This is a genomic window from Brevibacterium sp. FME17 (genome assembly GCF_014897515.1).
In the GTDB taxonomy this organism is placed as follows: domain Bacteria; phylum Actinomycetota; class Actinomycetes; order Actinomycetales; family Brevibacteriaceae; genus Brevibacterium.
Genome location: NZ_JABUYD010000003.1, coordinates 1 through 57,111, shown reverse-complemented (window position 1 = coordinate 57,111; position 57,111 = coordinate 1). Strand labels below are relative to the sequence as shown.

54 protein-coding genes are annotated in these 57,111 nt (G+C 63.6%); 38 read left to right on the top strand and 16 right to left on the bottom strand.

Features of this window, described 5'->3' with window-relative positions:
- Positions 1-180 precede the first annotated feature (180 nt).
- Positions 181-972, bottom strand: a complete 792-nt coding sequence (locus INT40_RS03915; protein ID WP_257930047.1) for a SurA N-terminal domain-containing protein — start codon at positions 970-972, stop codon at positions 181-183.
- Between the two features lie 128 nt (positions 973-1,100).
- Here INT40_RS03915 and INT40_RS03910 point away from each other — a divergent pair, with 128 nt between their 5' ends.
- Complete coding sequence (locus INT40_RS03910; RefSeq protein WP_101570088.1) at positions 1,101-1,457, top strand: VOC family protein; 357 nt, start codon at positions 1,101-1,103, stop codon at positions 1,455-1,457.
- Between the two features lie 6 nt (positions 1,458-1,463).
- Here INT40_RS03910 and INT40_RS03905 read toward each other — a convergent pair whose 3' ends face one another.
- Both INT40_RS03905 and INT40_RS03900 read right to left on the bottom strand, forming a co-directional pair.
- Entirely contained in the window at positions 1,464-2,012 is a 549-nt protein-coding gene (locus INT40_RS03905; protein ID WP_413463549.1) for a dihydrofolate reductase family protein, read from the bottom strand.
- Positions 2,013-2,112: 100 nt separating this feature from the next.
- Complete coding sequence (locus INT40_RS03900; protein WP_101570090.1) at positions 2,113-3,594, bottom strand: MFS transporter; 1,482 nt, start codon at positions 3,592-3,594, stop codon at positions 2,113-2,115.
- A gap of 90 nt (positions 3,595-3,684) precedes the next feature.
- Here INT40_RS03900 and INT40_RS03895 point away from each other — a divergent pair, with 90 nt between their 5' ends.
- Together INT40_RS03895 and INT40_RS03890 are read left to right on the top strand one after the other, a co-directional pair.
- The gene (locus INT40_RS03895; protein WP_193095551.1) at positions 3,685-4,209 is read left to right on the top strand and encodes a MarR family winged helix-turn-helix transcriptional regulator; all 525 of its coding nucleotides are present in this window, start codon (positions 3,685-3,687) and stop codon (positions 4,207-4,209) included.
- 77 nt (positions 4,210-4,286) lie between these two features.
- The gene (locus INT40_RS03890; protein WP_193070879.1) at positions 4,287-5,501 is read left to right on the top strand and encodes a M20 metallopeptidase family protein; all 1,215 of its coding nucleotides are present in this window, start codon (positions 4,287-4,289) and stop codon (positions 5,499-5,501) included.
- Positions 5,502-5,789: 288 nt separating this feature from the next.
- Here the strand turns inward: INT40_RS03890 and fdhA are convergent, their stop codons facing one another.
- A complete protein-coding gene (gene fdhA, locus INT40_RS03885) occupies positions 5,790-7,004 on the bottom strand; it encodes a formaldehyde dehydrogenase, glutathione-independent (RefSeq protein ID WP_101570093.1) in 1,215 nt (404 codons plus the stop codon).
- Positions 7,005-7,241: 237 nt separating this feature from the next.
- Positions 7,242-8,183 (bottom strand): LysR family transcriptional regulator, encoded by a 942-nt coding sequence (locus INT40_RS03880; protein ID WP_193070877.1) that lies wholly within the window; start codon positions 8,181-8,183, stop codon positions 7,242-7,244.
- A 183-nt stretch (positions 8,184-8,366) separates the two neighbouring features.
- Between INT40_RS03880 and INT40_RS03875 the strand changes: the two genes are divergently transcribed.
- The 14 genes from INT40_RS03875 (at position 8,367) to INT40_RS03810 (ending at position 25,211) form a co-directional block, all read left to right on the top strand.
- Positions 8,367-9,665 (top strand): aromatic ring-hydroxylating oxygenase subunit alpha, encoded by a 1,299-nt coding sequence (locus INT40_RS03875; RefSeq protein ID WP_413463156.1) that lies wholly within the window; start codon positions 8,367-8,369, stop codon positions 9,663-9,665.
- Positions 9,662-11,182: a flavin reductase family protein gene (locus INT40_RS03870; RefSeq protein WP_193095550.1), complete on the top strand. Its 1,521-nt coding sequence runs from the start codon at positions 9,662-9,664 to the stop codon at positions 11,180-11,182. The genes INT40_RS03875 and INT40_RS03870 overlap by 4 nt, the downstream gene beginning before the upstream one ends.
- A 132-nt stretch (positions 11,183-11,314) precedes the next feature.
- Positions 11,315-13,858, top strand: coding sequence for a GcvT family protein (locus tag INT40_RS03865; RefSeq protein ID WP_101570097.1), 2,544 nt, complete (start codon positions 11,315-11,317; stop codon positions 13,856-13,858).
- 214 nt (positions 13,859-14,072) lie between these two features.
- Positions 14,073-14,501, top strand: coding sequence for a putative immunity protein (locus INT40_RS03860; RefSeq protein WP_101570098.1), 429 nt, complete (start codon positions 14,073-14,075; stop codon positions 14,499-14,501).
- Between the two features lie 182 nt (positions 14,502-14,683).
- Positions 14,684-15,847, top strand: coding sequence for a thiolase domain-containing protein (locus INT40_RS03855; protein WP_193095549.1), 1,164 nt, complete (start codon positions 14,684-14,686; stop codon positions 15,845-15,847).
- On the top strand, positions 15,847-17,586 hold the full coding sequence (locus INT40_RS03850) for an AMP-binding protein (RefSeq protein WP_193095548.1): 1,740 nt from the start codon (positions 15,847-15,849) through the stop codon (positions 17,584-17,586). Before INT40_RS03855 ends, INT40_RS03850 begins: the two co-directional genes overlap by 1 nt.
- Positions 17,583-18,452: an SDR family NAD(P)-dependent oxidoreductase gene (locus INT40_RS03845; RefSeq protein WP_193095547.1), complete on the top strand. Its 870-nt coding sequence runs from the start codon at positions 17,583-17,585 to the stop codon at positions 18,450-18,452. Before INT40_RS03850 ends, INT40_RS03845 begins: the two co-directional genes overlap by 4 nt.
- 96 nt (positions 18,453-18,548) lie before the next feature.
- Positions 18,549-19,601: a DctP family TRAP transporter solute-binding subunit gene (locus tag INT40_RS03840; RefSeq protein ID WP_226830786.1), complete on the top strand. Its 1,053-nt coding sequence runs from the start codon at positions 18,549-18,551 to the stop codon at positions 19,599-19,601.
- 1 nt (position 19,602) lies between these two features.
- Positions 19,603-20,190 (top strand): TRAP transporter small permease, encoded by a 588-nt coding sequence (locus INT40_RS03835; protein ID WP_226830785.1) that lies wholly within the window; start codon positions 19,603-19,605, stop codon positions 20,188-20,190.
- Positions 20,187-21,764: a TRAP transporter large permease gene (locus INT40_RS03830; protein ID WP_193095546.1), complete on the top strand. Its 1,578-nt coding sequence runs from the start codon at positions 20,187-20,189 to the stop codon at positions 21,762-21,764. Before INT40_RS03835 ends, INT40_RS03830 begins: the two co-directional genes overlap by 4 nt.
- Positions 21,765-21,812: 48 nt before the next feature.
- Entirely contained in the window at positions 21,813-22,580 is a 768-nt protein-coding gene (locus tag INT40_RS03825) for an SDR family NAD(P)-dependent oxidoreductase (RefSeq protein ID WP_193095545.1), read from the top strand.
- On the top strand, positions 22,577-23,365 hold the full coding sequence (locus INT40_RS21125; protein ID WP_193070868.1) for an MOSC domain-containing protein: 789 nt from the start codon (positions 22,577-22,579) through the stop codon (positions 23,363-23,365). Before INT40_RS03825 ends, INT40_RS21125 begins: the two co-directional genes overlap by 4 nt.
- A gap of 206 nt (positions 23,366-23,571) precedes the next feature.
- Positions 23,572-24,747 (top strand): Cmx/CmrA family chloramphenicol efflux MFS transporter, encoded by a 1,176-nt coding sequence (locus INT40_RS03815; protein WP_101570106.1) that lies wholly within the window; start codon positions 23,572-23,574, stop codon positions 24,745-24,747.
- Positions 24,744-25,211, top strand: a complete 468-nt coding sequence (locus INT40_RS03810) for an acetyltransferase (protein WP_101570107.1) — start codon at positions 24,744-24,746, stop codon at positions 25,209-25,211. The genes INT40_RS03815 and INT40_RS03810 overlap by 4 nt, the downstream gene beginning before the upstream one ends.
- Positions 25,212-25,321: 110 nt before the next feature.
- Here the strand turns inward: INT40_RS03810 and INT40_RS03805 are convergent, their stop codons facing one another.
- The 4 genes from INT40_RS03805 to INT40_RS03790 form a co-directional block, all read right to left on the bottom strand.
- On the bottom strand, positions 25,322-26,212 hold the full coding sequence (locus tag INT40_RS03805; RefSeq protein WP_101570108.1) for a PCC domain-containing protein: 891 nt from the start codon (positions 26,210-26,212) through the stop codon (positions 25,322-25,324).
- Positions 26,209-27,102 carry an IclR family transcriptional regulator gene (locus INT40_RS03800; protein ID WP_193070867.1) on the bottom strand — a complete coding sequence of 298 codons (894 nt, stop codon included), beginning with the start codon at positions 27,100-27,102 and terminating at the stop codon, positions 26,209-26,211. Before INT40_RS03800 ends, INT40_RS03805 begins: the two co-directional genes overlap by 4 nt.
- 89 nt (positions 27,103-27,191) lie before the next feature.
- Positions 27,192-27,404, bottom strand: coding sequence for a hypothetical protein (locus tag INT40_RS03795; RefSeq protein ID WP_193070866.1), 213 nt, complete (start codon positions 27,402-27,404; stop codon positions 27,192-27,194).
- Positions 27,401-28,093, bottom strand: coding sequence for a LysR family transcriptional regulator (locus INT40_RS03790; protein ID WP_193095544.1), 693 nt, complete (start codon positions 28,091-28,093; stop codon positions 27,401-27,403). The genes INT40_RS03795 and INT40_RS03790 overlap by 4 nt, the downstream gene beginning before the upstream one ends.
- Before the next feature lie 114 nt (positions 28,094-28,207).
- Here INT40_RS03790 and INT40_RS03785 point away from each other — a divergent pair, with 114 nt between their 5' ends.
- The 4 genes from INT40_RS03785 (at position 28,208) to INT40_RS03770 (ending at position 32,004) form a co-directional block, all read left to right on the top strand.
- Positions 28,208-29,788: a M20/M25/M40 family metallo-hydrolase gene (locus INT40_RS03785; protein ID WP_193070864.1), complete on the top strand. Its 1,581-nt coding sequence runs from the start codon at positions 28,208-28,210 to the stop codon at positions 29,786-29,788.
- Positions 29,785-31,083 carry an MFS transporter gene (locus tag INT40_RS03780; RefSeq protein ID WP_193095543.1) on the top strand — a complete coding sequence of 433 codons (1,299 nt, stop codon included), beginning with the start codon at positions 29,785-29,787 and terminating at the stop codon, positions 31,081-31,083. Before INT40_RS03785 ends, INT40_RS03780 begins: the two co-directional genes overlap by 4 nt.
- A gap of 128 nt (positions 31,084-31,211) precedes the next feature.
- The gene (locus tag INT40_RS03775; protein ID WP_193095542.1) at positions 31,212-31,784 is read left to right on the top strand and encodes a MarR family winged helix-turn-helix transcriptional regulator; all 573 of its coding nucleotides are present in this window, start codon (positions 31,212-31,214) and stop codon (positions 31,782-31,784) included.
- Positions 31,753-32,004: a hypothetical protein gene (locus tag INT40_RS03770; RefSeq protein WP_193095541.1), complete on the top strand. Its 252-nt coding sequence runs from the start codon at positions 31,753-31,755 to the stop codon at positions 32,002-32,004. The genes INT40_RS03775 and INT40_RS03770 overlap by 32 nt, the downstream gene beginning before the upstream one ends.
- Before the next feature lie 33 nt (positions 32,005-32,037).
- Here INT40_RS03770 and INT40_RS03765 read toward each other — a convergent pair whose 3' ends face one another.
- A complete protein-coding gene (locus INT40_RS03765; RefSeq protein ID WP_101570113.1) occupies positions 32,038-32,733 on the bottom strand; it encodes a YoaK family protein in 696 nt (231 codons plus the stop codon).
- 195 nt (positions 32,734-32,928) lie between these two features.
- Between INT40_RS03765 and INT40_RS03760 the strand changes: the two genes are divergently transcribed.
- The 6 genes from INT40_RS03760 to INT40_RS03735 are packed head-to-tail and all read left to right on the top strand — an operon-like array spanning position 32,929 to position 40,652.
- A complete protein-coding gene (locus INT40_RS03760; RefSeq protein WP_319021929.1) occupies positions 32,929-34,542 on the top strand; it encodes an ABC transporter substrate-binding protein in 1,614 nt (537 codons plus the stop codon).
- Positions 34,539-35,495: an ABC transporter permease gene (locus tag INT40_RS03755; RefSeq protein ID WP_193070861.1), complete on the top strand. Its 957-nt coding sequence runs from the start codon at positions 34,539-34,541 to the stop codon at positions 35,493-35,495. The genes INT40_RS03760 and INT40_RS03755 overlap by 4 nt, the downstream gene beginning before the upstream one ends.
- A complete protein-coding gene (locus tag INT40_RS03750; protein ID WP_193095540.1) occupies positions 35,492-36,406 on the top strand; it encodes an ABC transporter permease in 915 nt (304 codons plus the stop codon). Before INT40_RS03755 ends, INT40_RS03750 begins: the two co-directional genes overlap by 4 nt.
- Before the next feature lies 1 nt (position 36,407).
- Positions 36,408-38,213, top strand: a complete 1,806-nt coding sequence (locus tag INT40_RS03745) for a gamma-glutamyltransferase family protein (protein ID WP_193095539.1) — start codon at positions 36,408-36,410, stop codon at positions 38,211-38,213.
- Positions 38,213-39,892 carry a dipeptide ABC transporter ATP-binding protein gene (locus INT40_RS03740; RefSeq protein WP_193070860.1) on the top strand — a complete coding sequence of 560 codons (1,680 nt, stop codon included), beginning with the start codon at positions 38,213-38,215 and terminating at the stop codon, positions 39,890-39,892. Before INT40_RS03745 ends, INT40_RS03740 begins: the two co-directional genes overlap by 1 nt.
- Positions 39,885-40,652 (top strand): GntR family transcriptional regulator, encoded by a 768-nt coding sequence (locus tag INT40_RS03735; protein WP_226830784.1) that lies wholly within the window; start codon positions 39,885-39,887, stop codon positions 40,650-40,652. The genes INT40_RS03740 and INT40_RS03735 overlap by 8 nt, the downstream gene beginning before the upstream one ends.
- 23 nt (positions 40,653-40,675) lie before the next feature.
- On the opposite strand, the gene INT40_RS03730 is transcribed toward INT40_RS03735, so the two are convergent.
- Genes INT40_RS03730 through INT40_RS03720 form a run of 3 tightly spaced genes read right to left on the bottom strand, consistent with a single transcriptional unit; the run spans position 40,676 to position 42,965 of the window.
- A complete protein-coding gene (locus tag INT40_RS03730; RefSeq protein WP_193070859.1) occupies positions 40,676-41,149 on the bottom strand; it encodes a RidA family protein in 474 nt (157 codons plus the stop codon).
- Complete coding sequence (locus tag INT40_RS03725; protein WP_193070858.1) at positions 41,149-42,270, bottom strand: PLP-dependent cysteine synthase family protein; 1,122 nt, start codon at positions 42,268-42,270, stop codon at positions 41,149-41,151. Before INT40_RS03725 ends, INT40_RS03730 begins: the two co-directional genes overlap by 1 nt.
- Complete coding sequence (locus INT40_RS03720; RefSeq protein WP_193095538.1) at positions 42,267-42,965, bottom strand: transcriptional regulator; 699 nt, start codon at positions 42,963-42,965, stop codon at positions 42,267-42,269. Before INT40_RS03720 ends, INT40_RS03725 begins: the two co-directional genes overlap by 4 nt.
- Positions 42,966-43,283: 318 nt before the next feature.
- Here INT40_RS03720 and INT40_RS03715 point away from each other — a divergent pair, with 318 nt between their 5' ends.
- On the top strand, positions 43,284-43,433 hold the full coding sequence (locus INT40_RS03715) for a hypothetical protein (RefSeq protein WP_193095537.1): 150 nt from the start codon (positions 43,284-43,286) through the stop codon (positions 43,431-43,433).
- A gap of 71 nt (positions 43,434-43,504) precedes the next feature.
- Here the strand turns inward: INT40_RS03715 and INT40_RS03710 are convergent, their stop codons facing one another.
- The gene (locus tag INT40_RS03710; RefSeq protein ID WP_193095536.1) at positions 43,505-44,002 is read right to left on the bottom strand and encodes an SRPBCC family protein; all 498 of its coding nucleotides are present in this window, start codon (positions 44,000-44,002) and stop codon (positions 43,505-43,507) included.
- A 1-nt stretch (position 44,003) separates the two neighbouring features.
- Positions 44,004-44,399, bottom strand: coding sequence for an ArsR/SmtB family transcription factor (locus INT40_RS03705; RefSeq protein WP_193070855.1), 396 nt, complete (start codon positions 44,397-44,399; stop codon positions 44,004-44,006).
- Between the two features lie 322 nt (positions 44,400-44,721).
- Here INT40_RS03705 and INT40_RS03700 point away from each other — a divergent pair, with 322 nt between their 5' ends.
- From INT40_RS03700 to INT40_RS03690, 3 genes are all read left to right on the top strand, one after another.
- Positions 44,722-46,167 carry an APC family permease gene (locus INT40_RS03700; protein WP_101570124.1) on the top strand — a complete coding sequence of 482 codons (1,446 nt, stop codon included), beginning with the start codon at positions 44,722-44,724 and terminating at the stop codon, positions 46,165-46,167.
- Entirely contained in the window at positions 46,167-47,093 is a 927-nt protein-coding gene (locus tag INT40_RS03695) for a universal stress protein (RefSeq protein ID WP_193095535.1), read from the top strand. The genes INT40_RS03700 and INT40_RS03695 overlap by 1 nt, the downstream gene beginning before the upstream one ends.
- A 233-nt stretch (positions 47,094-47,326) precedes the next feature.
- On the top strand, positions 47,327-48,178 hold the full coding sequence (locus tag INT40_RS03690; protein ID WP_193095534.1) for a fumarylacetoacetate hydrolase family protein: 852 nt from the start codon (positions 47,327-47,329) through the stop codon (positions 48,176-48,178).
- 109 nt (positions 48,179-48,287) lie between these two features.
- On the opposite strand, the gene INT40_RS03685 is transcribed toward INT40_RS03690, so the two are convergent.
- Positions 48,288-48,779 (bottom strand): antitoxin, encoded by a 492-nt coding sequence (locus tag INT40_RS03685; RefSeq protein ID WP_193095533.1) that lies wholly within the window; start codon positions 48,777-48,779, stop codon positions 48,288-48,290.
- Between the two features lie 430 nt (positions 48,780-49,209).
- On the opposite strand from INT40_RS03685, the gene INT40_RS03680 reads away from it, so the two are divergent.
- The 7 genes from INT40_RS03680 (at position 49,210) to INT40_RS03650 (ending at position 56,825) form a co-directional block, all read left to right on the top strand.
- Positions 49,210-50,457 carry a CaiB/BaiF CoA transferase family protein gene (locus INT40_RS03680; protein WP_193095532.1) on the top strand — a complete coding sequence of 416 codons (1,248 nt, stop codon included), beginning with the start codon at positions 49,210-49,212 and terminating at the stop codon, positions 50,455-50,457.
- 243 nt (positions 50,458-50,700) lie between these two features.
- Positions 50,701-51,621 carry a hydroxymethylglutaryl-CoA lyase gene (locus tag INT40_RS03675; protein WP_193095531.1) on the top strand — a complete coding sequence of 307 codons (921 nt, stop codon included), beginning with the start codon at positions 50,701-50,703 and terminating at the stop codon, positions 51,619-51,621.
- Complete coding sequence (locus INT40_RS03670) at positions 51,614-52,840, top strand: CaiB/BaiF CoA transferase family protein (RefSeq protein WP_101570129.1); 1,227 nt, start codon at positions 51,614-51,616, stop codon at positions 52,838-52,840. Before INT40_RS03675 ends, INT40_RS03670 begins: the two co-directional genes overlap by 8 nt.
- A gap of 66 nt (positions 52,841-52,906) precedes the next feature.
- A complete protein-coding gene (locus INT40_RS03665) occupies positions 52,907-53,968 on the top strand; it encodes a Bug family tripartite tricarboxylate transporter substrate binding protein (RefSeq protein ID WP_101570130.1) in 1,062 nt (353 codons plus the stop codon).
- Positions 53,969-53,973: 5 nt separating this feature from the next.
- The gene (locus INT40_RS03660) at positions 53,974-54,537 is read left to right on the top strand and encodes a tripartite tricarboxylate transporter TctB family protein (protein WP_226830783.1); all 564 of its coding nucleotides are present in this window, start codon (positions 53,974-53,976) and stop codon (positions 54,535-54,537) included.
- 9 nt (positions 54,538-54,546) lie between these two features.
- The gene (locus tag INT40_RS03655; RefSeq protein ID WP_101570132.1) at positions 54,547-56,061 is read left to right on the top strand and encodes a tripartite tricarboxylate transporter permease; all 1,515 of its coding nucleotides are present in this window, start codon (positions 54,547-54,549) and stop codon (positions 56,059-56,061) included.
- Positions 56,062-56,072: 11 nt separating this feature from the next.
- The gene (locus tag INT40_RS03650) at positions 56,073-56,825 is read left to right on the top strand and encodes a helix-turn-helix domain-containing protein (RefSeq protein ID WP_226830782.1); all 753 of its coding nucleotides are present in this window, start codon (positions 56,073-56,075) and stop codon (positions 56,823-56,825) included.
- Positions 56,826-57,111: the final 286 nt, after the last annotated feature.

Sequence of the window (57,111 nt, the reverse complement as noted above, 5' to 3'; positions counted from 1 at the left end):
GTGCGACCATCATTGGTCGCACGTGCTGTGAGGACGAACGTGTCTCGATAACACGCTTCTGTTCCCCTACACATTAGAGCGCACGCAGGGATTTGGCGAGGAACACTCCGAAATTCCCCAAGAATGAGACTCGGGCCCGTGGGCCCGAGTCTATTCAGCCGAAATCGGTGATCGTGCGGATCAGAGGTTGACCTTGACGTCGCCCTGCTTGCGAAGCTTCTTCGCGTACTTCTGAGTCGCCTCGGTCGACTTCTGGCTCTTCACCTGCTCCTCGAGCTGCGGACGCATCTCCTCAAGCGGTGGGACTTCCTGAGCCTGCTGGCCGCCCTGCTGGGCCATCTGCTCCTGCTGGCTCTTCGCCTGCTCATAGGCCTGGCCGATCTCTTCGCCGCTGGCCTTGAACTCGCCGTACTCATCCTTGATGAGGCCTTCGATGGACAGCTGGGTCTTCAGCTCGGAATGGACCTTCTTCTCGTCCATGCCCTGCTTCTTCATGGCGGCGAGGAAGTCCTTCTTGCTCATCTGGCTGGACTTGGCGGATTCTTCGAGCCCTTTGTCGACGTCCTTGTCCGAGACCTTGATGCCGCGCTTGTCGGCTTCCTGGCTGAGCAGCTCGGTGCTCACAAGGTTCTCAGCCGTCTGCGTCTTGAGCTGCTTCTCATCGACCTGCTGACCCGACTGCTGCGACTGCATCTGCATCTGCTGGTACTGGGTCTCATAGAGGGGGACGAAGTCCTTTTTGGTGATCTTCTCACCATTGACCTCGGCGACGACGTCAGGGATGCCCTTGGTGTCCGGCTTGCCTTCTTGTCCCTGGTCTTGTCCTTGTCCGGACGCGTCGCTTCCGGCCTCCTGCTTCGCCGAGGCGGATGTCTCTTGGGCTTTCGGCTCTTCCTCGGGGGAGCCGCAGGCTGCCAGTGATCCCACTGCTGTCGCGACGACGAGGCCCAATAACCATTTGCTCTTCTGCACACTCACTCCTGCTTTCGGCATCAGCCCGTCAGGCTAACAGGTTGACGTTGCCGCCGGCTGAGTAGACCTTGACCGTCGCTTGGCAAGACAGGACACTTGGATAACCCAAGCGGCAAAGGAGCCCGATCATGACTGCACGGTTCAGGGGAGTCTTTCTGACATGTCAGGACAGCGCGAAGACCGCGGCGTTCTATCGAGACCTGGCTGGTGTGCCGCTGGAGGAAGAGGGCAATGACGAGTACACGTACTTCGTACTTGAGGTCGAGGGAGTTCAGGTCGCCCTCCACGACGCACATGGCTTCGCGGACTACAGTTTTCCGCCGAACAGCGAGTCGAACCTCACCCACCTGTACTTCCGGATTGAGGATCAGGAGGCGTTCCTCGCCGATGTCGAGAGCGTGGGGGCGCCGCTGATCGATGTCGATGAGGTCGTCGTCACCGTTCAGGACCCCGATGGGCGGAAGGTGATGTTCGGTACGGCCTGAGGTGCCTCAGGTGAGCGGACTGTAGGCCGAGTAGACGACCCCACTGGGAAATGACTTCGACTCGAGCAGATGCAGCCTCGGTGCGGGAGCGCCCTCGGGAAAGAAGCCACGCCCGCGGCCCTGCCACACGGGATAGGTGAACATCCGGAACTCATCGACCACCTCGGCGGTGATGAGCGCATGCGCCAGGGTGATGCTGCCGGTGAGGATGACATCGCGGCCCGGTGCATCGCGCAGAGCTGTAACGGCTCGAACGGGATCGCTGCTGATCACGGTCGTGTTCTGCCAGCCCGGATCACTCAGTGTCGTCGACACCACTCGTTTGTCGACCTGGTTGAGATGTTCGGCGACTCCGGTGGTGTCATCCGTCTGCAACGGCCAATAGCCGCGGAAGTCCTCGAAGGTCTGTCGCCCGAGCAGCAGCACGTCCTCGTGGGCTGATTGGCGCATGAGCTCGGCGGACAGTTCCTCATCCTGAGCCTGTGGGTCGAACCAGTCGTCGAGCATCTCAACTCGGCCGTCGAGGGTCATGTTCTGGGTGATGATGATGCGCACAGCGGTCTCCTCATCGAGTGGTCGCGTCACCGACCACGGTACGCATGCCGACGCCCGAGGTCCATGGCTCGAGGCCAGAGACCTCGGGCGTCGGGAACGATCAGGCGTGGGACTCGGCGTTCTCCGGGGTCTCGACGACATGCGATTCCGGCTTGCTGCGCTTGATCAGCAGCACGACGAGGGCTCCGGCCAATGCGGCCGCGGCACCGATGATGAAGCAGGTGCGGAAGGCCGCCTCGGCGGGGATCTGGGCTCCACCCACCGACACGGTCTGGCTCGTGAGCACGATCGCCATCACCGCGCCGGCCAGGGTTGTACCCATCGACCGCATGAGGGCGTTGACGCCGACCCCGGCACCAGCCTCGGCGGCGGGGGAGTTCTCGAGGATGAGCGTCGGCATCGCTGCGTACCCGATGCCGACTCCCGCCGAGGCGATGCAGGTGGCGATCATGAGCTGCCAGGGTGCCCCGTCGAGGAAGACGGCGAATACATAGCCGCCGGCAATCACCGTGGCGCCGAGCGCAAGCGTCGGACGCCCGCCGATGGTTGAGAGGAGGCGACTCGAGATCGGGGTGAAGGCCAGCATCATCAGACCGGCCGGAGCCATCCACAGTCCGGCTTGGAGGATCGACTGGCCGAGTCCGTAGCCGGTGGCCTCGGGCATCTGGAGGAGCTGGGGGACGACGATCGACTGCGCCATCATGCCGAAGCCGATGAGGATTCCCGCGATGTTCGTCAGGAGGATCGGGCGTCGGACGGTGGTGCGCAGATCGACGAGCGGGTGGGGGTGTCGCACTTCGAAGAAGCCCCAGGCGATGAGGACGATGACTCCGCCGATGATCGCCAGCAGAGTTGAGGGGGCACTCCATCCCCAGTCATTGCCCTTCGAGATTCCAGCGAGAACGCCGACGATGCCGACCGCGAGCCCCACAGCGCCGAGGACGTCGAACCGTCCGGGATCCACTGGCGAGGTGTGCGGGAGAACGACGAGTGAGAGCACGACCATCGCCGCGGCGAGCACGGCCGAGAGCCAGAACAGCATATGCCAGTCGAAGTCCTGAGCGATCCAGGCCGCGATCGGCAGGCCGAGGGCGCCGCCGACTCCGAGCGTGGCGCTGATGCCCGCGACCGCTGAGTTGCGCATGGCAGGCGGAGTGATTTCGCGGACGAAGCTGATCGCCACCGGGATGTATCCCATGGCGAAGCCCTGCAGGACGCGTCCGATGAGAACCGGGCCGATGGTCGAGAACATGGCGCAGATGACGGAGCCCACGAGCAGAATGATGGCCGAGGCGACGAGGACTGGCTTGCGGCCGTAGATGTCGGCGAGGCGACCGGCCACAGGCATGGCTACGCCTCCACCGAGCAGGGTGGCGGTGACGACCCAGGCCGCGTTGCTCGCCGAGGTGTTGAGCAGGTGCGGCAGCTCCGGCTGGATCGGGATCACCAGGGACTGCATGAGCGCGGCGCACAGGCTGGAGAAGCCGAGGACCATGACGATGAGCAGCGGTTTGGCGGCTGGGGCCGCTGGAGCTGCGGAGGCCGTGGTCGGATCGCCAGGGCTGTTGTGCTGATGGTTCAAACGAGTCTTCTTCCTGTCCCGTGCCGGCGAGCTCCGCCCGAGGGGAATTATGTATTATACATATCGATCTTCTGTATAAACTATATAGCTATGAGGCCTCGACCAAAAACCGACTGGACAACCACTCGGAGTTCACGCGAGGAAGCAACCCTTCCCCTCGATGCAGACCTTCCTGCTGATCGCAAGGTTGCCGCCCTCATCTCCCGACTCGATCGCGCTCAGCGGGAGCAATCGCGCACAATGGAGCTGGGCACGGCGGACCTGCGGATTCTGTGGATGTTCGCCGATGGGAAGTCTCGCACGCTCAAGGAGATCGCGGCTGAACTGTCTCTCGAGCAGTCAACCGTGAATCGGCAGATCAATGCGGCGATGGCCGAAGGGCTCCTGCAGCGTTCGCGGCGTTCAGGGGATTCCGCCCATGAGATCTCGCGAACGGAGAAGGGGGCGCGGATCTTCGAAGACGACGTCGCGACAGCCCTCACCGCGTTCGCCTCCGGCCTGGACGCCCTCGGTGATCGGGTCGATGACTTCCTTGAGGATTTCACCCGGTTCGTCGCCGCCTATGGCTCTGCGGTCGGGCCCGATGACTCTGCAGTCGGATCCGATACACAGTAGGGACTGTCATTCAGCTCGGCTCGAAGCTCAGTAGAGTCGGACGCACCGCTCATTTGGCTCGAAGGAGAACCGCTCTCATGTCCGCATCACCATCCGGCTCCACCCCAGATTTCCGCACCGAGGCTCAGGGTCTGCAGGACGACCTCGTGACCTTGCGTCGCACCCTGCACGCCCATCCCGAGCTCGGCTACCAGCTGCCCTTCACTCAGAAGACGGTTCTGGACGAACTCGCTGGCTTGGGCCTTGAGATCACCACGGGGGAGTCGCTGACCTCGATCGTCGCTGTGCTCAAGGGGGGACGAACCGGACCTGCGGTGCTGCTGCGCGGGGACATGGACGCACTGCCGGTGGCCGAGGACACCGGTCTCGAATACGCGTCGACCAACGGCAACATGCATGCGTGCGGCCATGACATGCACACCGCCGGACTCGTCGGTGCCGCCCGACTGCTCGCCGCTCACCGGGACGAGCTGCCCGGCTCCATCGTGTTCATGTTCCAACCCGCCGAGGAGGTTGAGGGCGGGGCCGAGCCGATGATCGACGAAGGCCTCCTCGAAGCGGCCGGTGTGCCGGTCGTCGCCGCGTACGGCATCCACGTCGAAGCCGACGAGCGTGGGAGGTTCACCACCAAAGGCGGGCCGCTCATGGCAGGCTTCGCCGATCTCAACCTGAAGATCCACGGCGCCGGCGGCCACAGCTCCCAGCCGCAGGCCACGCGCGACCCAGTACCGGCAGTTGCCGAAATCGCGCTCGCCTTGAACACAATGGTCTCCCGGTCCTTCGACATCTTCGATCCCGTCGTGGTCTCCGTGACGCAGCTCGAGGGCGCACAGGCCAGCAACGTCATCCCGGACTCCGCGAAGCTCACCGCTTCTATTCGCTACCTCTCTGCCGAATCCATCGCACTGGTCAAGGAACGGGTGCACGAGATCGCGGAGAGCATCGCCCGCGCGCACCGATGCACCGCCGAGGTGGACCTGCGTCTCGGTTTCCCCGTGACCATGAATAACCCTGCCGAGTCCCAGCTGGTCATCGACCGCCTCGGCGAGGTCTTCGGTTCCGAACGCGTCGAGGAGATGGCAGTACCGCGGATGGGATCCGAGGACTTCTCCTATGTGCTCCAGAAAGTGCCCGGCACCTTCGTGTTCCTCGGAGCCACACCAGAGGGTGTGGACCCGAACGCGGAAACCAACCACTCGCCCAGGGTGGTCTTCGATGATGGACTCCTCGGCGACCAGGCCGCAGCGCTCGCCCACCTGGCGTTCGCGCGCTTGATGGACGAAGTGGGCTGAGGGACGGGCTGGTTCAATGCTGTGCTGGCCGCGGATTGTTGGCAGCGGCTGGCTGGTCGCGGGGCGCTGGTTGCGGCGCGCTGGTTGCTCGCCGAGACACGGGCGTTGAGCCGAGACGCGGGCGCTGGCTGCTGACTGCTCACCGAAACTCGGCCGCTACGTCGAAGCACGAGTGTGCAACTGAGGGTCTCGACGCAGCGGCCGAGTTTCGGCGAGAGCTGCTGTTGGTGCAAGGCGCTGCTTCAGGCGCTGCTTCAGTCGCTGAGCAGGCCCTGAGTTGGCGTTGACTCAGGCCCTGATCATGCCGTGGGGATCGAGGACGAACTTCTTGGCGACGCCGGAGTCGAAATCGGCGTAGCCCTGCGGGGCGTCGTCGAGGGCAATGGGTGTGGCATTGACGTTCTTCGCGATCGTCACCTTGTCGTTGAGGATCGCGTGCATCAGGCCGCGGTTGTACTTCATGACCGGGCACTGTCCGGTGACGAAGACGTGGGACTTCGCGAAGCCGAGGCCGAAGCGCATCGACAGTGAACCCTGCTGCGCTGCTTCGTCGGCCGCCCCCGGATCACCGGTGACGTAGAGGCCCGGAATGCCCAGGCTGCCGCCGGCACGGGTGATGTCCATGAGCGAGTTGAGCACGGTCGCCGGGGCTTCCGTGGCCGCATCCTTGCCATGGCCGCGCGCCTCGAAGCCCACCGCGTCGATGCCGCAGTCGACCTCGGGAGTGCCGAGGATCTGCTCGATCTGGTCCTTCGGATCGCCCTTGGACACATCGACGGTCTCGCATCCGAAGGCCCGTGCCTGTGCCAGACGGTCCTCGTTGAGGTCACCGACGATGACGACCGAGGCACCGAGGAGCTGCGCCGAGGTGGCCGCCGCGATTCCGACCGGGCCTGCACCGGCGACGTAGACCGTCGAACCGATCGTGACGCCGGCCCCGACTGCACCGTGGAATCCGGTGGGGAAGATGTCGGAGAGCATGGCCAGATCGAGGATCTTCTCCATCGCCTGGTCCTTGTCCGGGAATTTCAGAACGTTCCAATCGGCATAGGGCACGAGGACGTACTCGGCCTGGCCGCCGACCCAGCCGCCCATGTCGACGTAGCCGTAGGCAGAACCTGGGCGGTCGGGGTTGACGTTGAGGCAGATGCCGGTCTGGCGTTCGATGCAGTTCCGGCACCGACCGCAGGAGATGTTGAACGGCACAGAGACGAGATCGCCGACCTTGACGAACTCGACATCGCGACCGACTTCGACCACTTCGCCGGTGATCTCGTGGCCGAGGACGAGCCCTTCGGGTGCGGTGGTGCGGCCGCGGACCATGTGCTGGTCGGAGCCGCAGATGTTCGTGGCTACGGTCTTGAGGATGACGCCGTGATCGACCTTGCGGCCGACATTGGCGGGATGGACGCCGGGCCCGTCCTTGAGGACGAACTCGGGATATTCGGTGTCGATGACCTCGACCTTGCCGGGGCCTGCGTAGCTGATTGCCTTGTTGCTCATCGTTGAGTCTCCATCTGTGTCGCACCGCTGTCGATGTCCAAGAAGCGTCGTCGTCCCATGGTCGGTGGGCGAAAAGGCGGTCAGGAAGCGCCGACGGTTCCTGAAATATCAGTCTGTTATCAGACGTACGAGCAGTCTCGCGGTCACAGGAGACTTCTGTCAATAGGTCCGGTCCCGTACCTCGAGACCACCCACGTCAGGCCGTCGCAGCCGTCCCGCAGCCCGAGACTACCCACGTTAGGCCGTCGCGGGCGTCTCATCGAGGCGGGTTGAGAGGATGTGCCGCGAGGTCGTTCGCAGGTGCGCCAGTGATTCTTTGATGAATGGCGAGTCCCGGCTGCCCGCTCGGACGGCGGCGATGATCTTCCGACTCAGCCTCCCGGAGCCGCTGAGTCGAACCCGTGTCACATTCGCCTCACCCAGTGAACTGGCCAGACGCGGAATGAGGCTGACTCCGACTCCCGCACCGACGAGTGCGGCAGACGTCTCCCACTCGATCGTCTCGTGGGCGACGGTCGGGGTGACGCCGGCCGCAGTGAACGCCGCAACGAACAGCGCGTGATACGGCGAGCCGGGTCCGGCGCTGATCCATTCCTCCCCGGCGAGCTCCGCGAGTGAGACCGACTCACGCTCAGCCACCTCGTGGTCGGAAGGGACCATGACGTCGAGCGGATCGTCGAGAAGATCGATCTTGTCGAAACGCGGGTCTTCCTCGACCTGAACCTCACCCTGCATCGCGACCACCACCGCGAGGTCGATGCGTTCAGCCACGAGGAGCTCGAAGCAGCGTGCCGGGCTGGCCTCGATCACGTGGACTCCGACATCAGGGTGAGCCCCACGCAGCTTCGCAGCCAATGGGGCCAGGAGATTCGACGAGGCGGTTGAGAACCCGCCGATGCCGAAATGTGAGGGGGTGTGGTCGCCGGCTGTCAGGGACGAGGCTCGAATCTCCTCCCACTCGGCGATGAGTCGGTCGGAGCGGCGGACAAGATGCCGACCCGTCGCGGTCAGGCGCAACCCTCGCCCGTCCTTGACGAGCAGCGTCATTCCCAGTGAATGCTGGAGCTCGCGCAGCTGTCCGGAGACGGCCGAAGGCGAGTAGCCGGTGAGCTCGGCCGTGGCGGCGACGGTACCGCAGGCGGCGAATGTGCGAAGCATGATGAGACGCGGATCGATCATGACACCATTGTGCCCCGAACCATGCGGAAAAACCGCACATAATTCATCAGAATCTCCCGCTTTTCCTGCAGTGTTGAGATCGCTAGTGTCGTTTGTGACAGCACGGATCGAGGCACTGTGCCGAGCAGGGAGCCGAAGCCGACGCGCTGTGCAGCACAGCAGCAGACATCAAGGGAGATGGAATTGACCGCAGTGAATCTGGCGCCGACGAAGAAGGGATTCCCTGCCGGCTTCAGCGCAGAGAGACTCGATGAGCTCCGCCGACTGCTCGACACGCGACGCACCGGATTCTCTCTCGAGGCTCCTTTCTACACCGACGACCATCTCTTCAATCTCGATATGCAGGCCATCTTCGGGCAGAACTGGGTCTTCGCCTGCAGCGTCGCCGAGATCCCAGAGCCCGGGGACTACGTCACCCTCGACTATGGTCCGTACTCGCTCCTTGTCCTGCGCACCGACGACGGGGGCGTCAACGTCCTCCACAACGTGTGCCGCCACCGCGGGGCCCGCGTCCTCACCGAGGCGGCCGGCACCACGGGCAACCTGGTCTGCGGATACCACTCGTGGACCTATTCACCCGACGGGCACCTCATCCACGCCTCGGCGCCGGGTGAGATGGAATTCGACAAGGCCTGCTATTCGCTAAAACGAGCCCACGGGAAGATCGCTGCTGGCCTCGTCTTCCTGTGCCTGGCCGATGAACCCCCAGCTGATTTCGATGACACCGCAGCGATCTTCGCCCCCTATGTCGCCCCGCACGAACTCGCGAAGACGAAGGTGGCCTATCAGCAGAACATCATCGAGGAAGCCAACTGGAAACTCGTGATGGAGAACAACCGCGAGTGCTACCACTGTGATGGGCACCCGGAACTGGCCTGCGCCCTGTTCCCGACATGGGGGCTGAGTGATGACACGATCCCACCGCACCTCGAGGACGTCTGGGACCGCAACCAGCAGGCACAGGCCTCGCTGGAATACCGGTGCCGCCGCTACGGACTGCCCTACGAGGTCGTCGAAGAACTCGACACCCGCATCGCCGGTATCCGGATCTCGCGCGAATCTCTGGACGGGCAGGGGGAGTCATTCTCAGCCGACGGGCGACGGTTGGTGAAGAAGCTCCTCGGCGATCTTCCCGATTTTCGTTTGGGTCGCTGCTCCATGCACCTGCAGCCCAACAGCTGGTTCCACCTCCTCGGCGATCATGTCGTGACGTTCACGGTGCTCCCGATCAATGCTCACCAGACTCAGGTGCGGACCACGTGGCTCGTCGCCGACGATGCGGTTGAAGGCGTCGACTACGACCTCGAGACGCTGACGCACACGTGGAAGCAGACGAACTTGCAGGACAAGGACTTCGTCGAACTCTGCCAACGTGGTGCGAGTAGCCCGTTCTACGAGCAGGGTCCCTATATGAAGAGCGAATATCAGGTCGAGGCCTTCATCAACTGGTACGTGCAGCGGATGCGGGAGCACGTGGGATGAAGCGCATCGACGACCCGATGATTCCGTTGGCGCAGCGGGTCCGGGGCCTCGAGATGCCGTGGAACCGGGCCCTCTCGTCTACCACCGGGCCCGCCGGTGCCGCCACGGCATTGGGCCCGTGGCACCCCCAGGAATTCTCCGCCGAGTGTGTGGAGACCATCCCCGAGGCGGGCGACATGATGGTCTTCGTGTTCCGCCGGATGGACGGTGCCCCACTGGCATTTCGGTCCGGTCAGTACATCAACATCGACTTCCCCGTGCATGGTTCGGACGCCGAGCCGGTGTCTCGCAGCTACTCGATCTCGAGTGCGCCGACGGAACCGTGGACGTTCTCCATCACGATCAAACGCGACCCGAAGGGGCTCGTCTCGACCTGGGCGCATGAGTCTCTGCGGGTCGGCGCCGTCCTGGAGATGCTGGGTCCGGTGGGCGCCTTCCACCTCGCCGACTATGATCGGCGAGCCCGGTACCTGCTGCTTGCGGCCGGAGCAGGGATCACCCCGCTCATGTCGATGGTGCGCACGATCCATTCCCTTCCAGGTCAGGCCGACGTCGTCCTGCTCTATCACGGCTCCGCACCGGATCGCTTCGCGTTTGCCGAAGAGCTGGATTTCCTGGCCCGCGCCGATTTCCGGATTGAGGTCATCTACACCCTGGGGGACCGGGCACAGGGGGACCGGGCGCTGGCAGACGAGTCGGCCGGCGCCGGAAGCGTCTGGGTCGGGAAGACCGGCCGCCTCTCGACCGCGCTCCTCGAAGAGGTCGTCCCTGATGCCAATGGGCGGCAGGTGTTCGCCTGTGGTCCCGAGGGCTATCTCAACACGGCGACGCAGTGTCTGCGCGAGGTCGGCGTGGACGACACCTCGGTGTTCATGGAGTTCTTTTCCGGAGACCGTGCGACCAGACGCGAATACGCCGAGGAGGTCGCCCTGGCTGGGGAGATCGCCGAAGAGATCGCGTCATCGACCGAGGAGTACTACGAACAGCAGCCGGCTGCCCTGGAGATGTACGAACCGGAGTACACCGCCGACGGGCCCGTCGAAACCACCGGGGATCCGGTGGAAGCCGTCGACGCCCTGGCCGAGGTTCCCTTCGAGCCCGAGGTTGAGGTGGTCGTGGCGGACGCCGAAGCGGTTGCGACGGTCGAGACCGACCCGGGCACAGCCTCGGCGGGGGACGTTATGAGCGCAGATGTCGAGTCAGATGACGAAACCACGGTCGTCGACCCGGCGACCTTCGCTACTGTCGGCGAAGGGGAGCACACGATGGCGTTCGTGCGCAGCGAGCTCAACGTTCGCGTCGCCTCGGACGAATTCGTCCTCGACGCTGCCAGGGCCGCGGGTGTGAAGATCGGGGCGAACTGCCAGGAAGGCATGTGCGGTTCGTGCAAGGTCGTCAAGCTCGACGGTGACGTCGACATGAACCACCAGGGCGGCATCCGCGCACGAGAGATCGAGGCCGGGAAGTTCCTGCCCTGCTGTTCGACCGCGTTGAGCGACCTGATCATCGACGCCTGATCCGAGGGGGCACCTGCTCTGAGGGTGACCTGATCCGAGGGGGAGGGGTCGCCGCCCGCTCCGACCGCACCATTCGCCAGCACAGCCTTTCGCACCAACCCAGATTTTCCCTGCACCACAAAGGAGTACACAGTGCCGATTTCCTCACCCCGAGTCGTCATCATCGGAGCCGGCATCGTCGGAGCTAACCTCGCGGACGAACTCGCCCAGCTGGGCTGGACCAACACCCTCGTCCTCGAACAGGGCCCGCTGAACATCCCCGGCGGCTCGACTTCGCATGCACCGGGTCTCGTCTTCTCCTCCAACGGCTCGAAGTCGATGACCGAGTTCGCCCAGTACACGATCGAGAAGCTGACCTCCCTGACCGGTCCCGATGGTCGCGGATCATTCCTACCCGTCGGCGGTCTGGAGATCGCCACCCAGGAAGATCGGCTCCAAGACCTGCACCGCCGTGCCGGATGGAACCGATCCTGGGGCGTCGACGCCGAGGTGGTCGATGCGAAGGAATGCCTTCGTCTGTTCCCGTTGCTCAACCCGGACAAGGTCCTCGGCGGTCTGGTGACCCCCGGCGACGGGTTGGCGCTCGCCGCCCGCGGAACCCAGCTGGTCATGGATCGAGCCCGGGCCGCCGGTGTCGAATTCCGCGACCGCACCGCTGTCACCGGCATCGAACAGTCCGGGGGTAAGGTCACCGCAGTGCTCGCAGGAGAGGACCGGTTTCCGGCCGATGTCGTCGTCTCCTGTGCCGGATTCTGGGGCCCGAACATCGGAGAGATGGTCGGAACCACGATCCCGCTGCTGCCGCTGGGCCACCAGTTCGCCTGGACCACCGAAGTACCCAGCCTGGCCGGGAAGAACGAACAGCCCGCAGGAGCCTCGGCGCCCATCCTGCGCTACCAGGACAAGGACCTCTACTACCGTGAATGGGGAGACCGGATCGGCATCGGCTCCTACGCCCACCGGCCGATGCCCGTCGACCTCGACACCTTGCGGACCTACTCACCCGATGAGATCACCGACGAGGTCATGCCCTCGAGCCTGGACTTCACCCCGGAGGACTTCGCCCGTGAATGGGAGGCCACGCAGGAGCTGCTGCCCGAACTGCGCCAGACCGAAGTCCAGCGCGGCTTCAACGGCATCTTCTCTTTCACCCCCGACGGCGGATCACTCGTGGGACAGTCCCGAGAGGTCGACGGATTCTTCGTCGCCGAGGCGGTCTGGGTCACCCACGGTGCCGGCATCGCGAAGGCCGTCGCCGAACTCATCTCGCTCGGGCGTTCGAACACGGACCTGTCCGGCATCGACCTCAACCGCTTCGAGGACGCACTGACAACGCTCGAATATGTCAGCGAAACCTCGCAGCAGAACTTCGTCGAGATCTACGACGTCATCCACCCCCTGCAGCCACGCGTCTCACCCCGGGATCTGCGGCTGAGCCCATTCAACGAGCAGCAGAAGGCACTCGGCGCATTCTTCCTCGAGACGAATGGGTGGGAACGTCCTCACTGGTACGAAGCCAATTCGTCTTTGCTCGAGGAGCTGCCCGAGGAGTGGAAGGCGCCTGAGCGTGAGGGCTGGGCGGACATGTTCCATTCGCCGATCGCGGCCGTCGAAGCGTGGAAGACGCGGACGAATGTCGCCATGTATGACATGACTGCGCTGAAGCGTTTCGAGGTCAAAGGGCCGGGTGCCGGCGAACTGCTGCACGGACTGACCACCTCGTCGATGCTGCGCAAACCCGGGGCAGTCAGCTACACCCTTCTGCTCGATGATGAGGGCGGCATCACCAGCGACATCACTGTCGCGATCCTCGACGAGCAGACCTATCAGGTGGGGGCGAACTCGAACATCGACTTCGCCTACATCACCCGCGCGGCCAGGGAACAGTCGGCGGCGGATCCGGCGAAGTGGGCCACCGTTCGTGAAACGACGCAGGGAACGTGCTGCATCGGCCTGTGGGGTCCGCTGGCGCGGGAAGTCATCGGCCGGGTCAGCAACGACGACCTCAGCAACGATGGACTCAAATACTTCCGTACCAAGCAGATCACCATCGGCGGCATCCCCGTCACAGCGATGCGCCTGTCCTACGTCGGCGAGCTCGGTTGGGAGCTCTACACCTCGGCGGATCTGGGGCATCGACTCTGGGATGTGCTGTGGGAGGCAGGTCGCGAGTTCGGGCTCATCGCCGGCGGTCGCGAGGCCTTCAATTCGATGCGTCTGGAGAAGGGCTTCCGCTCCTTCGGCTCGGATATGACCAGCGAGCACGAGCCCGTGCAGGCGGGGCTCGGCTTCGCGGTCAAGGCTTCGAAGACCGATGACTTCCGGGGCAAAGCTGCGCTGGCGGACCGGGCCGCAGCTGCGACTCAGAAGCTGACGTGCCTGACGCTCGACCGTCGGGAAGACGTCGTGCTCGGCAGCGAACCCGTGTATGTGAAAGGGGGCGCTGGAGCCGGGGTTGGTGCTGAGGGCGAGGCGAACGGAGCGGGCAAGGCTGACGGCTATGTCACCTCGGCGTCCTATGGGTACTCGATCGGGCAGACCATCGCCTACGCCTGGCTGCCGAACACCATGAGCGTCGGAGACGGCGTCGAGATCGAGTACCTGGGTCGTCGGCTTCCGGCGACGGTCACCGCGGAGCCGATCTTCGACCCGGAGATGACACGGCTCAAGGGGTGAGGGGCTTACGGCCGAGCTGCTGAAGGGTGAAGCGCATAGAGATTCGGACCTCATCGACTGAGCGGTCGGGGTGGGTTGCGCGCTGCCGCTACTCCGCTGTCATCGAAACTCCGCCGTCGCGTCGAGACCATTAGGCACGCATACGTGCCTTGGCGCTCCTGCGGTGTCGCGACTGGGCGGTTGCACCTCCATCCGCTGTTGAGACAATCGAGTGATGAAGCCGGATACCTCTGACCCGACACTGCCCGAACGTGACCGACAGGAATTGATCAGATGGACGGTGGCATGCGCCGAGAGGCTGTTGCCAGTGTTCTCTGCTGCTCGCCCGGACGATCCGCGACCGGGGGAAGCACTCGACGGCGCAGTGCAGTTCGCAGATGGACAACTGGCGGTCGGGAAAATGCGAAAACTCGCATTCGGCTGCCATGCGGCCGCGCGGGAGGCGTCTGAGGATGCGAGTACTGCCGTTGCACGAGCCTGCGGTCAAGCTGTGGCAGTTGCACATATGGCCGGTCATAGCCGCGAATTGGCGCGCTATACGAAGAAGGCGCTCGCCGGAACCGAGCTGGCACGTGAACTCGAGTGGCAGAGAGCCCACGTGCCTGAGCGGTTTCGAGAATATGTGTATTCCAACCTTGAGTGATGACGGCCGATGACAGGTTGATGACTGCTGGTGACCGATGAGACACACGGGATCGACAACTGGTGCCACTCCTTGTTCCATATGGTGGATTCGTGTTGACCAATAACTGGGACTGACGAAAGTATGACAGCAGGAGTTACTGTCGACTGCCCCACCTCGGTGGCGGGCCCGAAGGAGTGTCCATGCCCAAGCCTGCGATCATCGGCTGGTCCCACGGAAAGTTTGGGCGCTCCGAATTACCGCTTCCCGAGATGATGGGCGACGTCGCACGGGGTGCCATTGCCGATGCGGGACTCGAGCCATCCGACATCGACGTCATCCACGTCGGGGTCTACAACAACGGTCTGTCCAAGCAGGGATTCGAAGCCGCACTTCCCGGCGTCGTCTTCCCCGAACTCGCACTGACTCCGGCCCATCGGCATGAGAATGCTTGTGCCACAGGCTCCACCGCGGTCTTCGCCGCTCATGACTCCATCGCCGCCGGCAGGCACAAGACCGCCCTGGTCATCGGAGCCGAACGCATGACACAGGCCTCGGGCCATGAGGTCAACGAGGTCCTGCTCAGTGCCAGTTACCGGGAAGAGGAAGAGCACTTCAAATCCTTCGCCGGCGTCTTCGGAGAGATCGCCCGCCGGTACTTCGACCGCTACGGTGACCACTCGGAAACCCTGGCGAAGATCGCCACGAAGAATCACGCCAACGGCTCCCACAATCCGTTGGCCCACATGCAGAAGGACCTCGGCTACGAGTTCTGCAACACGGTCTCGGAGAAGAATCCCTACGTGGCAGAACCCCTGCGCCGCACTGACTGCTCGATGGTCTCCGACGGGGCCGTTGCGCTGGTCATGGCCGCCGAGGATGTTGCGGTCTCAGCTCCACAGGCCGTGACCTGGCGTGGCATGGGCAACGCCAACGACGTCATGCCCCTGTCCCAGCGCGATCCTCTGGCGATGGCCGGCGCCCGCCGCGCCATGTACCAGGCCCTCGACGTAGCCGGAATCGGGATCTTTGATCTCGACCTGCTTGAGACCCACGACTGCTTCACCATCGCCGAACTCCTCGAATACGAGGCCTTCGGTCTCGCCGAACCAGGTCAGGGCCACCGGCTCCTCGAAGACGGGACCACTGCCGTCGGCGGCAGACTCCCGGTCAACCCCTCCGGCGGGCTCAAAGCCAAGGGCCACCCCATCGGTGCCACCGGAGTCTCCATGCATGCGCTCGCCGCCGCCCAGCTCACGGGCCGCTCACCAGGCATCCAGATCAAAGATCCGCAACTGGCCGGAATCTTCAACATGGGCGGAGCCGCCGTATCCAACTTCGCCTCGATCCTCGAGCGCACACGCTGATGCGCGCCATCTCCCAGACCTCGCCGGCCAAGGACTTCTCACCCACACCTCGCCGCGGCGTCAACGTCTCCCGCTTCCTCACCCAGACAGCACGCCGGATCCCGGACCACACCGCCGTCATCGACGACGATCACTCGGTGCGCTGGACCTGGAGCGAACTCGATGCCCGAGCCGAGGCACTCGCCCGCACCCTCCAAGCCAGTGGTGTGGGCAGGCGCGACAGTGTCCTCCTCGTTTCGGCCAATCACGCCGAGGTGGTCCAGTCCTTCTGGGGCATCATCCGTGCCGGTGCGGTCATCGCCCCACCGAACGCCGCACTGTCGACCGAAGAGCTGCTGAGCATCAGCGCCGATGTCATCCCGGCCGCGATCGTCGTCGACCGCGCCCATGCCGACTTCGTCGAAGCACTGAAACGGACAGGCTTCACTGGCGCCGTTCTGTGGATAGGTGAGCTGCCAGATGGATCACCCTCATCGAGCGGACCACTTAGCGGCGATGGCGCAGGCTATAAAGGGTCCTCTCGACGCGAAGTGGTCCGCTCGACGGAAGCGGCAGATGGCGCCGAGGATGGCATTGGGGACTTCGCGGTCGAAGAGGACGACCCCTGCTGGTACTTCTTCACCTCCGGATCCACGGGCAAACCGAAGGCGGCCACGTTCACGCACCGCCACCTCGGCGCCGTGCTTATGAATCATCGTTGCGATCTCTTTCCCAACGAGACCGAAGACGGAGCTTCGTTGGTGCTCGCCCCGCTCTCGCACGGGGCGGGGATTCACATGCTCGCGCAGGTCTTCGGCGGTACGCCCTCGGTCATCCACCCTGGTGGCAAGGCTGATCCGAGCACCCTGTGGGAGTCGATCGACGGCTATGAAATCACCAACGCCTTCACCGTCCCGACCATTCTCAACCGCATCGTCGCCGGCTACCCGGTTGATCGCGGGCCCGCCGACCACAGTCTCAATCGAGTCATCTACGCAGGTGCCCCGATGCTCGCAGCCGACCAGTCTCGTGCCCTCGACAGGCTCGGGGCCTGCCTCGTGCAGTACTTCGGCCTCGCCGAGGTGACGGGTGCGATCACTGTCCTGCGACCGGAAGAGCATGGACAGATTTCGGTCGACTCCGCTGGCATCGGCACCTGTGGCAGAGCCCGCACCGGTGTCGACATCGTCATCCTCGACGAGTCAGGCACCGAGCTGCCAGATGGAGAGCAGGGCGAGGTCTGCGTGGGCGGGCCCACCGTCTGCGCCGGCTACCTGGGGCGCGCCGACGCCAATGCCGAGGCCTTCGCCCACGGTGTCTTCCACACCGGCGACGTCGGCTACCTCGACGAGTCGGGCTTCCTGTTCCTCACCGGACGAAAGTCCGATATGTACATCTCAGGTGGGTCGAACGTGTACCCGCGTGAGATCGAGGAGCTTCTTCTCACCGACGCCGAGGTGGCCCAGGCGGTTGTCGTGGGCGTGCCCGATGCGCAGTGGGGAGAGATCGGAATCGCGATCATCGAACCAGCGTCGAGTGGCGCGGCGAATGCCAGCGACGGCTCAAGCACTGACCCAGGTGCGAGCGCCGGAACGGACCCGAGCGAGCGTCTGCGTGCGCTGTGCAAGTCCACGCTGGCGGCGTATAAGGTGCCCAAGGAGATCCATTTCGTCGCGGCGATGCCCGTCACCGCCTACGGGAAGCTGGCTCGTAAGGAACTCAAAGCCGAATACTCACAAGGGCGGGGGAGCGCACGATGAACGATCTCAAGGACAAGGTCGTCATGGCCATCGGCTGCGGCACCCCGGACGGGCAAGTCAACAATGGGTTCGCTGCAGCGAAGGCGTTCCTCGCTGCGGGTGCGAAAGTGTGCATCGTCGACCGCGACCGGGCGGCCCTCAACCACGCACGGGCGGTACTCGGGGAGGCCAGCGCCTCGGGTGACGGGGCCAGTTCACCGGACCACCTCGGCGAGGCCGAGTCCCCTGGTGACACGGACTCTCATATGACCACGGTCGTCGCCGACGTCGGCGACGAGGACTCCTTGTCCGCGGCCTTCGACCACTGTGCAAGCAGCCTCGGCGAACCCACGGTGTTGCATTACAACGTCGGCATAGTCGTCAACGGCGGACTCGATACCTTGGACACGGCTGCCTTCGCCAAGGCCCTCGGCATCAACCTCACCGGAGCCTTCGCCGCGATGAAGCAGGCACTGCCCTATATGCGCAGGGCCGGAGGCGGATCGATCATCACGGTCTCCTCGGTGGGCGGAATGCGCTACATGGGCTACGACTACCCCGCCTATGCCGCATCGAAGGCGGGACTCATCGAACTCACGAAGGTCGTCGGCGCCCAATACGCAGCTGAGGGCATCCGCGCGAACTCGATCGCTCCGGGCCTCATCGAGACACCGCTGATCCACAACTCGATCAGCGGCCATTACGATTCGGTCGAGGACATGCTCGCCGCTCGGCACGCACTGTCCCCAACGGGGCGGATGGGCCAGCCAGAGGACATTGCGAAGCTTGCTGTGTTCCTCGCCTCGGAGGATTCGAGCTATATCAACTCCACACTCATCCCCGTCGACGGCGGACTCGTCCACTTCGCCGGAACCCCGAAGAGCTGACCCCCGAATACCTGATCAGATCCCGGGCCTGAACAGACCTAGACAACCAGCCGTGACGAAGCAGTCGCGACGATGAAGACAGACAGGAACAACTCAATGATGGAGGCAAGGGTGCCGACAACACCGACGAAGAGGACCATGCTCGCCTGGTTCGCTGTGCTGGTGACGCTCGTGCTGCTGGTCAGCGGGTGCGGAACGAACTTCGGCACGACCGACGACGGGAAGCAGAAGTACCGGTGGAAGATGACGGTCACGACCGGTTCCACGAGCACCTGGTACATCGCGGCCGAGAAGTTCGCGAAGGACCTCGAAGAGGAGACGAACGGCCGCATCACCCTGAAGGTCTTCGGCAACGAACGTCTCTCCGCCGGTGAGGCCACAGCTGGCGTCGAACAGCTCATGGACGGGGCGAAGGACTTCTCCTACAACTCGCCGATCATCTACTCGGCCGTCGACCCCCGCTTCGGCACCGTCACCGCACCTTTCATCTTCGACACCGTCGAAGACGGACAGAAAGCGCTGGAGGGCAAGGGCGGAGACGTCTACTCCGACTACCTGTCCGAACACGGCGTTCACCTCCTGGGTTTCGGCGAATCGGGAATGCGTCAGCTCACCAACACACACCACCCGATCCACACCCCGGATGACCTGCACGGACTCAAATTCCGCATCCCAGGCTTCGGTCTCTACACCGACCTCTACCGCGCACTGGGCTCCAACCCGACGACCATGCCCTTCGGCGAGGTGTTCACCGCGCTGCAGCAGGGTGCCATCGACGGTCAGGAGAACCCCATCGACGTGATCTACTCCTCGAATCTGCAGGAGGTCCAGCCCTACCTGACCCTGTGGAACTACTCCTACGACCCGCTGATCTTAGGCGTCAACGAGAAGCTCTTCGACTCCCTCGACGGCGAGGACCAGGAGCTTGTGAGCCGCCTGGCCGATGACACCAACAAGTTCCAGATCAAGAAGAACCGTGATGGCGAACAGAAGCTGATCAAGGAACTCAAGGACGGCGGCATGGAAGTCAACGAACTCACCGACTCCGAGAAGGACGAGTTCCGCACCACCCTGGAGCCGCTGTACGCGCAATACCGCAAGATCTGGGGCAAGGACATGTCCGAAGCGTTCATTCCGGAAGGACTCTGAGATGAAAATCGTCAAATGGTTCGAAGACTGGGTCATCATCGCCTCGTTCATGGTGATCGTGCTCGTCACCTTCGTCAACGTAGTCTCCCGCTACACCTTCCAAGCGTCCCTGGCCTTCAGTGAGGAGATCACGATCAACCTCCTCGTCGTGCTCACGATGATGGGAGCGGTCGTGGGCATCCGCCTCGGCGCGCACCTGGGTTTCACCTACCTGGTGGAGAACGCGAAGCCGAAGATCCGCAGATCCCTCATCATCATCGGCGCGGCACTGATGATCGTCTTCCTCGCCGTCCTCCTCATCTGGGGCTCCGAGATGATGATCCACCAGGCCATCCGCGGCCGCGCGACCCCATCGCTGGGCATTCCACAGTGGCTGTTCACACTGTCCATCCCGATGGCCGGGCTGCTAGGCATCGTCCGCACCTTGCAGGCCGCCCGTGCATCGCTGCATGAGGACACCTCTGCCGAGGCGGTTGCTGAGCGTCTGGCTCAGGAAGCCGCACCTGTCATCGACGATGCAGAGCTGAGCAGGTCGGTACACAAGGCTGACGCCAATCACACCACTGACTCTCAGGGAGGCCGCAAATGATCACGCTGCTGCTGTTCGGAAGCTTCTTCCTGTTCCTTGCCCTGGGTATCCCGGTGGCGTTTGCCCTCGGCCTGTCCGCCGTCACCGTGCTCATCACCACCGACGGACTCCAGGTACTGGACGTGGTGCCCTCGGTGATGTTCCCGTCGATGAGTTCGGGCACGCTGCTGGCGATCCCGTTCTTCGTCCTCGCCGGCATCGTCATGCAGTACACCGGCATCTCCCAGCGCCTCGTCGACCTCGCGTTCTTGGTCTTCGGCCGCTTCAGCCACGGGCTGGCCGCGGTGACGATCATCTCCGCGTTCTTCTTCTCCGCGATCTCCGGATCCGGACCGGCCACGGTGGCCGCGATCGGTGCGATTCTCATCCCCGCACTGATCCGCAACGGATACCAGAAGAAGCACGCGGTATCCCTCGTCGCGGCCTCCGGCTCGATGGGCATCGTCGTCCCACCCTCGATCGCGTTCATCATCTTCGCCGTCGTCGCCTCCGAGTTCGGGTCGATCTCGATCACGCGTCTGTTCATCGCCGGCATCGTGCCCGGCGTGATCATGGCTCTGGCCTTCTTCATCGCCGCGCTCTTCGTCCCCCGTGTTCGTGAGCTCGCGGGCCTGCCCGTGAAATCGGGCAAGGGGCTGCTGGCTGCAGGCCGTGAGCCCGCAACCACCACCGGCGCCGAGGCGGCCGTGTCCTCGGACTCGACTGCATCGTCGACGCCGGCGTCGGCCTTGGCGGCAGGAACCGACGGCACTGGTGCGACGAAGACTCGTCTGCTGAAAGCCGACAAGGCTGGAACGTCCGTCTCCACGAGCGGCCCGGCCACCTCGGCGGACATTGGTGTGACGACCGGGTCCGGAAATGGAACCGGGGGTGTGACCGGCCCGAGCGCTCCCGCAGCAGGCAGCTTCGCTGAATTCCTCGCGGCCCTGGTCAAGGCCATCCCCGGTCTGCTCATCCCGGTCATCATCCTCGGCGGCATCTACGGTGGCATCTTCACCCCTACTGAGGCGGGTGCTGTGGCTTCGGTGTTTGCCCTGTTGGTCGGTGTCTTCGTCTACCGCGAACTCAAGCTGCCGGACCTGCCGAAGGTGTTCCTGGAGTCGGGAGTCTCGACGGCTGTCATCATGTTCATCGTCGGTGTGGCCAGCCTCTTCTCCTATGTCATCACGGTCGAAGGCATTGCCGATACGGTGTCGACTGCGGTGCTCGGGGTCACGGACAACAAGTTCGTCATCCTCGCGGTGATCACGATCATCCTGCTCATCGTCGGCGCCTTCGTCGACGCGATCAGCGCGTTCTACCTGTTCATCCCGATCCTCGTGCCCATTCTGCTCGAAGTCGGCGTGGACATGACGACGATCGGTGTGTTCATGACCGTCAACCTCGCCATCGGCCTGTTCACTCCGCCCGTGGGGCTCAACCTCTACGTCGGAGCCGGCATCGGCAAGGTCAGACTCGAGGAAGTGGTGCGCGGCATCATGCCATTCCTCATCTGCGCAATCATCGCCCTGCTCTTCATCACCTACGTCCCGGCGATCTCGAACTGGCTGCCCGACCTCCTCGGCGTCGGCTAGGACTCCGGTCCCGGCAACTGCCTGTCGTTCACTACTTGAAGGAGAACCATGGAACCCTATCTGCTGAGCAACAAATCGGCCCTGGTCACAGGGGCCGCCCAGGGTATCGGCTTGGCCATCGCGACCGCCCTGGCCAGGCGCGGAGCCTCCATCGGGATCGTCGATCTCAAGGGCGCCGAGGCGGCCGCAGACAGTCTGTCCCAGCAGTTTCCGGAACAGACGTTCACCGGTTACGAACTCGACGTCCGCGACGCCGGGGCGGTCACCGCTGCCGTCGGATCTTTCGTCGGAGTTTCCGGCGGGATCGACATTCTCGTCAACAATGCGGGCACGGCGGCCCGGATCGGGATCGACGAGATCACAGCCGAGCAGTGGCAGCGTGACCTGGACACCAACCTCGGCGGGACCTTCAACTTCATCAAGGCCGCCGTGCACCCGCACATGATCAACGCCGGCGCAGGGTCGATCGTCAACATCTCCTCGATCTCGGGAATCAACGGCGGTGCCATGTCCGATGGTGAGGCAGGTGCCCGGTCCGGGCCAGCCTATGCGGCGAGCAAGGGCGGCATGATTGCGCTGACGAAGTGGGTGGCTAAGGAGTACGGGCGGCAGGGAATCCGCTGCAATTCGGTGGCTCCGGGCCCCGTGGAATCCGCTCTCACCGCGGGTCAGGACTACGACACTTCGAACCAGGCCCTGGATCGTATGGGCACACCCGGTGAGATCGCCGAGGCGGTCGCCTATCTCGCCAGCGATGGTGCGGCATTCACCACCGGTCAGATCCTGCGCATCGACGGTGGGGCCGTGATGTCGTGAGCACTTTCGGTTCACCTTCGCCATCAGCTTCGCTCCCGGACGACGTTTTTGATGTTCGCTCCATCGGATTCACACCGATCAAGGGGACTCGGCACCAGTCGCAGTCGGGCGCCGAGTTCGATGAGCACGGGCCTGTGGGCGACCGGCGCTACTGCCTCGTCGACGCCCGGAATCAACAGGTGCTGCGGACGGTGCAGAACCCGTCGCTGGTCGCGGTCCTCGCGACGCTTTACGGTGCTGAACTCGAGGTCAGGCTGCCCGATGGGCGGTCGGTCTGCGCCGTAGCGGAGGTATCAGGTGAGAGGTTGACCTGCGATTACTGGGGTAGGCCGGTCGCAGCGGAGCTGATCAAGGGACCACACGATGAGCTGCTCTCATCCTGGCTGGGCAAGCCCGTGCGGCTGGCGCAGGTCCCGCGGGGAGACGTCGTCTACGGGGATCCGATTGCGATCGTGGGTACGGCCTCCATCCGTGACCTCGGCGAGCGACTCCGTCATCCGGGCCTGCTTGCCGAAGCCGCGAGGTTTCGGGCGACTGTCCTTGTCGAGACCGATACTCCTTATATAGAGGAGACTTGGTCCGGACACGAGATTTCATTGGGTGTCGGGATGCGTGTGCGGATCGGTGAGGCGATTCCACGATGCGCGGTCATCGACCTCGATCCCCTCACTGGTGTGCGTGGCCCGCGGGTGCTGAAGACTTTGGCCGAATATCGTGCCGACAATGACAAGGGCGAGCCGTTCTTCGGTGTCTTCGCGCAGGTTGTGAGTGCGTCGCAGAGCTGAGCGCGCTGCTCGGCAGTTGGTGCCTGTAGAGTTTGAGACATGTCGAGTCCTGAATCAGACAAGTCAGGGGCTGTCGGTCACACTGCCAGCCCCTTGAACCACTAGTTACGACGCCCACAATCTCTGTGGGCGCGCGTCCGGCGTACCCAGGGCTGACCGTAGTGACGAGAAGAACCAATTCTTGATCTCTCACTTCGGAGTATTCGATGCCTTTTGCTCTCTACATGCTTGCCTTGGCGGTTTTCGTCATGGGCACTTCAGAATTCATGCTGGTGGGACTGCTTCCCGCCATTGCGACCGAAATTGACGTCTCGGTCGGCGCTGCGGGCCTGCTGACCTCGGCCTTCGCAGTCGGAATGGTCATCGGTGCGCCAGTCATGGCAGCGTTTGCTCGCCGTTGGCCGCCGCGGTTCACTTTGGTGATCTGTCTCCTTGTGTTCGCGGGAGGCCACGTCATAGGAGCGATGACTTCCGTCTTCTCTCTACTCCTGATCACCCGGGCACTCAGCGCTCTTGCCAATGCCGGCTTCCTGGCCGTAGCACTGAGTACGGCCACCACTCTCGTGCCTGCGAACCGGAAGGGGCGGGCACTGTCGATCCTTCTTGCCGGCACAACGATCGCGACCGTCGCCGGTGTTCCCGCCGGTTCTCTGCTCGGCACGGCGCTGGGCTGGCGAACGACATTCTGGGCGATCGCCATTCTCTGCCTTCCGGCGGTCTTCGGAGTCATTCGAGGCACCGGGAACTCTGCCGATCAGACAGAATCCAGCTCGCCTTCGCCAAGCCTGCGTGCGGAGCTTGGTCAGTTGGCCGAGCCGCGACTCATTCTGGCAATGGTGCTTGGAGCACTGATCAATGGAGGGACATTTGCGGTCTTCACGTTCCTCGCACCGGTCGTGACCGAGACCGCGGGTCTGGCCGAAGTTTGGGTGTCTATAGCGCTGGTGCTGTTCGGCATCGGATCATTTCTAGGCGTCGCGACTGCTGGGCGCCTGTCCGATCAACGACCTGGTCTTGTGTTTGCAGTCGGTGGACCGCTGCTGCTGACGGGGTGGATCGTGTTGACCGTGCTCGCATCGCATCCAGTTGCGCTTCTCGTCCTTGTCCTGGCTCAGGGTTTCCTGTCATTCGGTGTTGGCAGCACCCTGATCACTCGTGTGCTGTATGCAGCATCAAGAGCGCCCACGATGAGTGGTTCGTACGCGACAGCAGCATTGAATATCGGAGCTGCTGCGGGGCCCGTCCTCGGCGCGTTCGGGCTTGCGAGCGGGTTGGGGTTGCTGGCTCCGGTGTGGGTCGCCTCGGCGCTGACAGCGCTTGCTCTTGTCGTCATGCTTCTTTCCGGACGCACTCTCGCTTCACCTGTCACAATGGGGGAATGAGCGAGCAGTCATACCCTGGTGAGGTTGAACTCAGAATTCGTTCCTGCCGGGGGCCAGCAGACTATCCGCCGCTCGTAGCAATCTGGCGAAGCGCGGTGAACGCCACCCACGATTTCCTTTCCGAGGGGGACCGAAGAGAGATCGAATCCAAGTTGGAGACCGACTACTTCCCCTCCGTTTCACTCTCCATCGCAGAGCTAGACGGTCGTCCAGCGGGATTCTCCGGAGTCTTCGACGGACAGTTGGAAATGCTGTTTATCGACGCGCGACAACGCGGCAGTGGCATTGGTGCAAAACTTCTGAACCACGCGATCAAGGAACACGGCATCAAGAGTGTCGACGTCAACGAACAGAATGTCCAAGCTGTGGAGTTCTATACTCATCGCGGATTCCACGTGGCAGGCCGTAGCGAAACCGACGATGCGGGACGCCCCTACCCGCTGCTGCATTTGCAGCTGGCCTAAATCGTGAGGCCCCGAGCGGAACTGTCACTCGCTCTTTTTCGAGACGGGCCGATCGCGTGAAACGTAGATAAGTCTCGCCGATCGACAGTCGAAAGGTTCAGCAACAAACCCTACATCTGTCGGACGAAGAGCTCGAAGGTCACCGCCACCGGATTCGCCCCGGCAGCGAGAACTCCGGAATGCACGTCTCCGGCGACATCGACGACTTCAGCCGTGAGTCTCACCTGGGGGTCTTCGCCCAGAGCGTCGTCGACCGTACCCGTCAGATGTGTGAACTCCACCGCCGGCCACGGTGCTGTACTCGCGGTGAACACGGCTCCGGTGGTGCTGCCGAGACTGGCCCGCACCTCGGCGGCGTCGAAGCCGGCGTTACGGCAGATGGACACAATCGCGTCGTCGATGAGTTCCCCTGGGCGCACGCGGGAGATGACGGCGTTGCCTGGAGCCGATTCCGGGGTGGGGGAGCGCACCGCCTTCGGCGCGAACGCGAAGAACCCCGTCTCCGGATCCGCCTCACTGAGCTGTTGCGCATCGGTGAGGGCGAAGACACGGATCCGCAAACCCCTAGGCCCGATGAGCGTGCCGGGCAGCAGATGACCGCCCTTGGCTTGGCCCTCCTCGGTGGTCCATGAGGCGTGGATATGGGTGAACGGAGCGCCGTCCTTCGTCCCCACCGTCGCCGAGGCATGTTGCAGCGCAGCGGGTCCCTCATAGTCGAATTCAGAAGTGAAGGACATGGGGTGCTCGGCATCGGGGCCATAGGCCGGATAGACGAAATTGATCCGACCGAACTCTCCGCCGACGAACTCCACCATCAGCCCCGAGACACTGAGTGATTCGAGGAAGCCGGTCACGGATTCGAAGAGGTCATCGCCCTCCGCGAGCTCAACGAGATGCTCACTGTGGCGGGTCGGCACCGAGATGATCCGAGGGCTCTGCCGGGGTCCGGCATGGATGACGATGTCACCAGGCTCGCCGAGGTGAAAGTCAGGTTTCGTCACGACTGGTCCTCCGTGCTGGCTACGGCATCGGCGATCTGCTGAGCTTCATGCTGGAGCAGGCCGGCAAGCTCGTACACGCGTGTCCCGGTCATCCGTTCCTGGATGCTGGCGACCGAGAGTGACGCTCGCGGTCTTCTGCCCTTGATCCGCACCGGCACGCCGATCGCCCATGAGCCCTGGGCGAACAGGCCCGGGTTGTGGACGAAGCCGTCATGGCGACCACGACGGATCATCTCCTTGAGCCCGGACACAGAGATTTCGGGGTAACGGTCCGCGAATATTCGCGTGTTGGCGTCGAAGGTGGCGTCCACCTCGGCGTCGGTGAATTGGGTCATGATGGCAAGACTTCCAGCGCCGATACCCAGCGGGTGACGATCACCCACAGCTAGGGCGTTGTTGAAGATCGGGCCGAAGCCATCTTCGCGGCGGGCACAGATCGAGTAGCTGCCGGTGCGCAGCGTGAGGAAGGCGGTGTCCTGGGTGAGCTCCGCGAGCCTGAGCAGACTCGACTCGGATTCCTCCAGAGCGGGGTCGGCGGTCTTCTGCGCCAGCTGTCCCATGATCTGGGACTGCACGCCGAGGCGGTAGCCGCCGTCTTCGCAGCGCTCGACGTATCCCATGGCGATGAGGGCGTTGAGCATGCGATGCACGCTGGCTTTCGGTCGGCCGCTGATGGCCACGATCTCACTCAGGGGTGCGCCATCGGGGTTCTCGCTGCTGATGATTCCGACGAGTCCCAGTAGGGACAGGGCACGCTGAATGCTCTGGGCGCCGGTGCCCGGACCCAGATCGTCCACGACGTGTGCGACGTTGAAAGAGGCGGACCGGCGCATGATCCGCCCGCGCATCTTCATCCGGTCGAGATCGTGTGTCTGCGCTTCATTGCCCATGCTCCGATTATCGGTTGTCGCCGGTCAGGGGCAGGAGGCGGATCCATGATGTGGACCGGAGAAGGGTCAGTCGGTTCCCGTGCGGCGAACTACCTCGGGGCTAGCTGCCTGCGCAGGGCTTGGATCATCAGGTCCAGACCGTCTGATTCTCGCTGCGGATCGGCGGCCAGGATCTGGATGAAGCGGGCGTCGAGGCCGGGGTCGTCGAGTTCCACGGCAGTGCACCCCGCCTCGGCGAGGTTGGGCGGGATGGTCCGCTCGGCCATCATTGCGATCATCTTCGTTCCCGTGACGGCTCTCATCGTGAGCACTGGGCAGGTGGCTTCGATCGTCGGTGAGAACACCTGTCCCTAACGGCCTGCTCGATCCTCATCCGAGCGGTGTTGCCGGCGGACAGTGTGGCGATCGGGTAGTCGGCCAGGTCGCGGATGTGCAGACTGGACCGGCGGGCGAGCGGGTGCTTCTTGTCGAGGACTGCGAAGTTCCGGGCCTGAATCTGATCGATCTGCCTGACGCCGGGTATCGCGTCAGTGTGCTGGTCGGACACGGAGAAGTTCACACACAGATCCGCCTCCCTGTTCTTCAGCACCTGCAGAGCTCCGAGCGAGCCGCGGTCGATGACCGAGACCTGCACCTGATCGGTGGTGGTCATGACCTGATTGATGGCATCGGCGACAACGGTCTGACCCAGACCTGTGCTGGTGACGATGGTGATGGTCTCCACCGCTTGGGAATAGGTGCCGAACGAATCGGTGAGCAGCTCCGATTCGGCCACCATCCGCCGTGCGAAGTCGGCGACCGCCAGACCCGGACCGGTGGGAACCACGCCGGTCACCGAGCGTTCGAAGAGCGTCGTCCCGTAATGGTCTTCGAGTGATTTGATCTGACGGCTGGCGGTCGAATGAGAGACGAACAGTGCTCGCGCAGCGAGGTGGATCGAACCGTATTCGACCAGCGCCAGGAGAGTATTGAGGCTGCGCATATCGGTCATTCCGTCATTTTAAGCACGGTTGTGCATAACATGCACGCTTGCCGTGCGGAATTCGCACCAGCTCCCGGACCGATCCGTCTTTTCATCCGAACCAGACTCAGCCAGTCTGCAATCATGACCTCAGAACACAGCACCGACCGCGCCGAGGCGGTACCGAACCAACCAGGATCATCCAACGCATGCACCGTGGATCGTGCGACCGTCACCCGACTGGCCGGAGACGTCGTTCGCAGCGAGGCCTTCTTCGAACTGTTGGCCGCTCGAGTCGCCCGCCGCACCGAAAGCCAGGCGACCGGCAACGGCGCAGCCGCACAGGCCTACCTCGCCGAGGAGATCGTCCCGGAGCTCGCGGAACTGGGCTTCGACACGACGATCCATGACAATCCCGAATCCGATGAACACCCGCTGCTCATCGCCTCACGCCTCGAAGATCCCACCCTGCCCACCGTCCTCCTCTACGGACACGGCGACGTGCAGTTCGCCCACGATTCGCAATGGGCGCAAGGCCTCGACCCATGGGTGCTCACCCGCGACGGCGACCGACTCTACGGGCGAGGCAGCGCCGACAACAAAGGTCAGCACACCGTGAATTCCCTGGCGCTCACAACCGTTCTCGAATCACTTGACACCAGCGCCGGTGGGGACATTGGGCCTGGCGCTGGTGCGTTGGGCTATAACGTGAAGATCCTCATGGAGACCGCCGAGGAAGCCGGGTCTCTGGGTCTCAAGGCCTTCGCCGCCGCTCACCGGGCCGAGCTCGACGCCGACCTCTTCCTCGCCTCCGATGGTCCCCGGATCGCCGCCGAATACCCGACCCTCTTCCTCGGCTCGCGTGGGGCCCTGAACTTCAGGCTCATCGTCCATGACCGTGACGGCGACCATCACTCCGGCAACTGGGGCGGGAAGCTGCGCAACTCCGCCACCGTCCTCGCCGCCGCGATCAACTCCCTCGTCGATGGCAGCGGAGTCATCCGGATCCCCGCACTGCGCCCCGAAGATCCACCAGTCTCGGTGCTCGAGGCGGTTGCGAAACTGCCCGAAGTGGTCGAAGACGGATCACCCGAAGTCGACTCGGACTGGGGGGAGCCCGGACTCACCTCGGCGGAGAAGGTCTTCGCGTTCAACGTCATCGAAGTACTCGCACTCAAAGCGGGGAATCCGGACCAGGTGGTCAACGCGATCCCCGGCGCAGCAGAGGCCCATCTGCAGCTGCGCTTCGTCGTCGGCACCGACATCGACGACTTCGAGACGACGGTGCGCACGCACCTGGAGAGCCAGGGAATCCACGGTGTCGAGGTCATCGCCGAGCACTGCATGCCGGCCACCCGACTCGACCCGAATGCCCGTGTCGTCGCGGCGGCCGCGGAGTCGATCAGGGCAACGACCGGGCTTGAGGCCGCGATCGAACCGAACCTGGGCGGAACCATCCCCAACGATGTCTTCGCCGAGGTGCTCGGCCTGCCCACCGTGTGGGTGCCCCATTCCTACCCCGGCTGCAATCAGCACGCCCCCGACGAACACGCCCTGACCTCGATCCTTGAGCAGGGTGCCGAAATCATGGCCGGCATGTTCTGGGATATGCGAGCCAGGCCCGATGACTGGTTCACCTCGAAAGAGACGAGGTCCGGTGCGTCGCAAGAGATGACGCGGGGCGAAGCAACGGTGACCACAGAGAGCACGGGGGCCGCGCAATGAGCGAGCACGCGGTATCCGGGACAGCCGCCTCGGCCACCCGGCCTGTGCGACCGTGGAAAGTGATTGCCGCAGCCTCGATCGGGAATGCACTGGAATGGTATGACATCTCGATCTACGCCTACTTCTCGGTCTACATCTCCGTCGCCTTCTTCCCCTCCGAGAGCCACTCTGTCTCGATCATGTTGGCACTGGGCACCTTCGCCCTGTCCTTCTTCATCCGTCCCGTCGGGGCAATCGTGCTCGGCAGCTTTGCCGACCGCAAGGGCCGCAAACCGGCGCTGACGCTGACGATCTGGCTCATGTTCCTGGGCACGCTGATGATCGTCATCATGCCTCCGGCTCACGTCATCGGCCTGGCTGCCCCGCTGCTCATCCTGCTGGCCCGCCTGATCCAGGGGTTCGCAGCAGGAGGGGAGTTCGGATCGGCGACCTCGCTCATGGTCGAGCACCTGCCCAACCGGAAGGGGTTTGCCGCCAGCTGGCAGTTCACCTCGCAGGCCATGTCGACCGTGCTGGCCTCCATCATCGGCGTGAGCCTGACGACTGGACTGAGCCAGGAACAGCTCGAGACCTGGGGCTTCCGACTGCCCTTCATCGTGGGCCTGCTGGTCGGACCTGTCGGCCTCTACATCCGCCGTCATGTCCCCGAATCCCCGGAATTCACGGCTGCAGCGGCCGAGGTGCCGGAGAAGTCGGCGGCGATCGGCGGGATTCTGCGCCATCACAAGCTGGCCGTGGTCTTGGCCATCGGGGCCATCGCCGTCTCGACCTGCCTCAACTACTTCATCACCTACGTTCCCACCTACGCCATGGACAACCTGGGTATGACCGCCTCGGCAGGATTCTGGGCGACCCTGGTCTCCGGGATCGTCCTGCTCCTCTTCACTCCGGTGGCCGGGCACTTCTGCGACAAGGTCGGACGGCTGACGTTCATGATTCCGGCCGCCCTGGCTGTGATGGTGCTGACGTGGGTGCTCTTCACCTGGGTGGTCGCGGCCAATGCGCTGAGCGTGCTCATCGTGGTCGTCGCCATCTTCTCGCTGCTCAAGGCCGCCTACTACGGACCACTGGCAAGCGTCATGGGCGACATCTTCCCGACCGAGGTCCGCGGCACGGGGCTCTCTCTGGGCTACAACGTCGGGGTCGCGATCTTCGGTGGGCTGACACCACTGGTCGCCGCATGGCTGATCGGCGTCACCGGTGATGCCAAGGCTCCCGCCTACTGGGTGCTGCTGGCCGGTGTGCTCAGCGTGGCCGCGATCCTCGTGGTGTGGAAGAAGCTCGGCGTGCGCTGATTGCAGGCCGGCGGGGAGGTGCGGTTCGTCGAAAAACGGGATTGCACGTCGAGACACTGATGCGCACATGCGTGTCTTGACGTGCATCCCGTGTTTCGGTGCTGGAACCAGGCGGCTGATCGAACTGATTGCCGCGGGGTCACCTGGAGGGTGACTACATCGACGAGGTCCGGGGTCAGCGGGACACGATCTTCCCCGGCCTCGACACCTCGATGGTGGCGCTCATGGGGAGAATCTCCCGTATCGCGCAGGTCGTCCAAGCCCGAAGCGATGCGGTCCGTGCCGCCCAGGGAATTGTCTGCCGCGAGTTCGACGTCATCTCCCTGCTCGCTCGACATGGCGGCACCCTGTCGCCGACAAGGGTGTCGACGGAACTGATCATCTCCGGTGCCGGTGTGACCAAAAGACTCAAGCGCCCGTCCAGTGCAGGGTTCATCACCAGGATCCCCGATCCAGCCGACGGGCGCGGTTCACTCGTGCGGCTGGCCGCCGAGGCAAGGGATCTGCTGCGTCCGATCCTCGAGTCCGTGCTCGGCTTCGTCGGCAGACTCCGGGCACGCCGGAGAGAGCCTGATCGGCAGCTGACGGAGGCACCACTCCCGCCGTGGTCGCGAGTCTTCGCGCTTGCCGGACGGTGCGTCGTGGCTCTCGGTATGGCCGGTTCCATCGGTGTCATGTCGGGCCTGGGACATCACTATTGAGCCATGGTCGCCGCCGCATGGCCTGGCAATTCTGATTGCGGCCCTCCAATTTGCCGGTGAGGTCGTCGTCATCGCCGATCGTGCTCTGGAGACGACGATCGGCGCAGTCATCGCCTTCCTCGTCATCTTGCTCACCACGCGCAGGCAGCGTGCTCGCGAACGTGAGATGGTGCTGGCGGGCGAGCCGAGGCGTCAGACGAGAGTGCCTGAAACTCGCTGATGCACCGCAGTGAACAGGTGCGCACGGCAGTGATCAGACATGCGCGGGGGAGGCGGCCGCCTCGGCGAGGGCGCGCTTCTTCGCACCCCTGTGGCCGATGACGGTCACGACGGCGATCGCGACCGCGACAAGGGCGATGCCGATCCACTGATTGATCATCAGCGTCGCAGCACCGGCGATGGCTCCGATCAAGATGAGCAGGACGGCCAGCGCACGACGAATCCAGCGGACGCTGTCGCCGCCGGCCAGCCGTGAATCAGATGCCAAGCCGACGATCGTCGAAGTGACGACGACGGTGGTGACGTCGGCGATCTTCATCCGCCGGGCAGCGGCCGCCTGGGCGCCCATAAGTGCCGAGAGCACCGAGGTGAAGATCGTTCCGGCCACTCCCACTTCAGGGTTGGGCATGAGCGCGACATAGACGGCCAGACCGGCACAGCCGATGGCCACTCCGGTGAAGATGATCGTGGTGCGCTGGTGCCATTCCTCGCCGATCCGCCCGAGCGTGCGTCCGCCCAGAGCTGCGCCCAGCATAAAGAATACGAGGGCCAAGGCGGGACGCAGGACCGGAGTGTCCTCGGCTCCGGCCAAGCCCATGCCGAGGATGACGACGTTGCCCGTCATGTTCCCGGTGAAGACCTTATCGAAGCCCAAGTAGCCGATCGCATCGACCATGCCGGTCGAGAATGTCAGCACCAGCAGCATGGCCAGATCGAGTCGACGTGTCATTGCGCCCCTTTCGTCGAGCTCGCCTGCGAACTCTGGTGGTCTCGGAACCCGAATCATCTCCGGTCGCCAGACCGACTCAGCGGCCCGGGATCCCAGGATTCGGAATCTCCTGGAAGTTTGTATACAAAACCATAATCACCCGCTAGATTGTATGCAAATATCAATGCTGAATGTGATGCTCACACAGGAGTGCGCGTGAAAAAACGGATAACGGCGGTGCTTGCCAGCGTCGTCCTGCTGGCCGGATGCGTGCCGGTTCAACCGCTCGGTGAACCGCCTGAGCGGCCCGACGTGAAGTCGGTCGATGCCGACGAGCGAGCTTTCAGGGAAGGTGGCGATCTCGTCATGGCGCTGTCGTCGGAACCGGATCGCCTCGACCCGACGACGTCGTCCTCCCTCTACACCCGCTACGTTATGCAGACGATGTGTCAGAAGCTCTACGACATCGATGCCGACGGTGAGATCACACCCATGCTCGCAACCTCGCTGCCGAAAATCTCCAAAGACGGAAAGACCGTACGTATCCCGGTCAAGGACGGTGTGCGATTCGCAGATGGCACCGACTTCGACGCCGAGGCGGTCAAGACGACCATCGAACGCGGGCTCAATCTCGAAGACTCCTCCCGGTCTGCCGAACTCGGCCCGATCAACGATGTGAGCGCCGTTGACGACCACACCCTCGAAGTCACCTTCGACGAGCCCTTCGCGCCCTTCACCGCGGCCCTGGCCGATCGTGCCGGGATGATCATGTCGCCGACAGCCCTCGACGAAGCGGGCGAGGACTTCGGCGACAACCCGGTATGCGTGGGGCCGTTCAAGTTCGAGAAACGCATCGCACAGACCTCGATCAAGGTCGTCAAAGATCCCAACTACTACGATGCAGACAAGGTGCACCTCGACTCGATCACTTATCAGATCATGTCGGATGCGAACATTCGCGCCGCGAACATCCGCTCCGGCGATGTGCAAGTCGCGGACACGATCTCGCCCCAGGACATCGACGCCCTCAAGGAGGAGTCCGGCATCGGTCTCCTGCAGTCGAACTCCCTGGGATACCAGGGGCTGACCGTGAACATGGGGTTCGGCGACAATCCGGAGAACTTTGAGACACCACTGGGCCAGGACCCGAAGGTGCGCAAGGCGCTGTCGATGGCTATCGATCGCAAGGCCCTGGTCAACACTGTCTTCAACGGATGGTTCTCACCAGCATGTTCAGGCATCTCCCCGGACAGCCCCTTCGCCACTGAAGCAAGCAACGAGTGTGTCGACTACGATCCCGAAGCCGCGAAGAAGCTTCTCGAAGATGCCGGAGTCGAGCTTCCGCTCAAGGTGAATATGAAGGTCTCGAACACTCAGGACACCCTTCGCTTCGCCCAAGCCGTCCAAGCGGCAACCAAAGAGGCAGGATTTGACATCAAGGTCCAGCCGATGGAATACACGGCACTGCTCGATGCCCAGGACCGCGGCGATTACGAGCTCCTCCAACTGGGCTGGTCCGGCCGCGTCGACCCGCATGGAAACCTCTACACCTTCCATTACCCAGGAGCCGCCAACAACGTCACTGGAGTCGACGACGATGAGCTCAGCGGACTGCTCACCCGCGCCAGCGAGGCCACCGATATGGATGAGCGCAAGAAACTCTACGGCGAAGCCTCGCAGCGCACTGCTGAGCTCAACTCGATCATCTACCTCTACCGGCAGAAGAACCTCACGGCCTACACCGATGACGTGGCAGGCATAGATGTGTACTCCGACGGCGTCGTCCATCTCTCCGAAGCTGGATTTCTGAAGAAGGAAGGTCAGCGATGACTCGATTCGTACTCACCAAGATCTTCCACGCCATCATCACATTCGTGCTCTCAGGCATCGTCATCTTCTTCGGTGTGCGCATGCTGCCCGGCGACCCTGCACTGGCCATGGCCGGCGAAGAGGCGACACCCGAACGACTCGACGCGATCCGGGCCGACCTCGGACTCGACCAGCCGCTGCTCGTCCAATTCGTGAAATTCCTCGGCTCGATCATCACCGGCGACCTCGGAGAATCCACGCGCACCGGGCTGGCCGTGACCGAGATGATCGCGACCACCCTGCCCGTGACCCTGTGGCTGTCGCTCTACGCGATCGTCGTCGCCGTCATCGTCGGCATCACCCTGGGCATGATTGCAGAACGCTTCCGCGGGAAATGGCCCGAGCTGGGCAGCAACTTCATTGCTCTCCTCGGGCTCTCGGTCCCGAACTTCTGGCTCGGACTCTTAGCGATCATGGGCTTGGCCGTCATCCTCGGCTGGTTCCCCGCCTCGGGGTACGTCGACGTCCTCTCCGACCCGATCCGCGGCATCTACTACCTCACTCTGCCGGCAGTGATCCTGGGCACCAGCCTGGCCGCGGTCATCACCCGCCAGACCAGAGCGTCGATGATCGAGAGCATGGGCACCGACTATGTGCGCATGGCACGAGCCAAGGGGCTGTCCAGGCCACGGGTGCTCTTCCGCTACGGACTGCGCAACTCACTCATCGTCCTCGTCACGATCATCGGCCTGCAACTGGGCGGTCTGATCTCCGGAGCAGTTGTCACAGAGAGGATCTTCGCGCTGCCAGGCCTAGGCAAACTCACCCTAGATGCGGTCTTCTCCCGTGACTATCCGGTGATCCAAGCGGTCGTCCTCGTCATCACCGCCTCCTACATTCTCATCAACCTGGCCGTCGACATCCTCTATTCGGTCATCAACCCACAGATCCGAGTCAGCGAGGACGCCTCATGACCACTCCAATCGTCACGAACACCGACAAGAACACACAGGGACTCGACCCCGAATTCCAGGCCTCGAACAACCGGGCCTGGTGGCTGCTGCGCTCAATCCTGTCCAACCCGATGGGGCTCATCGGCTCCGTCATGGTCGCCGTCGTCGTACTCATCGGACTCTTCGCACCACTGATCGCCCCGTACGGGTTCGCGCAGACCAACTTCCAAGCTCCATTCCAAGTGCCAGGCACGATCGGCTATGTCTTCGGCACCGACGATCTGGGACGCGACATCCTCTCCAGACTCGCCTTCGGCGTCCGCGCCTCCTTGCAGGTCGGACTCCTGGCGGTGGCTCTGGCCGTGATCGTCGGCACGCCCCTGGGGCTGCTGGCCGGATACTTCCGGGGTCTCGACTCGGTCATCTCCAGGCTGACCGACGTCACCCTGGCGTTTCCGTTCCTCATCATCGCAGTCGGACTCGCGGCCATCTCCGGGCCCAGCCTGGCCAATGCGGCTATCGCCCTGGGCATCTCCCAAGTGCCCACGATGATCCGAGTAGTCAGAGGCGAGACGATGCGCTTGAAATCGGCCGACTTCGTCAAGGCCGCAATCGCCACCGACGCATCGAAGGCACGTATTCTGGACATGCACATTCTGCCCAACATCGCCTCGGCAATCATCGTGCAGGCCACTGTCATCATTCCGACTGCCGTGATTGGAGAATCGATCCTCTCCTTCCTCGGTTTGGGCATCCAACCGCCCTCACCCAGCTTGGGCATCATGCTCTCCGACGCGCAGCAGTACATCTTCCGTGCGCCGTCGACCGCCCTATTCCCTGGACTGGCGATCCTGGTCATCTGCTTGGCCTTCAATCTCTTCGGGGACGCCCTGCGCGACGCCCTCGACCCCAACTCGAAGAAGGGACACTGACGTGTCGTTCACCCCACCCGCAGTCTTCACAACCCGGCCCACCCTGGAAGGTCATTTCGGAATGGCCGCCTCCACCCATTGGTTGGCGACAGCAGCTTCACAGGCGGTTCTCGAACGAGGTGGAAACGCCTTCGACGCGGCCGTGGCGGGAGCCTTCCTCCTCCACGTCGTCGAACCTCACCTCAACGGCCCCGGAGGCGACATGACGGGGATCTTCGCCACCGCCGAAGACCCGGCCAACCCGAAGATCATGATGGGGCAGGGCCCCGCGCCGGCCGCTGCCAGCATTGAGCACTACCGCAGTGAAGGCCTCGACATGATTCCCGGGGCAGGAGCGCTCGCCTCTGCGGTGCCCGGGGCCGTCGATTCCTGGCTCAACCTGCTCGAACACCACGGCACCTGGGAACTCGCCGACGTCCTCGAATTCGCTATCGACTACGCCGAGAACGGTCACCCCGTGCTCAGCCGGGTCGTCGGCACCATCGAACGTGTGCAGGAGCTCTTCACCGAACACTGGCCCACGTCGGCAGCTCAGTGGATGCCACAAGGTCAGATCCCGAAGACGGGCGACCTCGTCTACAACCGTCCCTATGCTGAAGTCTTGAAGAAGCTCATTGCCGCAGGTGAAGGCGTGGAAGGGCGTGCCGCCAGAGTCTCCGCGGCACGTCAGGAATGGAAGTCCGGGTTCGTCGCCGAGGCGTTCGCGAACTTCATCTCGACTCCGCACCGACATTCGACCGGCGGTGACCACGCGGGAGTCATGACAGCTGAGGACTTCGCAGGATTCGACGCACACTTCGAAACGCCGGTGACGATCGACTTCCGCGGCTATTCGATTGCGAAGATCGGAGCCTGGGGCCAGGGCCCGGTGCTGCTGCAGACGCTGAAGATCCTCGACGGCCTCGACGACGAACGACTCGACCCCTCGACCGAGATCGGTGCACACACGATCCTCGAGGCACTCAAACTGGCGATGGCCGACCGCGATACCTACTACGGGGACGGAGATGTCGACCTCGACTGGCTGCTCAGCGAAGACTACGCGGCCAGCCGTCGCGAACTCATCACCGATCAGGCTTCACTCGAATTCCGACCGGGTGCCGACCGTGCAGGGACCGCTTCTACATTCACCCCGCTACTCGTGCTCGAAGGTGCGGACAAGGAGGCCATGGCGAAAGCCGGCATCGGCGAGCCGACTGTGCAGAAAAACGGCGTCAATAACGGCGACACCTGCCACATCGATGTTGTTGACCGCTGGGGCAACATCATCTCCGCCACTCCTTCTGGTGGGTGGCTGCAGTCCTCACCGATCGTCCCGGAACTCGGATTCTGCCTGGGTACTCGGCTGCAGATGATGTGGCTTGATGACACAGCGCCCTCGGCGCTGACCCCGGGCAAGCGTCCCCGCACCACACTGACTCCGACCCTGATCTCGAAGGACGGGCAGCCGGTCATCGCCCTCGGCTCCCCCGGAGGTGACCAGCAGGAACAGTGGCAGCTGCTGCTGATTCTGCGCATGCTCGTCGGCGGCTACGCACCTCAGCAGGCAATCGACGCACCGGCACTGCACACGACCGCTCTGGCAGGGTCATTCTGGCCGCGCACCTGGGTTCCCGGCGGTGCGGTCGTCGAGGACCGCCTCGGCGAAGACGTCATCAACGGGCTCATCGCACGCGGCCATGTCGTGACCAAGGCCGGCGATTGGGAACTGGGCAGGCTCTCCTGCGTGACACGGGACCCGGCCACCGGACGTCTCACCGCAGGGGCCAACCCGCGCGGTGCTCAGGGATACGCGGCAGGAAGATGATGAGCACAGAGACCAGCGGCGGTGTGGAACTGTCCGATTTCGTCCTCGAGGTCTCCGGCCTCGAAGTCTCCTATGAGGCGCCTGTGCTCCACGATGTGGGCTTCACCTTGGCGCCGGGGGAGCGCTTGGCTCTCGTCGGTCAGTCAGGGTCAGGCAAGTCCACGACGATTAGCGCGATCCTCGGGCTCCTGCCGGGAACGGGTCATGTCAGCTCCGGGGCCGTGAAGTACCGCGGCGAGGACCTGGTTCGAGCAGATCGGGCGCGACTCCAGACTTTGCGCGGCCGATCGATCGCCCTGGTGCCGCAGGACCCCATGGCCAGCCTCAATCCGAGCATGCGCGTGGGTGATCAGATCGCTGACGCGCTGCGGACATACGGAATGTCGAACTCCGCCGAGGTGACCCATAATGTCGTACGCCTGATGACCGAAGCCGGAATCCCGGATGCGGAGAACAGGCGACGGTCATATCCGCACGAATTCTCCGGCGGTATGCGGCAGAGGATCCTCATCGCAATCGCCCTGTCCGGCGAACCGGATCTCATCATCGCCGACGAACCGACCTCCGCTCTCGACGTGACAGTGCAGAAGCAGATCCTCGACCACCTGCAGAAACTCGTCACCGAGCGCGGGACTTCGCTGCTCTTCGTCACTCACGACCTGGGTGTTGCGGGGGAGCGAACCGACACCATCCTCGTCATGAACGACGGACGCGTTGTCGAACGTGGAACACCGCAGCAGGTCCTCGGAGACCCCCAGGATGAGTACACAAAAGCCCTGGTCAAGGCCGCACCCAGCATTGTGGTCGGCCGGGAGCCGAGTCGTGCTCTCGGGGCCGCGGGGTCAACTCCTGCAGTGGGAGTCGGCGAAGGCAGAGTCGACGGAGAGGCCATCTCGGCGAATGTGCTCGAGGTCAACGATCTGCACAAGATCTACAAGCTGCACGGGCGCGGCAAGGAAGTCCATGCCCTCAACGGGGTGAGCTTCACGGCCAAGCGCGGGCAGACGACCGCAGTGATCGGAGAATCCGGGTCAGGGAAGTCGACGATCGCGAAGATCGTGCTCGGCCTGGAGAGGGGCACCAGCGGCGAGGTCCTCGCCGGGGGACGCAACGTCGACGCGAGTTCACGCGCCGAACGCAGCATTCTGCGGCGCTTCAGCCAGCCGGTGTTCCAGGACCCGTTCTCCTCTCTCAATCCGATGTGGGGCATCGAACGGATCATCCGCGAGCCCCTCGACGTGTTCAAGGTCGGTACGCAGGTCGAGCGGAAACGCAAGGTCGCCGAGGTGCTCGATCAGGTGGCTCTGCCCGCGTCGATGCTCGAGCGTCGGCCTGCTGAGCTCTCCGGTGGGCAGCGGCAGAGGATTGCGATCGCGCGTGCCCTGATCAGCGAACCTGAGCTCCTCATCTGTGACGAAGCGGTGTCTGCCCTCGACGTTCTGGTCCAGGAGCAGATTCTCGAGCTTCTTCGTCAGCTGCAGTCGGGGCTTGGCGTGAGCTGCCTGTTCATCACGCACGATCTTGCAGTTGTTGCGAACTTGGCCGACGATGTTGTTGTGATGAAGAACGGGGAAGTCGTCGAGGCAGGCGCAACGAGAGATGTCATCGACCGTCCGACTGCGGAGTACACGCAGAAGCTCCTGGCTGCCGTGCCCGGGTCGGGTCTGCTCAATGCCTGAGCCTGGTTCCACTTCAGAGTCCGCTGCAGGCCCCGCCTCGGTGTCCGGCTCTGCCTCGGCCCACGAGTCCGCACCGACCGCTTCTTCGACATCGAGCAGCGTCAGCGTCGGGGCGCAGATCCGCTTCGACATCATCAGGGGTGTGCACCCGCCCGGCGGCAAACTCCGCGAGGCTGCTTTGGCGACGCAGTACGCGGTCTCCCGGATCCCGATTCGTGAGGCGCTGCGTTCTCTCGAGGCCGAGGGGCTCGTCGAGTCCCGGCCCTACAGCGGCAGCATGGTCGCGCCCTCACCGACCGAGGATGCCGAGGACCTGTTCGAGATCCGCATCGTCCTCGAATCTGCGACCGCCAAGCGAGCAGCGAAGCGCGCTGGGCAGCAGAGCAACGGTGAGGCACCCGACGAACGGTGGCGGACGATCCGCAAGGAGATCAATGAGATCCTCGCAGCCGGCGACATCGTCATCGGCCAGGAACGCTACGAGGACCTCGCGGTGCTCAACATGCGGTTCCACTTCGCCATCGCCGAACTCAGCGGCAGCCTCTCCTTCGTCAGCCTCCTGCGCCAGATCTCGGGCAAGATCGAATGGCTGTACTCACTCAACGTGACCCGCCGCGGCCCTCAGGCCTGGCCCGAGCATCGCGACATCATCGCGGCCATCGATGCAGGGCAGGAAGCCAAAGCCGCCGCGGTGATGGGCCAGCACGTTCGTCGCAGCCGCGACTCGTACTTCGCCATGATGGCCGAGAAAGCGACCTAAGGGTCCTTTGCCGCGAAGGACTCTCAGGCTTCGACGATCATCTCGATCTCGACCGGGACATTCAGAGGCAGGACTGCCACGCCCACTGCGCTGCGGGCGTGGATCCCGGCGTCGCCGAAGACCTCGCCGAGAAGCTCGCTGGCACCATTGATGACCTGCGGCTGAGCGGTGAAGTCCGGGGCGCTGGCGACGAAGCCCGTGACCTTGACGATGCGGGTGATCGCCGAGAGTTCACCGGTGATCGCGCGAATGGCAGCCAGGGCATTGAGGGTGCACTGACGAGCCGCGGCCTGCGCTTCTTCGAGAGTGACCTCGGCGCCGACCTTTCCCCTGTGGATCGGCTGCCCGTTCTGTACGGGAAGCTGGCCTGAGGTGTAGATGTGGCCTCCGGTGCGCACCGCCGGAACGTAGGCAGCCACAGGCGCGGCGACTGCGGGGATCTCCAGGCCGAGGTTGTGGAGACGGGCTTCGGGTGTGGTGGTTGATTCGCTGTTCATCAGAGGACTCCTGTCGTCATGAATTCTTCGAGGCGGGTGCGGTAGCCGGTGGTGTCGAGGTCGGATTCGGCCAGCCACTGCTCGGAATAGTATTTGTCGAGGTAGCGCTCGCCGGGGTCGCAGATCAGGGACACCAGGCTGCCCGTCTCTCCTGCCGCCTTCATCTGCGACACGATGCGGAACGCGGCCCACAGGCCGGTGCCGGTTGACGCTCCGGCGCGACGTCCCATCAGTGTCTCAAGAAGCTGGATGGAGGCGATGGCGGCAGCGTCCGGGACATGCATCATCCGGTCGATGCTCGAAGGGATGAAGCTCGCTTCGACCCGTTGCCGCCCGATGCCCTCGATGCGGGATCCCTGATCGGTCGTCGCCGACGGGTCCTGGTCCCGCCATCCGGCGAAGAAGGCCGAATTGTCCGGGTCGGCCACACAGATTCCGGTGGCCCGGCCGGTGTAGCGAACGTATCTGGCCAGGGTCGCCGAGGTGCCGCCTGTGCCGGCGGTGGCGATGATCCAGGACGGCTCGGGATGAGTCTCACTCGCCATCTGGTCGAAGATCGACTCGGCGATGTTGTTGTTGCCGCGCCAATCCGTAGCGCGTTCGGCATAGGTGAACTGGTCCATGTAGTGACCACCGGACTCCGCGGCAAGATCGGCTGCGACCTCATAGACCTCATTGGCGTTGTCGACGAAATGGCAGGTGCCGCCGTAGAACTCGATGAGGGAGATCTTCTGAGCACTCGTCGACCGAGCCATGACTGCAATGAACGGGACACCGATGAGCTGGGCGAAATACGCTTCGGAGACCGCGGTCGAACCGCTGGAAGCCTCCACCACCGGGCGACCGGGCTTGATCCACCCGTTGCAGAGTGCGTGGAGGAAGAGCGAGCGGGCCAAACGGTGTTTGAGGGACCCGGTGGGATGGCTCGACTCGTCCTTGAGATAGAGATCGATGCCCCAATCGGAAGGCAGCGGCACATGCAGCAGATGCGTGTCCGACGACCTGTTGGCATCAGACTTCACCGCCCTGATGGCTCCGGCCAGCCACTGGCGGGCTTGCGGATCGTAGCGGTCGATGTCGTCTTCGACTGGGGCGAACGCGTGATCGTGGGTATCGGTCATGACTGTCCTTCCGGGGCTCTGCCTTGGAGCTCGTTGATGTAGTTGTAGATCGTGTATCGGGTGACGTCCAGCGCCGAGGCGACTCCGGCCACAGCCTCTTTGACCTGGAAGACTCCACGGCGGTCGAGTTCAGCGACGACCTCGAGCTTGTGGGGTTTCTTCATCAGTTCGACGGGGACATCGGCGCTGGCGATCACCTCGGCGACGATCTGCGCGGTCAGTTCGCTGACGGTGTGGGGGAAGACCTCACCGGTGTCGGGCTCCTCGCTGGTTTCGGCGACCGGCGGAGGCGTCGCGAGCAGCGAGCCGAGCATGTCGTGGGCCAACCTGACGTTGGTGACGTCGATGTTGAGGCACAGCGCGGCCATCGGTGTGCCCGATTCCGGTTCGCGGATGATGATCGTGCTTGACCGGCCGGTGCGCCCGCCGGGCAGCGACGTCGGATAGCCGATGACATCGCCCTGCGCCCCGCTGAGAACGTGCTGCAGAAGCAGGTTGGTCGGTGGGGCGCCCACCTTACGGCCGGTGACCCCTCCGGCGATGGCGTAGACCGAGTTGTCGAGATTGGTGAGGTCGTGGATGACGACCTCGCAGCCTTCGCCCAGGGCCCGAGCGAGAGGCTCGCTGATCCCCGCCAGAAGCTCGAGGGTCTCCCGAACCTTCTGATCGTAGCGATCCGAATTGAGCGCTGTCACTGGTCTTCTCCTCTGCGCGATGAGCCGGCTTCAACTTCCAGTGGAAGTCTTGCACATCACTTCATTATGTGCGAATGTGGACTCGCTCACATAGATTTCCACGCACAGTTGAAATCTTCAAATAATTAGGAGAACCATGTCAGTGCTTGGCAATGACGCCACGGCCTCAGGCAATCTCAAGAGGTGCTGGCGACCGGGACGACCTATCGCACACTTGGCGTGCCGGGTGAGGAGGCGCTGCTGGGGAGTCGAATCCACTTCTGCTCGACATGCGACGGACCAGGCTATATCTGCACCGGACCCGATCACAGGACGTCCATGGATCGCGTCTACGCCGCCGGTGATGTGCGGCGAGGCAGCACGAAGCAGCTCGTCTCAGCCGCAGGCGATGCCGTCTCCTGTTTCCTTGCAATCCGCGACCGAGTCCTCGCGGAGAAGGAAAAGGTCAAGAGCCGCGAAACGGTCTGATCATCGGACTGCGCGGCCTGGGGCCATGCCTAGGCCGCGCAGCTCCTGCGTCTCAGGGGAAGCGTTAGGCCTCACTGACCTTCTGCGAGCATTTTCTCGAGTTTGTCGTAGCCTTCGCGAATGCCGTGTTCCATGCCTGAGGCGACCATGCCGTCCCGGGATTCGAGAGAGTCGAAGACCGAGGTCGAGGCCAGGCGGGTCCGTCCATCGCCGAGGTCGGTGAGTGTGAGGATCTCAAGGTTCACGGCATCCGGGAAGCCCTCGAAGGTGAAGGTCTGGACGATGCGTTCGTTCTCCCGCACCTCGTGGAAAGACCCGAAGAAGCCGTACTCGCCGTTGTCATCGGTGGAGAGGTAGCTCCAGTTCCCGCCGGTCTGCGGGTCCCATTCCCGGATCGTGTTCGTGATCGTGTCGGGTCCGCACCATTTCACGAAGAGTTCGGGGTCGATGTGGGCGCGGAACACCTTGTCCGGTGTGGCCGCGAAATCGCGAGTGATCGAAACGGTCTGAGTCCCCTCAGGCACCTCGAGTTTCAGGGTTGAGTAGTCGGTGTCGTTGGTGGTGGTCATGTCATGCTCCTTTGCGTGAGTGTTGCGTGGATTCCTTCGCCGAGGCGGCTGTGGAGTCCGTCTGGTGTGCGTCCTCGTGTGCGTCCATCGTTTCCAGGACTGCGTCGAGGCGTTGGTAGCGGTCTTCGGCTTGGCGCCTATATCTCTCGATCCATTTCGTCATCAGATCGAACACATTGTCTTCGAGGTGGACTGGTCTGCGCTGGGCGTCCCGGGTGCGAGTGACCAGTCCGGAGTCCTCGAGTACCTTGAGGTGTTTCGACACGGCCTGGACGCTGACCTCATAAGGTTCGGCGAGTTCATTGACCGTGGCGTCGGCGATGGACAGTCTGGCCACCATGTCTCGTCGAGTGGGGTCGGCCAGGGCCGAAAACACCTTCGTCAGCTGATCGTCCACTGACCCTCCATCCTGTATTCAACTAGTAGGTTAAATACAACTGTAGGCCGATGCTCTCACGTATTCAACCGTTCTGTTGAATAGGATTTTCGTTGGACGCGGACAAGCGTTCTGACCAGTGCCGATAGTCTCAGGCTCCGATTTTGACTGTCCCGAACGACCGATTTCGCACCCATGATTTCAACTTCGGACCACCTCGGCGAGGCAGGACTGTCGTAAGGTCGCAGTATCGAAAGTGCCGGATCAGGGCTGGCGGTCATCGGCGATGATCGACAGTTCCGGTGCTCATGCTCAGTAGGACGACGATGTCTGGGGAATGACAATGGCGACTTTGCGACAGCAGCTCTTCCGGGTGAAGCCGGTCCCACAGCAGGGCGAGGAGACGGAGAGCGACCTCAAGCGCACGATCGGGCTGTTCTCTCTGACGATGATCGGCGTCGGGTCGACCATCGGCACCGGCATCTTCTTCATCCTGTCGGAATCCGTTCCTGTGGCCGGACCCGCAGTCATCTGGTCCTTCGTCATCGCCGGCCTCGTCGCTGGCCTCGCGGTCATCTGCTATGCGGAGCTGGCCGGCAGCGTGCCCGTCTCCGGTTCCTCCTATTCCTACGCCTACGCCACACTCGGCGAGCTGCCGGCGATGGGAGTCGCGGCCTGTCTGCTCCTCGAGTACGGCGTCGCGGGAGCCGCGGTCGCCGTGGGCTGGTCACAGTACGTCAACCAACTGCTGTTCAACCTCTTCGGGTTCGAGATCCCGCACGCCCTGGCCTACGCCCCAGAAGAAGGTGGGATCGTCAACCTGCCCGCAATCCTGCTGCTGGCCATGTGCTGCTTCCTCTTGGTGCGCGGCACGGGCGAATCGGTCGTCATCAACACCGTCATGGTGTGCACGAAGATCGGCGTGCTCCTGTTCTTCGTGTGTGTGGGAGTCACCGGCTGGAACGTCGACAACTTCGCCGACTTCGCACCCTTCGGATTCTCCGGGGTGGTGGCAGGCTCCGGCCTGATCTTCTTCAGCTACGTCGGCATGGACGCAGTGGCCACAGCCGGCGACGAGACGAAGAACCCGAAGAAGACCATGCCCCGGGCCCTCATCGCCGCCCTCATCATCGTCACCAGCGTGTATGTGCTCGTCGCTGTCGCGGCACTGTCGGCCCAGCCCTGGCAGGACTTCGACGGTCAGACGGCTGGCCTATCGGCGATCCTCGAGAATATCGTGGGAGCCCAGTGGCCGGGCACCGTCGTCGCCGCCGGTGCCGTGATCTCGATCTTCTCCGTGACCCTCGTCTCGATCTACGGCCAGACACGCATCCTCTTCACGATGTCACGTGACGGGATGATGCCCAAGTTCTTCGGCGACGTCAATCCGCGCACGCTCACCCCGGTCAAAGGCACGATCGTCGTGACCGTGGTCATCGCCATCCTGGCCGGTTTCATCCCCCTGAACTTCCTCGCCGAGATGACGAGCATCGGCACCCTCGTCGCCTTCATCGTGGTGTCCCTGGCCGTCATCATCCTGCGGGTACGCGAACCCGACCTCGAGCGCGGCTTCAAGGTGCCCTTCTACCCGGTCCTGCCGGTGCTCGCAATCATCGGCTGCCTCTGGATCATCAGCAATCTGCAGATCATCACGATCGTCGTCTTCCTCATCTGGACCGCGGTCGTCCTCGGCCTGTACTTCATCTTCGGCCGCAGATCCTCTGTCCTCGGCAAGCAACGGGCAGCACGTGACAGCATTGAGGGATCCGATCCCGCAGGAGGGAAATAATGAGCATTGTCGTCGGTATTGCGCCAGGTCAGGACAATAGGCCCGCAGTTGAGTTGGGAATCGTGCTCGCGCGGTCCTATGGGCATCGGCTCGTCGCGGTGGCCATCGATTCCGCGGCCTGGCCGATGTCTCCCGTGCTCTTCGAGAGCGAATACCAGAAGAAGCTGCGCAGTGTCGCCGAGGCTGCCCTGGACGATGTTCGGGCGCTCCTTCCCGATGACATCGACTTCACCTGCCTCGTCCACAGTGCCCGATCATCACGACGTGGACTGCTCGAGATGTGCCAAAGGGAGAATGCCTTTCGCCTCGTCGTCGGTCCCTCCGCTGACGGAAAGTCGGGCCGGATCGCATTGGGGTCCGTATCGACCGGACTGCTGCACAGCGCCGGCCTGCCGGTGGCGTTGGCACCCGTGGGATACCGAGCTGCATCGGGGGCTCGCCTACGCAGGATCACTGCCGCGTACAGCGGTTCGTCCACCTCGGCGGACCTCATTCTGGGGGCCGCGACGGTCTCTGCCGAGTCCGGTGTGCCTTTCCGCATCGCGTCCTTCGCTCCCAGATCGCGTGTGATCGGGGCGGCGGGGGTGGGGCTCGACGTCGAATCCAGTGTCATCGACGAATGGTCCAAGGCGATCCGGCGCGACACAGACGAGATCCTGTGCTCGATCGATCGACTCCAGATCAAGCCCGGCGAAACCGACGTGGCGATCGGGACGGGGCCGGACTGGGCGAGTGCGCTGACCGCGGTGGAGTGGAAGGATCCCGAGGTCATGATGCTCGGCTCCTCCGGTCTCGGGGCGCTCAAGCGGGTCTCGCTGGGCAGTCACGCGATGAGGATTCTCCAGCATTCACCGGTGCCCATCGTCGTTGTGCCCAGGCGTGCGAAATCCGATTACACCTCGGCGGCATTCGGTTCGGCGGAGTAGAAAGGCGCGAGGTCTGGGGGCGGAAGAGTAGAAAAGGGCGCCGATTCGGACTGACCGGCTGCATTTCCGCAGTGCGGAAATAATTCTGCGAACGTCCACAAAAGACGTGTCCAATACTTGAACGATTCCAACTTAGGATGCGAGACGACACTATCGTGGGGCCACAGGCTTGCACTGTGCATGCGTCCAACGACGGCCGGATGCGCAAGCCTGACGAACACGAAAGGAACCGCATGGAATTGCTGCGTTTGGGCCCCATCGGCCATGAGATCCCGGTAGTGCGTGACAAGGACATCCACTACGATCTGCGCCCCCTGACCACCGACATCAACCCAGAATTCTTTGCCGACGACGGCGTCGGACGAGTTCGTGCTGCACTGGACGAAGGAGGACTCGAAACCCTCGATGGAGCGGAGAGGCTGCGCATCGGAGCGCCCGTCTCACGCCCCTCGGCGGTGGTGTGCGTGGGGATGAACTATGCGGCGCATGCTCGAGAGGCAGGAGCAGAACCGCCGAAGGCGCCCGTCGTCTTCTTCAAGATGCCCTCGACGATTGCCGGCCCCTACGACAACTTGGAGCTGCCGCCCTACGCCACGAAGGCCGACTGGGAGGTCGAGCTGGGACTGGTCATCGGCACCCGAGCCTTCAGAGTCGCCTCGGCGGAGGACGCGTACTCGCATGTGGCTGGCTACCTGCTGGCCAACGATCTGTCCGAGCGTCGGTTCCAGATCGAGGAATCCGGCGGCCAATGGTCGAAGGGCAAGAACCTTCCCGGCTTCACGCCTCTGGGGCCGTGGATCAGGCCCGCCGCCGAGGTGGATCCCGGGTCCCTGCGACTGCGCAGCTGGGTCAATGGTGAGGCACGACAGGATTCGTCGACGAGCGACCTGATCTTCGATGTCGGGCAGATCGTCCATCAGCTCAGCCAGACGATGCCCTTGGAACCGGGGGACGTGATCCTGACCGGAACACCTCAGGGCGTGGCCCTGTCCGGGAAGTTTCCGTTCTTGGTCGCTGAGGATGTCATCGAGATGGAGATCGAGGGCCTCGGCCGGCATAGGCAGGCCGTGACCGTTACACAGTGACGACAGCATAGGTTCGTCCGCTTGGTGACGCTGCAGAGCCACACAAGAGGGGCGGTACTCCCGATCGGGAGTACCGCCCCTCTTCAGTTACTGCGTGAGGCTGAGTGGATCAGCGCTGCTGGTCGAAGCCGCCCTGCTGACCACCGGGTCCACCCTGGCCACCCTGCTGGCTGTCCTGGTTACCCTGCGACTGTCCGCCGGGTCCACCCTGTTGACCGCCCTGCTGGCCGCCCTGGGACTGGTTGCCCTGACCGGTGTTGGACTGCTGTCCACCGCCCTGCTGACCACCAGGTCCGCCCTGCTGGCCGCCCTGGGGCTGGTTGCCCTGACCGGTGTTGGACTGCTGTCCACCGCCCTGCTGACCGCCGGGTCCGCCCTGGCCGCCCTGGTTGCCCTGAGACTGTCCGCCGCTTTGGTTGTCTCCTCCGCCGACGAAATCGCCTGCTGCTTCGCGGCCCTGGTCAACCTGGTCGGAGAATTTTCCACCGGTCGCGCTGTTAGCTGCGTCCGCGGCTTTGTCGAGGCCCTGATTGGCCACATTCTGTCCCTGTTCAGAGTTGACGGCGTCTTTGGCCTTGTCTGCGAAATCTCCGATTCCCACGGTGAACTCCTTTTCAGTAGCGTAACGCCGCTGTCTGCGACCGTTCCCCCAGTCTTAGATAACAGCGGGGATGAGGCAAGGACGAACAAGGAATATTGCGTGATGTTGGCTCAAGTCTCAGCGCTTGTTCATATACCGCCGAGATTCACCGACAATCCTCTGCTGATGTTTCCCCGCAGTAATGTTTCCATACGGTAGGGTCTGCGCTGACCAGGAGCACACAACTGCCTTCAGCCAGTGAAGCCGGTCTCCGTTCCTTCGTCCAGCCAGGCGAACGTCTTCCCAGCCAGCTGCGACTCACAGGCACCACGGTCGTACACGAGTGTCCGTGTCCGTCCGCAAACGCCGACACCTGTCACCATTGAGGTACCAATGTGACCAGGATGATCGCCATCACGGCAATGACATCCAGACGAACAGGAGCATCGACATGACAACGCGCCGTCTTCCCCTGACAGGTGTGCGAGTCCTCGAACTCGGCAACTACATCGCCGCGCCGACGGCAGGACGCATGCTGGCTGACTTCGGGGCGGAGGTCATCAAGATCGAACGCCCCGGCACGGGCGACGAGCTCCGCAACTGGCGCCTCAAGCAGGGCACCACTTCGATGCTCTACCGCACCATCAACCGGAACAAGAAGTCTGTTGTGCTCGACCTCCGCTCAGACGAGGGTCGGGCCTCGGCGCTCGAGCTGGTGCGCCGGTCCGATATCGTGCTCGAGAACTTTCGTCCCGGCACCATCGAGAAATGGGGGCTCGGGCCCGAGGTCCTCGAAGAGGCCAACCCCGACATCATCTTGGTCCGCATCTCCGCCTTCGGCCAGACCGGACCCATGTCCGAACGCCCGGGCTTCGCCGCCGTCGCCGAAGGCTACTCCGGGTTCCGCGAACTCGTCGGCGATCCCGACCGGCCCCCGGTGCGTGTGGGCGTCTCGATCGGTGACTCCATTGCCGGAATGCAGGCAGCCTTCGGTGCAGTGATGATGCTCTTCGATCGTCAGCGACAGAAGATCGCCGGAGCCGCCGAGGCGGTCGTCGGCTCCGACCACAGCTTCGAGGGCAGGGGATCCCTGGCCGATCGCACTGTGGACGTCGCCCTGAACGAAGCCATGTTCTCCGTCATGGAATCCCTCGTCCCCGACTACTCCGCCTTCGGTGAGACCCGCACACGCACCGGTGGCCGGATGGAGGGCATCGCGCCGTCGAACGGGTACCTCTGCGCGGGCGGAAAGTCCGTGGTCATCGCCGGCAACGGGGACGGCATCTACAGACGGCTCATGGACGCAATCGCCCGCCCGGATCTGGGAGAAGACCCCGGTCTGCAGACCAATGCCGAACGGTGGGAGCGACGCGAGGAACTCGACGAGGCCATCGGTGCCTGGTGCGCGCAGCGTGATGTCGCCGAGGTGGTCGACACTTTGGAGGCCGCGGGCGTTCCCGCAGGACCGATCTACACCGCCGAAGACCTTGTTGCCGACGAACAATTGGCCGCACGTGGCATGATCCAACACCTCGACGTCTCGACCGGTGAAGAGACCAAGACCGATGTCGCCTTCCCAGGAATTACCCCGGTCATCGGCGGCTCATCGATTCCGATCGACCACCTCGGCCCCGAGCTGGGCGAGCACACCGACGAGGTGCTCGCCCAGCTCGGCGGGAAACGGCCTGAACAGGATTGAGCACCGGCTGAGCCAGGGCTGACCACACGCATCCGAGCTGGCAAAACCGGGAGTCCCATTAATCGGGAGTGATGACCTTCACTTCACGAGCACTTCTCATATGGCGAACAATTCGCCGCCGCGCCCACCGCAGCTTTGCCACGAGCGGCTATGTTGATGGCAGACGGCTGAGCGCAAAGGTGCGTGATGCCGATCTCGTCCCGCTCTTCGGGACTGAGGCAGGTCAAAGAAGGAGCTCTCACCATGGTTCGGCCAACATCGGTCACGATTCTCGACACGACGCTGCGCGACGGTCTCCAGATCGAAGACGCCATCGTTCCCACCGACGTCAAAGTCGCTTTGGGCCAACACCTCATCACGGCAGGGCTGAAGGAGATAGAGGTCGGATCCTTCGTCAATCCGAAGAAGGTCCCGCAGATGGCCGACACCGGCGAGGTCCTGCAGCGCCTCCAGTCTCATGAGGCCGCGGGAGTCGACTTCTTCACTCTTGTCTTCAACCTCAAGGGCGCAAAGCGCGCCGTCGATGCTGGAGCGAAGAACATCAAGCTCGTCCTCTCCGCTTCCGAGGGCCATTCGCAGGCGAACTCCGATGCTCCGATCGTCCAGGCCACCGACCGCCTCCTCGAAGCCGCGGCCTTCGCCCGCGATCATGGTGTTCGCTTCGACATCACCACCGCAGTCAGTTTCATCTGCCCCTTCGACGGAATCACCGATGCCGGCCACCTCGTCGAGGTGCTGCGTCCCTTCGTCGATGCCGGAGCGCACGGCATCGGGATTGCCGACACCATCGGAAACGCCAACCCCTCATTGGTGTCCAGGAACACCTCGGCGGTCTTGGAAGCCTTCCCCAAGCGACCGGTGAACCTGCACCTTCATGACACATATAACTTCGGCATGGCCAACGTCATCGCCGCCCTCGACCTGGGAATCTCGCATTTCGATGCAGCCATGGGCGGTTTGGGCGGCTGCCCCTTCGCCCCGGGAGCGGCCGGAAACATCGGCACCGATGATGTCGTCCACCTCCTGCACCGCGAGGGTGTGGCCACCGGTGTCGACGTCGAGGCGCTCTCAGCTGTCAGGGAGCCGCTGAGCGCCGCGGTCGGCCACGAACTGACCTCCAGCCTGTCGGCCATCACCGCTGTCCCGGCGGTGTTCCATGCGTGAGCAGGACGAATCCTCGACCGTGGACTCCCAGACGCTGCCGCTGGCGGGCATCCGCGTCATCGAGTTCTCCCATATGGTCATGGGCCCCAGCTGCGGGATGATCCTCGCCGACTTGGGCGCCGAGGTGATCAAGGTCGAACCGCGCGGACCCGGCGACAAGACCCGGTACCTGCCCGGTTCGGGTGCGGGGCTGTTCCCCGCCTTCAACCGCAACAAGCAGTCTGTCCAGCTCGATCTCGCCGAGGCGGCCGACCGTGACGTCGCCCTGTCCCTCATCGATTCCGCCGATGTTCTCCTCGAGAACTTCCGGGTGGGGAAGATGGAGTCCATGGGCTACGGCTACGAGGAACTCGCCGAACGCAATCCCCGCCTCATCTACTGCTCCCTCAAGGGCTTCCTCGCCGGACCCTACGGACAGCGCACCGCGCTTGATGAGGTCGTGCAGATGCTCGGCGGCCTCGCCTATATGACCGGTCCGCCCGGCCAGCCGCTGCGTGCAGGGGCCAGCGTCAACGACATCATGGGCGGCATGTTCGGTGTCATCGGAGTGCTCTCGGCACTGCGTGTGCGCGAACGCACTGGGGAGGGACAGGTCATCAACTCCGCCCTGTTCGAGAACAACGCCTTCCTCGTCGGCACGCACATGGCGCAGGCTCAGCTCAGCGGTGAGCCCCTGCGCCCGATGCCCACACGCCGGGCCACCTGGGCCGTCTATGACATCTTCCGCGATCAGCACGATGACCAGATCTTCGTCGCCGCCGTCAGCGACGGCCAATGGCATGATCTCTGTGACGAGTTCGATCTCACCGAGCTCGCCGGGGACCCCGACCTGGAGACGAATCAGGGTCGCGTGGACCACCGCGATCTCATCCATGCTGAACTGCAGGCGGCTCTGTCTCAGCTTGACCTCGCCCAGATCGAGGAGAAGTGCACCCGTCGCGGGCTGCCGGTCGCCCCGGTCAACACCCCGGCCGATCTCACCACCGACGCCCACCTCGTGGCCTCCGGAGCATTGGCGAGCACGGGTTTGCCCAGCGGGGACCACGTCGATGTTCCCCTGCTGCCGCTGACCTTCGGTGGTCGGCGATTGGGACTGCGCAGCGATGTGCCTACCCCCGGTGAGCACAACGCCCGCTACCGGGACGGTCCAGCCGAAGCCGGGGCACGAGACGATGACCGAGAAGTCGATGTCGGCGAGTCGAAGACCCAGTCTCAGTAACACCCCCGGCCTCACCAGCACGGACATTCCACATAACAGATATCAGTTGCATTCGAAGGAGAAGCAATGCGGTCACCGGTGATCACACGACAAGGACGGACCACCTCGGCGATGCGGAAGAGTCGGGCGTTGAAGCCCGCTCTCAAGGTCGGGGCGGTGCTCGCGTCGCTGGCGCTCGTCGCCACAGGCTGCGGCAACAAGGCCCAGGCACCGGGGGAGGGCGGCGACTATCCGAAGGGACCGGTCACGGTCACCGCACCGGCCGAACCGGGATCCGGCTGGGACACCACTGCACGCGCCCTCGTCGAAGCCCTGCAGAAGGAAGATATCGTCTCCACCCCGTTGCCGGTGCAGAACCGCCCCGGCGGCACCGGGTGCTCATGGATCACCTCGATGATGCAGCAGGAGAAGGGCAAGGACGACCAGATCGCGGTCACCTCGCTGGCCAGCCAGACGATGAAGGCGCGCGGGCTATGCGAGTACGGCCCCCAGGACACGACGCTCATCGCCACCCTCTACGTCGAGGACTTCATGGTCGTAACCCCGAAGGGCGGCGACTTCTCGAACATCGACGACCTGGTCAAAGCGCTCAAGGATGATCCGCAGAAGGTCACCGTCGCGGCGGCCGGTGACGATACCCTTCCGTTCGCGCTCTTCGCCAAGGAGGCAGGGGTCGACCCCGGCGACATCAACTTCGTCAATTACGACGGCGGCGGCGAACAGACCACGGCCATGCTCAACGGGGATGCGAAGGTCGCGATTGCGGGCATGAGCGAATTCCGCTCCGTGCTCGAATCCGGCGACATCGAACCGCTCGTGACGTTCGCAGAGGAGCCGCTTGCCGCGCCTTTCGACTCGGTGCCGACTGCGAAGGATTCCGGCTATGACGTGACCCTGGGCAATTGGCGCGGAGTCTTCGGTCCCGCAGAGATGCCGCAGCAGGCCGTCGACTACTGGGCGAAGGCGCTCGAAGACGTCAGCAAGTCCGCCACCTGGAAGGACACACTGAAGAAGAACCAGTGGTCCGAAGAGTTCAGCACGGGCGATGACGCGCAGAAGTACGTCGAAGAGGCAGCCGCCACCGTTGAGGAGGGCGTCAAGGAGACCGATCTGGGCAACAGCAAATGAGGTCGATGAGTCCGGCGCTGAGAGGCGATGTCGTCACTGGTCTCGCCGTCACGCTCATCGGCGTCGTCTACTATGTCGCCACATTCTGGATCCAGGAGACGAACAACATCGTCACCCCGCGAACCTTTCCCGCGATCGTCGGCATCGCCCTCATCGTGCTCGGTGTCTTCCTTGTGGGACAGGCACTCTACCGCGGGCGGAAGCTCGCCGAGGCGGCCCCCGGCGCCGCGGACAGCGCCGCGGGCAGCGCCTCGGGCAGTGCCGTCGGCTCCGGCGGGGAGGACGGGTCGGCCAGCGGCGACGCCTCGGCGGTAGTCCTCGAGGCACCGCAGGATCCGCCCTCGAAGAAGGTCGTGCTGCAGTTCGCGCTCTTCTTCGTCTACTTGGCGATTCTCATCCCGACCGGCTTCCTGCTCTCCACGACGGCCTTCCTCATGACGATGACCAGCATCTACGCACCTCACAGATGGATCCGCAACCTCATCTTCTCGGTGCTGTTCGCCCTCGTCGTCTACGTCGCCTTCGTCTACGGGCTGGCCGTGTATCTGCCCGTCGGAATCTTGGGCTAGGAGGCAGACATGGACACACTCATCGACCTGGGCGGAGGCTTCGCCTCGGCCCTCGAACCCCTCAGCCTCGCGTTCGCCCTCCTCGGCGTGCTGCTGGGCACCGTCGTCGGCGTGCTGCCGGGCATCGGACCGATCTCAGCCATCGCGATCCTCATCCCCGTCTCCTTCGGGATGGAGCCCGTGCACGGTCTGATCCTGCTGTGCGGCATCTACTACGGCTCGATGTACGGCGGCTCGATCACCGCCACACTCATCAAGACCCCGGGTGAGGTCGCCAGCGCGGTGACCGCCATCGAAGGCTACGAGATGGCTCGCCAAGGTCGGGGTAAGGCCGCGCTCGCGACCGCCGCGATCGGCTCCTTCCTCGCCGGGACGTTGGCGATCATCGGACTGACCTTCCTCTCGCCTGTGCTGGTGAAGCTCGCGAACGTCTTCGGTGCCACCGAGTACTTTCTGCTCATGGCCACTGCCCTGCTGCTGGCCTCGACGATGTCGTCTGGCTCCCGGGCCAAGGCACTCATCTCGATCTTCATCGGTCTGGCCGTCGGCCTCGTGGGTCTCGATTTCCAGACGGGTCTGCCGCGCCAGACCTTCGGCCTCAACCTGCTCTCCGACGGCATCGACTTCACGATCTTCGCCATGGCCCTCTTCGCCATCCCTGAGGCGATCCGAAACCTTGCCCTGGGCCGTGGAGCCAAGGAGGAGATCCAGAGCTTCGGCGAAGACAAGTGGATGACGAAGCAGGACTGGCAGCGCTCGACGATGCCCTGGGCACGAGGATCAGTCCTCGGTTTCATCATCGGCATTCTGCCCGGGGTCGGCCCGTCTTTGGCTTCGTTCATGTCCTACATCATGGAGAAGCGGATCTCGAAGCGGAAGGACGAGTTCGGCCATGGCGCCATCGAGGGCGTTGCCGGGCCCGAGGCCGCGAACAATGCTGGAGTGGGCGGGGCCATGATTCCGCTCTTCAGCCTCGGCATCCCCGGATCCGCGACGACAGCCCTGCTGCTCTTCGTCTTCACGATGTACGGCCTACAGCCAGGGCCGCTGATCTTCCGCGACGACTCGGGGCTGATCTGGACGATCATCGCCAGCATGTACATCGGCAACGTCGCCCTGATCATCCTCAACCTGCCGCTGGTCGGGGTCTTCGTGAAGCTGCTGAAGATGCCGAAGGAGATCCTCTTCTCCTCGATTCTCGTGCTCGTCGTCATCGGCGCCTACGCGATCGAGTTCAGCCTCTTCGGCCTGATGATGCTCGGCATCTTCGGCGTCATCGGCTACCTGATGGAGAAGGGCGGCATCCCGCTGGCCCCTTCCATCTTGGCTCTGGTCCTGGTCCCGCTGCTGGAAGACAATTTCCGCCGCATGCTTCAGATTTCGGGCGGATCGTTCATGCCGCTGCTGACCCGGCCCGTGTCCTTGTCGATCATCGTGCTCATGATCTTAGGCATCGTCGGACCCATCATCTTCCGCTGGTGGGTGCGCCGCCGCCAGCTGTTGGCCGATGTGAGTATGGAATGAAAGAGAACTCCATGACTGATAACTCCGCGACCACGGGCAGCTCCGAGGTCTCTTCCGGTGCGTCCGCCTCGCCTGGCGGCACCGCCTCGGCGAAGGAGATCGGCGTCATCGACCGCAGTGCCGCGATCCTCACAGCACTTCAGGACACTCCGTTGACGGCCGCCGAGGTGTGCCGTCGTCTGGGGTACTCTAAGTCCACGACCTACCGGCTGCTGGCGGATCTGCGCACCCATCGATTCATCGTTCGTGACAACAATGGCCTGCTGCGTCTGGGGCCGTTCCCGGGCAGACGCAGCATCGCAACAACGAACTCGGTGCTCGAGCATCTGCGAACCCTGACCAGTGAATCGGTGCAGCTCTGGGTCCGTGTCGGGGAGGACCGGGTGTGCGTGCGCAACGTCGAAGCCGACCACGAACTCCGCGTCTCCCGCAGCGTCGGCACCGTCCTCCCACTCGTCGACGGCGGATCTGCCGCGCTGGCGCTGTGCGGGCCGAGCAATCCACAGGAGTTCTACGCCACGAAGCAGGCACGGGTGAAGGGAACCGCGTCGGCGAGTGTGGCCTTCACTGTCGGTGGAGCCATCCTCGCACTCTGCGTGTCCTATCCTCTGACCCGGGAACCTGACAATGTCGCCGGCGCCTACCGGGCCGTGCTGGGCCAAGCTGCGGTCGAGCTCAAAGGGCTGCTCGAGGACAGTGAGGAGTTCGCAGTGCTCAGGGATATCGCGCGGTTGGCGCTGGGGGTGAAGGCCCGGGAGCGGTAGGGCGGAGCCCAGCGGCCCACTCGCGTACCCAGACTGTGGACTGCGCACTCCTCACGAACCCAGTACTTCCTACCGAGCCTGTAGTTTCGCGGGAACAGAACAGTGATATCCGACCCAAATTTCAAGGTTATGTTCCCGCGAAATGTCGGGTGATCTGGACGAATGGTGGGTAACTGTGGGGGATATGGCAGAAGTTCACTCGTGCGCTGACGTGCTGTGGGCAAGTTCGGACTAGGGCGTGTCTCCTTTATTGACGATTCCAGGACTGACACGGTGGGTTGGTGAC

Excerpts from the sequence above, each read along its gene's own strand:
- INT40_RS03910 (WP_101570088.1), top strand. The coding sequence starts at position 1,101 with ATGACTGCACGGTTCAGGGGAGTCTTTCTGACATGTCAGGACAGCGCG.
- INT40_RS03895 (WP_193095551.1), top strand. The coding sequence starts at position 3,685 with ATGAGGCCTCGACCAAAAACCGACTGGACAACCACTCGGAGTTCACGC.
- INT40_RS03890 (WP_193070879.1), top strand. The coding sequence starts at position 4,287 with ATGTCCGCATCACCATCCGGCTCCACCCCAGATTTCCGCACCGAGGCT.
- fdhA (WP_101570093.1), bottom strand. The coding sequence starts at position 7,004 with ATGAGCAACAAGGCAATCAGCTACGCAGGCCCCGGCAAGGTCGAGGTC.
- INT40_RS03880 (WP_193070877.1), bottom strand. The coding sequence starts at position 8,183 with ATGATCGATCCGCGTCTCATCATGCTTCGCACATTCGCCGCCTGCGGT.
- INT40_RS03870 (WP_193095550.1), top strand. The coding sequence starts at position 9,662 with ATGAAGCGCATCGACGACCCGATGATTCCGTTGGCGCAGCGGGTCCGG.
- INT40_RS03860 (WP_101570098.1), top strand. The coding sequence starts at position 14,073 with ATGAAGCCGGATACCTCTGACCCGACACTGCCCGAACGTGACCGACAG.
- INT40_RS03855 (WP_193095549.1), top strand. The coding sequence starts at position 14,684 with ATGCCCAAGCCTGCGATCATCGGCTGGTCCCACGGAAAGTTTGGGCGC.
- INT40_RS03850 (WP_193095548.1), top strand. The coding sequence starts at position 15,847 with ATGCGCGCCATCTCCCAGACCTCGCCGGCCAAGGACTTCTCACCCACA.
- INT40_RS03845 (WP_193095547.1), top strand. The coding sequence starts at position 17,583 with ATGAACGATCTCAAGGACAAGGTCGTCATGGCCATCGGCTGCGGCACC.
- INT40_RS03840 (WP_226830786.1), top strand. The coding sequence starts at position 18,549 with ATGATGGAGGCAAGGGTGCCGACAACACCGACGAAGAGGACCATGCTC.
- INT40_RS03835 (WP_226830785.1), top strand. The coding sequence starts at position 19,603 with ATGAAAATCGTCAAATGGTTCGAAGACTGGGTCATCATCGCCTCGTTC.
- INT40_RS03830 (WP_193095546.1), top strand. The coding sequence starts at position 20,187 with ATGATCACGCTGCTGCTGTTCGGAAGCTTCTTCCTGTTCCTTGCCCTG.
- INT40_RS03825 (WP_193095545.1), top strand. The coding sequence starts at position 21,813 with ATGGAACCCTATCTGCTGAGCAACAAATCGGCCCTGGTCACAGGGGCC.
- INT40_RS03815 (WP_101570106.1), top strand. The coding sequence starts at position 23,572 with ATGCCTTTTGCTCTCTACATGCTTGCCTTGGCGGTTTTCGTCATGGGC.
- INT40_RS03810 (WP_101570107.1), top strand. The coding sequence starts at position 24,744 with ATGAGCGAGCAGTCATACCCTGGTGAGGTTGAACTCAGAATTCGTTCC.
- INT40_RS03800 (WP_193070867.1), bottom strand. The coding sequence starts at position 27,102 with ATGGGCAATGAAGCGCAGACACACGATCTCGACCGGATGAAGATGCGC.
- INT40_RS03795 (WP_193070866.1), bottom strand. The coding sequence starts at position 27,404 with ATGAGAGCCGTCACGGGAACGAAGATGATCGCAATGATGGCCGAGCGG.
- INT40_RS03790 (WP_193095544.1), bottom strand. The coding sequence starts at position 28,093 with ATGACCGATATGCGCAGCCTCAATACTCTCCTGGCGCTGGTCGAATAC.
- INT40_RS03785 (WP_193070864.1), top strand. The coding sequence starts at position 28,208 with ATGACCTCAGAACACAGCACCGACCGCGCCGAGGCGGTACCGAACCAA.
- INT40_RS03780 (WP_193095543.1), top strand. The coding sequence starts at position 29,785 with ATGAGCGAGCACGCGGTATCCGGGACAGCCGCCTCGGCCACCCGGCCT.
- INT40_RS03765 (WP_101570113.1), bottom strand. The coding sequence starts at position 32,733 with ATGACACGTCGACTCGATCTGGCCATGCTGCTGGTGCTGACATTCTCG.
- INT40_RS03755 (WP_193070861.1), top strand. The coding sequence starts at position 34,539 with ATGACTCGATTCGTACTCACCAAGATCTTCCACGCCATCATCACATTC.
- INT40_RS03750 (WP_193095540.1), top strand. The coding sequence starts at position 35,492 with ATGACCACTCCAATCGTCACGAACACCGACAAGAACACACAGGGACTC.
- INT40_RS03740 (WP_193070860.1), top strand. The coding sequence starts at position 38,213 with ATGAGCACAGAGACCAGCGGCGGTGTGGAACTGTCCGATTTCGTCCTC.
- INT40_RS03735 (WP_226830784.1), top strand. The coding sequence starts at position 39,885 with ATGCCTGAGCCTGGTTCCACTTCAGAGTCCGCTGCAGGCCCCGCCTCG.
- INT40_RS03730 (WP_193070859.1), bottom strand. The coding sequence starts at position 41,149 with ATGAACAGCGAATCAACCACCACACCCGAAGCCCGTCTCCACAACCTC.
- INT40_RS03725 (WP_193070858.1), bottom strand. The coding sequence starts at position 42,270 with ATGACCGATACCCACGATCACGCGTTCGCCCCAGTCGAAGACGACATC.
- INT40_RS03715 (WP_193095537.1), top strand. The coding sequence starts at position 43,284 with ATGGATCGCGTCTACGCCGCCGGTGATGTGCGGCGAGGCAGCACGAAG.
- INT40_RS03710 (WP_193095536.1), bottom strand. The coding sequence starts at position 44,002 with ATGACCACCACCAACGACACCGACTACTCAACCCTGAAACTCGAGGTG.
- INT40_RS03700 (WP_101570124.1), top strand. The coding sequence starts at position 44,722 with ATGGCGACTTTGCGACAGCAGCTCTTCCGGGTGAAGCCGGTCCCACAG.
- INT40_RS03695 (WP_193095535.1), top strand. The coding sequence starts at position 46,167 with ATGAGCATTGTCGTCGGTATTGCGCCAGGTCAGGACAATAGGCCCGCA.
- INT40_RS03690 (WP_193095534.1), top strand. The coding sequence starts at position 47,327 with ATGGAATTGCTGCGTTTGGGCCCCATCGGCCATGAGATCCCGGTAGTG.
- INT40_RS03680 (WP_193095532.1), top strand. The coding sequence starts at position 49,210 with ATGACAACGCGCCGTCTTCCCCTGACAGGTGTGCGAGTCCTCGAACTC.
- INT40_RS03675 (WP_193095531.1), top strand. The coding sequence starts at position 50,701 with ATGGTTCGGCCAACATCGGTCACGATTCTCGACACGACGCTGCGCGAC.
- INT40_RS03670 (WP_101570129.1), top strand. The coding sequence starts at position 51,614 with ATGCGTGAGCAGGACGAATCCTCGACCGTGGACTCCCAGACGCTGCCG.
- INT40_RS03665 (WP_101570130.1), top strand. The coding sequence starts at position 52,907 with ATGCGGTCACCGGTGATCACACGACAAGGACGGACCACCTCGGCGATG.
- INT40_RS03660 (WP_226830783.1), top strand. The coding sequence starts at position 53,974 with ATGAGTCCGGCGCTGAGAGGCGATGTCGTCACTGGTCTCGCCGTCACG.
- INT40_RS03655 (WP_101570132.1), top strand. The coding sequence starts at position 54,547 with ATGGACACACTCATCGACCTGGGCGGAGGCTTCGCCTCGGCCCTCGAA.
- INT40_RS03650 (WP_226830782.1), top strand. The coding sequence starts at position 56,073 with ATGACTGATAACTCCGCGACCACGGGCAGCTCCGAGGTCTCTTCCGGT.